Below are 56,406 nucleotides of genomic sequence, written 5' to 3'. Positions count from 1 at the left end.
ACCTCGTTGGGGTTGACCGCACCGGCGACCAGCTGCTGGCCGACGGTGACGCGCTGGCCTTCCTGCACGAGCAGGCGCGAGCGCATCGAGACCGGGTAGGCGATCTCCTCCGAACCGTCGTCGGGGGTGATCACGATCTTCCTGGTCTTGTCGGTCTCATCGATCCGCACGCGGCCCTCGGCCTCGGAGATCGGGGCGACACCCTTGGGGATGCGCGCCTCGAAGAGCTCCGTGACACGGGGCAGACCGTGGGTGATGTCGGCGCCGGCCACACCACCGGTGTGGAACGTACGCATGGTCAGCTGCGTGCCGGGCTCGCCGATCGACTGGGCGGCGATGATGCCGACCGCCTCGCCGACGTCCACGAGCTTGCCGGTGGCCAGCGAGCGGCCGTAGCAGGTCGCGCAGACACCGATCTTGGCCTCGCAGACGAGCGCGCTGCGGGTGCGGACGGTCTCGACGCCGGCCTCGACCAGCTTCGTCACGTGGTTGTCGTTGATGTCGACACCCGCCGGGACGATGATCTTGCCGTCGACCTCGACGTCCTCGGCCAGGATGCGGCCGTGCACGTTGGACTCGGCGTTCTCCGCCTTGACCAGGTTGCCGCTCGCGTCGCGGTCGGCCACGTGCAGCGGGACCGCGCGGTCGGTGCCGCAGTCGATCTCCCGCACGATGACGTCCTGCGCGACGTCCACCAGACGACGGGTCAGGTAACCCGAGTCGGCGGTACGCAGCGCGGTGTCGGCCAGACCCTTCCGCTGACCGTGGGTGGAGATGAAGTACTCCAGCACCGACAGGCCCTCGCGGAACGAGGCCTTGATCGGCCGCGGGATCGTCTCACCCTTGGTGTTGGACACCAGGCCGCGGATGCCGGCGATCTGCCGGACCTGCATCTTGTTACCACGGGCGCCGGAGTTGACCATCATCCAGACCGGGTTGGTCGCCGGGAAGGCGTTGACCATGTCGGTCTCGACGTCGGCGGTCGCGTGCGTCCAGATCTCGATGAGCTCCTGACGGCGCTCCTCGTCGGTGATCAGGCCGCGCTCGTACTCGCGCTGGACCTTGTCGGCCCGGCGCTCGTAGTTCTCCATGATGTCGGCCTTGTTGGGCGGCGCGACGACGTCGTCGATCGAGATCGTGACACCGGAGCGGGTCGCCCAGCGGAAGCCGGCGTCCTTGAGCGCGTCGAGCGAGTTGGCGACCTCGATCTTGGGGTAGGTCTCCGCCAGCTCGTTCACGATCGTGGACAGCTGCTTCTTGCCGACCTGGAAGTCGACGAAGGGGTAGCTCTCCGGCAGCGTCTGGTTGAACAGGCACCGCCCGAACGTCGTCTCCAGCCGGAGCGGGTCGCCCTGCTCCCAGCCCTCGGGGGCCACCCACTCGCGCGGCGGCAGGACGTCCTTCAGCCGGATCTGGATCTTCGCCTGGATGTCCAGCTCGCGGCGGTCGAAGGCCATCTGCGCCTCGGCGATCGAGCCGAACACGCGGCCCTCGCCGATCGCGCCTTCCTTCTGGGTGGTCAGCCAGTAGAGGCCGATGACCATGTCCTGGGTGGGCATCGTCACGGGCTTGCCGTCGGCCGGCTTGAGGATGTTGTTGGTCGAGAGCATCAGGATGCGTGCCTCGGCCTGGGCCTCAGCCGACAGCGGCAGGTGCACGGCCATCTGGTCGCCGTCGAAGTCCGCGTTGAACGCGGTGCAGACGAGCGGGTGGATCTGGATGGCCTTGCCCTCGACCAGCTGCGGCTCGAACGCCTGGATGCCCAGGCGGTGGAGCGTCGGAGCGCGGTTGAGCAGCACGGGGTGCTCGGTGATGACCTCTTCGAGCACGTCCCACACCACGGGGCGGGCGCGCTCGACCATCCGCTTGGCCGACTTGATGTTCTGGGCGTGGTTGAGATCGACCAGCCTCTTCATCACGAACGGCTTGAACAGCTCCAGCGCCATCTGCTTGGGCAGACCGCACTGGTGCAGCTTGAGCTGCGGGCCGACGACGATGACCGAACGGCCGGAGTAGTCGACTCGCTTGCCCAGCAGGTTCTGGCGGAAACGGCCCTGCTTGCCCTTCAGCATGTCGCTGAGGGACTTCAGCGGCCGGTTGCCGGGACCGGTGACCGGGCGACCGCGACGGCCGTTGTCGAACAGCGCGTCGACGGCCTCCTGGAGCATCCGCTTCTCGTTGTTCACGATGATCTCGGGCGCGCCGAGGTCGAGCAGACGCTTGAGCCGGTTGTTGCGGTTGATGACCCGGCGGTAGAGGTCGTTGAGGTCGGAGGTGGCGAACCGGCCACCGTCGAGCTGCACCATCGGGCGCAGGTCCGGCGGGATGACCGGGATGCAGTCGAGCACCATGCCGCGCGGCGAGTTGGTCGTGTTGAGGAACGCCGACACGACCTTGAGCCGCTTGAGGGCGCGGGCCTTCTTCTGGCCCTTGCCGCTGCGGATGGTCTCGCGCAGGTTTTCGGCCTCGGCGTCGAGGTCGAAGCTGATCAGGCGGTCCTGGATCGCCTGCGCGCCCATGCCGCCCTTGAAGTAGCGGCCGAAGCGGTCGCGCATCTCGCGGTAGAGCAGCTCGTCGCCCTCGAGGTCCTGGACCTTGAGGTTCTTGAAGCGGCTCCACACCTCGTCGAGCCGGTCCAGCTCACGCTGGGCGCGGTCACGCAGCTGACGCATCTCGCGCTCGGCGCCCTCACGGACCTTGCGGCGCTGGTCGCCCTTGGCGCCGGCGGCCTCGAGCTCGCCGAGGTCGCCTTCGAGCTTCTTCTGCCTGGCCTCGACGTCGGCGTCGCGGCGCTGCTCGATGTGCTGCCGCTCGACGGAGATCTTCGCCTCCAGCGAGGGCAGGTCACGCTCACGCATCTCGGTGTCGACATGCGTGATCATGTAGGCCGCGAAGTAGATGACCTTCTCCAGGTCCTTCGGGGCCAGGTCGAGCAGGTAACCGAGGCGCGAAGGGACGCCCTTGAAGTACCAGATGTGCGTGACCGGGGCGGCCAGCTCGATGTGGCCCATCCGCTCACGACGCACCTTGGCGCGAGTGACCTCGACGCCGCAGCGCTCGCAGATGATGCCCTTGAACCGGACTCGCTTGTACTTACCGCAGTAGCACTCCCAGTCGCGGGTCGGGCCGAAGATCTTCTCGCAGAAGAGCCCGTCCTTTTCCGGCTTGAGGGTTCGGTAGTTGATGGTCTCGGGCTTCTTGACCTCGCCGTGCGACCACTGACGGATGTCGTCGGCGGTCGCAAGACCGATCCTGAGCTCGTCGAAGAAGTTGACGTCTAGCATTTTGTGCGATCTCCCCCTCAGACTTCTTCCACGCTGCTCGGCTCACGCCGGGACAGATCGATACCGAGCTCTTCCGCCGCGCGGAAGACGTCCTCGTCGGTGTCGCGCATCTCGATGGACATGCCGTCGCTGGAGAGCACCTCGACGTTCAGGCACAGCGACTGCATCTCCTTGATGAGCACCTTGAAGGACTCGGGGATGCCGGGCTCGGGGATGTTCTCGCCCTTGACGATGGCCTCGTAGACCTTCACCCGGCCGAGAACGTCGTCGGACTTGATGGTCAGCAGCTCCTGCAGGGCGTAGGCGGCGCCGTACGCCTCCAGCGCCCACACCTCCATCTCACCGAAGCGCTGGCCACCGAACTGGGCCTTACCGCCGAGCGGCTGCTGGGTGATCATGGAGTACGGGCCGGTCGAACGCGCGTGGATCTTGTCATCGACCAGGTGGAGCAGCTTGAGGATGTAGATGTAGCCGACCGCGATCGGGTAGGGGAACGGCTCGCCGGAGCGGCCGTCGAACAACTGCGCCTTACCGCTCTGCTGCACCATCCGGTCACCGTCACGGTTGGGGATGGTGCTGTCGAGCAGGCCGACGATCTCTTCTTCGTGGGCGCCGTCGAAGACCGGCGTGGCCATGTTGGTACGCGGGGCCACCTTGTCGAAGCCCTTGTCGCGCAGCCGCTCGGCCCAGGCCTCCTGGACGCCGGAGATGTCCCAGCCCCTGGCGGCGATCCACCCGAGGTGGGTCTCCAGCACCTGGCCGACGTTCATCCGGCCGGGCACGCCCAGCGGGTTGAGGATGATGTCGACCGGAGTGCCGTCCTCCAGGAACGGCATGTCCTCGACCGGCAGGATCTTGGAGATGACGCCCTTGTTGCCGTGCCGGCCGGCCAGCTTGTCACCGTCGGTGATCTTGCGCTTCTGCGCCACGTAGACGCGGACCAGCTCGTTCACCCCCGGCGGCAGCTCGTCGCCCTCCTCGCGGCTGAAGACGCGCACGTGGATGACCTTGCCCTGCTCGCCGTGCGGCACCTTCAGCGAGGTGTCGCGGACCTCACGGGCCTTCTCACCGAAGATCGCCCGCAGCAGCCGCTCCTCCGGCGTCAGCTCGGTCTCGCCCTTGGGCGTGACCTTGCCGACCAGGATGTCGCCGGGCACGACCTCGGCGCCGATCCGGATGATGCCGCGCTCGTCGAGGTCGGCCAGGACCTCCTCGGAGACGTTGGGGATGTCGCGGGTGATCTCCTCCGGGCCCAGCTTGGTGTCACGGGCGTCGACCTCGTGCTCCTCGATGTGAATCGAGGACAGGACGTCGTCCTGGACCAGCCGCTGGGACAGGATGATCGCGTCTTCGTAGTTGTGGCCCTCCCATGGCATGAACGCCACGAGCAGGTTCTTGCCGAGCGCCATCTCACCGTTGTCGGTACAGGGGCCGTCGGCGATGACCTGGTTGACCTCGACCCGGTCGCCCTCGGCCACGATGGGCTTCTGGTTGAAGCTCGTGCCCTGGTTGGAGCGCTTGAACTTCGCCACCCGGTAGGTGGTGCGGGTGCCGTCGTCGTTCATCACGGTGATGTAGTCGGCGGAGACCTCCTCCACCACACCGGCCTTCTCGGCGCTGATGACGTCACCGGCGTCGGTCGCGGCACGGTATTCCATGCCGGTGCCGACCAGTGGCGCCTCGCTCTTGAGCAGCGGCACCGACTGGCGCTGCATGTTGGAGCCCATGAGCGCGCGGTTGGCGTCGTCGTGCTCGAGGAAGGGGATCATCGCGGTGGCCACCGACACCATCTGGCGCGGCGACACGTCGATGTAGTCGACCTCCTCGGCACGGGCGAGCTCGGTCTCACCGCCCTTGGTGCGGACCAGGACGCGGGGCTCGGCGAACGAGCCGTCGGAGTTGAGCGTCGTGTTGGCCTGCGCCTTGACGTAGCGGTCTTCCTCGTCGGCGGTGAGGTAGTCGATCTGGTCGGTCACCTTGCCGTCGACGACCTTGCGGTAAGGCGTCTCGACGAAGCCGAAGGCGTTGATCCGCCCGTAGGAGGCCAGCGAGCCGATCAGGCCGATGTTCGGGCCTTCAGGGGTCTCGATCGGGCACATCCGGCCGTAGTGGGACGGGTGCACGTCACGGACCTCGAAGCCGGCCCGCTCACGGGACAGACCACCGGGGCCCAGCGCCGACAGACGCCGCTTGTGCGTCAGGCCGGCCAGCGGGTTGGTCTGGTCCATGAACTGCGACAGCTGCGAGGTGCCGAAGAACTCCTTGATCGACGCCACGACCGGCCGGATGTTGATCAGGGTCTGCGGCGTGATCGCCTCGACGTCCTGAGTCGTCATCCGCTCGCGCACGACGCGCTCCATCCTGGCCAGGCCCAGCCGGACCTGGTTCTGGATGAGCTCGCCGACGCTGCGCAGGCGGCGGTTGCCGAAGTGGTCGATGTCGTCCACCTCGACGATGACCTCACGGTCGCCGGCGCCCGGCATCGACTCCTCGCCCGCGTGCAGGCGGACGATGTATTCGATGGTGGCGACGATGTCGTCTTCGGTCAGGGTGCCGTGCGTGATCTCGGCGTCGACGCCGAGCTTCTTGTTGATCTTGTAGCGGCCCACCTTGGCCAGGTCGTACCGCTTGGGGTTGAAGTAGAGGTTCTCCAGCAGGGTCTGCGCCGACTCCTTGGTCGGCGGCTCACCGGGCCGCAGCTTGCGGTAGATGTCGAGCAGGGCGTCGTCCTGGCCGGCCGTGTGGTCCTTCTCCAGGGTGGCCCGCATCGACTCGTACTGGCCGAACCGCTCGAGAATCTTCTCGTTGGTCCAGCCCAGTGCCTTGAGCAGCACGGTGACGGCCTGCTTGCGCTTACGGTCGATGCGCACACCGACGCTGTCGCGCTTGTCGATCTCGAACTCCAGCCAGGCGCCCCGCGAGGGGATCACCTTGCAGCCGTAGAGGTCCTTGTCCGAGGTCTTGTCGACATTGCGTTCGAAGTAGACACCGGGCGAACGGACCAGCTGCGAGACCACGACACGCTCGGTGCCGTTGATGATGAAGGTGCCCTTCGGGGTCATGAGCGGGAAGTCGCCCATGAACACCGTCTGGCTCTTGATCTCACCGGTGGTGTTATTGATGAACTCCGCCGTCACGAACATCGGGGCGGAGAAGGTCATGTCCTTGTCTTTGCACTCGTCTACGGAGTACTTGGGCGGCTCGAACCGGTGGTCGCGGAACGACAAGGACATGGTCCCCGAGAAGTCCTCGATGGGACTGATCTCTTCGAAGATCTCTTCGAGGCCCGACTGGGTCGGGACGTCCTTGCGCCCGGCCTGGCGAGCCGCCTCTACCCGGGCCTTCCACTTCTCGTTGCCGAGCAACCAGTCGAAAGACTCGGTCTGCAGGGCCAGAAGATCAGGAACTTCGAGAGGCTCCTGGATGCGCGAAAAAGAGACGCGACGGGGACCAGCGGGTACGGCGGAGGCGTTGCGCGAGGCTGCCAACAGATGTCCTTCCGAGGGCTCGCGGCGGACTGACTACACGCACGCCAGACAACCTCGCAACGTGAGCAAGCATCACGGGTCGTCAAAGGGCAGCGCAAAGGGGCAGTGTAGCCGAACGGCACACGCCTGTCCACTTCACCCTCGCTGCATGCTCCACGTTGGTCGCAGCATCGCCCGTTCAGGCGGAAACGTCAAGCCCACAAGCCCGACTTTTAGCCGACTCAGGGCCCGGACGCTGGGTTTTCTCCCCTGTGTGACTGATCGCCTACCGCCAGGCCCAAGACGATACCCGCGAACGGGGGCGGTTAACGCTCTGTCACACCGGGGGCCGAACCCATGCCGACAACCGGTGTTGCAGTGACTGGGATACCCCCGCCAAAGGCTTCGCTAAACCTGATTTTTGGTAACAATTGAAGGAAGCGACGCGCCCGCGATCTCTGGGGCCCTCATGCCGTACCCAGGAGGGTGGACAGGCCCGCCACCAGCCAGCGCGACTCTTGCCGCACCATGACGAACCTTGCCCGGTTCTGGGTGAACTCCCGCTGGAGTCCTTCTTTACCCGGGATCTCCTTGACCGTACCAGTGTTCATGAAGAGCAGAACCTCTACCCGGCCGGGCTCGGCGTGCTCGACTCCAACGTCCGTCACGTCCACCGTCTGCACGATCTTCTGCGCCTTGGCGCGGGACGCCAGGCTCTTGCTCAGCTCCTTGTAGTGCCCGGTCAGGTCGCCCGCCGTGAACGTCCCCGCGCGAGCCAGATCCTCCTCAATCGTCCGGTAGTCGTACGAGAGCAACTCGGGCGCGACCTTCTTGGCCGCGACCGTCGCCTCCGCCGCGGCCGCCTCCGCCGCGCGCAGGTCGCTCAAATTGACCCACATGGTCGGCACCATCACCCCCGCCACGAGGACGAGGGCGCCCAGCAGCACGATCGTGACGAGCCTCACGTCACCTGCACCACCTTCGACACCAGCCACAGCCCGCCGACCTTGCTCAGGTCCATCCGCCAGCGGTAGAACCGGTCCTGCGGCGCGCTCTTCGAGCCGTCCCAGCGGATCTCCACGTCGGCCACCACCAGCACCTTGGCCGCGGTCGCGGTCATCGAGACCAGGCCGGTCGCGCGCAGCACGCCGTGCTGGACGACCTTGTTCTCGACCGTGGTCGATTCGAGCTTGGCCGCGGTGGCGGTGTACTCAACCCTGGCCGGCCCCGTCGAGGTGTCGACGATGCGCCGCAGGTCGGCCGCCACCGTCCGGTAGTCGAGCGAGACCAGGTTCTTGGCGTGCACGCCCGCCGCGAGCAGCACCGCCTGCTTGTCACCCGCCCTGCCCTGCTCGTCGCGCGCCTGGACGGCGATCCACACGCCGGTGCCGACAAGTGCCGCCAGTATCCCGCTGAGCGCCGCGATCAGGATGCGAGCGGGCCGAACGGCGAGTCCGTTCATGGTGCCCACCCCCTCCTGGCCGGTCGCGTGCCGGATCATAACGCGACACCCGCTCGGGAAGTCCGCGAATCGACGCAGGCGGCATGAGTGGAGGCCCGGAGCGCCCCTCAAGGCTCAGGAAGCTTTCCTCGGGGAATCGGGCAAGGCCGTCGGATTTCCCGCGAATGCCTCCAGACGGCCCTCAGAGGCCCGCTGAGCGCCGTACGCGCCCTTATGGTCCTGGGATGACACCCGGCGGCTGTTCAGCCGATCCCGTGGAAGTGGGCGTTGACCAGGCGGGGGTACTCCTCCAGCCAGTTGCGGCCGCGTTCGTCCACGAACGACCCCTGCGGCGGGATCACGCCGTTGGCCGCCAGCCACGTGCCCGGCGGCTTCTGGGTGCGGCGGATCCGGTTCCCGCCGGGCATGAGCTGCGGCGGGATCGGCGGCAGCGCCCCGGGGTCGTGCCCCAGCTGCGCCTCGGCCTCCAGCTCGGAGACGTCCTTCTCCTCCGACATGCCGATGGGGCCGTGCTTCCTGGCGTTCAGGAACTGCCGCACCGCCGGCTCGTCGCTGGACAGCAGCATCTCGCGGGGGCCGAACATGACCAGCTCCCTGCGGAACAACATCCCGATGTTGTCGGGCACCGTGCGGGCGGTGTTGATGTCGTGGGTCACGATCAGGAACGTCGCCTCGATCTCGGCGTTCAGGTCCACGATGAGCTGGTTGAGCAGGGCCGTGCGCACCGGGTCGAGACCCGAGTCGGGCTCGTCGAACAGGATGATCTCCGGATCCAGCACCAGCGCCCTGGCCAGCCCCGCCCGCTTGCGCATGCCGCCCGAGATCTCCCCCGGCAGCTTGGTCTCGGCGCCGCGCAGGCCGACCAGCTCCACCTTCTCCATGACGATCTGGCGGATCTGGCTCTCGCTCTTCCTGGTCTGCTCGCGCAGTGGGAAGGCGATGTTGTCGTACAGGTTGAGCGAGCCGAACAGCGCGCCGTCCTGGAACAGCACGCCGAAGAGGCGGCGCAGCTCGTAGAGCTTGTCCTCCCTGCAGTTGGCCAGGTCGTAGCCGTCGATCCAGATGTGGCCGCGGTCGGGCCGCAGCAGGCCCACGAGCGTCTTGAGGAAGACCGACTTGCCGGTGCCCGAGGGGCCGAGCAGCACCGAGATCTCGCCCGGGGGCAGCGTCAGCGAGACGTCCTCCCAGATGACCTGCCGACCGAACGACTTGGTCAGCCCATCGACCACGACCTCGACGCCCACTGTCACCTTCCCGACGTTTCCCGGGATTTCAGGGGATTGCGCCCGGCTTCGGCGCTGCCCTCACCGTAACGGCGTCGCGGCGAATTGGACCGCCATCCAATAGCTTGTTACCGGGCGGTTATCAGGCATCCTGGTCGGCCAGCGCGCGCAGGGCGGGACGCAGCAGGCGGGCGATCTCCTCGCGCGGCACGTCGCGCAGCTCGTCCAGCTCCAGGAGCTGGTGCCCGACCGTGACGCCCAGCATGACGAGCGTCATCAGCGCCGCGCGCAGCCGCGCGTCCGCGCCGGGCGTCGCCGCGGCGAGCCGGTCGATCTGCCCGCCCAGCACCTCGCGCGCCGACGCGGCGGCCTCGGGATGGGTCAGCATCGAACGCATCATGGCCAGGGAGCTCTGGGGCAGCTCCCCCATCTTGGCCGACAGTGTGCCGAGCAACTCCTCGACCATCCCGTCCGCGTCCCGCTCGCCCTCGGCCACCGGCGTCACGCGCACGGCGCGCTGGAAGAGCTCCTGCTTGCTGCCGAAGTACTGCATCACGAGGGCGGGATCGACCTCCGCCGCCCTGGCGACGCCCCTGATGGTGGCGCGTTCGTAGCCGACCTCGGCGAAGAGCGACCTGGCGGCGTCGAGGATCCGGCCTTCTGTCCTGCGCCGCCTCTCGGCCCGCGGCAGCGGTCGCTCGCTCACGCGCCTGACTCTACCCGCGTTGACCGAACCATCCGATTCGCTCTACGCTCGTTGAGTCAACGCCTGTTGAGCGAAATGGGGTTCGTCATGTCCATCGAGGAGATCGTCACCGGCTACCACGCGGCCATGGTGCACAAGTCGGCCGACGAGCTGGCCGACCTGTACGCGGAGGACGGGCTGCACGAGTTCCCGTTCGGCGGGCTGCCGGCCTTCGAGGGGCGGGAGGCGGTGCGCGCCGGATACCGCGCCATGTGGGGCGCCTCGCCGTTCGAGGCCAGGGAGGTGCGGCGAGTGGCGCTGCACCGTACCGAGGACCCTGAGGTCGTGGTGGTGGAACAGGACACGCACGTGGCGGCGGGCGGCCGCACGATCACCGTCCCGGGCCTGCTGGTGCTCAGGATCAGGAACGGGCGCATCACGCACACCAGGGACTACATGGACACCAGCGCCATCGACCGGGTACGCGCCGCCGCGGGCTGAATATTGAATGGGCCCGGAACGCGAAAAGAGGCGGCACACCCGGCACCAGGGTGTGTCCGCCTCTTTCCGAAGAGCCGTTGCGTGAATTACTTCACGGTGACGGTGGCGCCGGCGCCCTCGAGGGCAGCCTTGGCCTTCTCCGCCTGCTCCTTGTTGACCTTGCCGTCGAAGACCGGCTTCGGAGCACCGTCCACCAGGTCCTTGGCCTCCTTGAGGCCCAGGGACGTGAGGGCGCGGATCTCCTTGATGACCTGGATCTTCTTGTCGCCGGCGGCCTCGAGGATGACGTCGAACTCGTCCTGCTCCTCGACCGCGGCGGCCTCGCCACCACCGGCGGCGGCGGGGGCGGCGGCGACCGCGACGGGCGCGGCGGCCTTGACGTCGAAGACCTCTTCGAACTGCTTCACGAACTCGGACAGCTCAAGGAGGGTCATCTCCTTGAACGCGTCGAGCAGCTCGTCGGTGCTGAGCTTCGCCATGATGTTTTCCTTACGTTTAGGACTTGCAGAAAACTAGGAACGGGACCGCGGTATGTGCGGCAACCCCCGTGTTACTCGCCGGACTCTTCGCGCTTGGCACGAAGGGCGTCGGCCAGCTGGGCCATCTGCGTGGGCAGAGCGGCGAACACCGCGGCGGCGGCGCTCTGCTTGGCCTTCATGGCACCGGCCAGCTTCGCGAGGAGAACCTCGCGGGACTCGAGGTCGGCGAGCTTGGTGATCTCGGAGGCGTCGAGCGTCTTGCCGTCGAGGACGCCGCCCTTGATCACCAGAAGGGGATTGGCCTTGGCGAAGTCACGCAGACCCTTGGCCGCCTCGACAACGTCACCGTTGACGAAGGCGATCGCGGTCGGACCGGCGAGCAGGCCGTCGAGGCCCGCAAGACCGGCCTCAGTGGCCGCGATCTTGGTCAGGGTGTTCTTCGCCACGGCGAACTTCGCATTCCCACCGAGAGAAATGCGCAGCTCCTTGAGCTGCGCGACGGTGAGACCGCGGTACTCGGTCAGAACGGCGGCGGCGCTGCCTTCGAACTCACGCTTGAGCTCGGCAACCGCTGTCGCCTTATCCGCCCTCGCCATGGGCCTCCTTCCAGATGTGCCACCGGCGAAGGGCCCCAGAAATGAGAACAGCCCCGGGCGCAGGGCGCACGGGGCTTCACGCACATGGATCACTCCATATGGGAAACTCGTATCACACCTGCGCGGGCCGTCCACAGAATGTGGATCCTTCGGTCGCCAGGCTTTGAGGCACCTGACGACGACCGGCGGTCTTCGGCAACGACCACACTACGTGTTGATCGCCGAGTTTCCAAATCGCTCTCAGTTGTTCGTACCCTTGGGCAGCTCTCCGACCTGGTCGGCGGGCGGCGTCTGGATGTTGACGGCCTTGTTGAAGTCCTTGAAGAACAGGGTGGCGTCGAGCGTGGCGCCCTCCTTGGAGCCGTTCAGCGCGAGCTTGCGCGGCAGCCCGTCGGCGCCCACCCAGATGTCGAACTTGACATCCTTCAGCTCGGCCAGGTTCTCGCGGGCCTGCTCCTGCTTGTCGGCCGGCAGCTGCTGCACGGCCACGTCGACGGGGAACGTCCCGCTGTAGTGGGTCGTGTCCTCGTTGTTGACGCTCTCGGTCCCGACGGACTTGACGTCCTGCGAGGCCGTGACCAGCTTGGTCATGTTGCCGAGGTCGAACTGCTGGATCTGGGTGAGGTACTGGTTCACCTGCGCCGAGTCGCCGCCCATCTCGCTCAGCGAGACCTTGATCCACGGCTTGGTGGCTCCCAGGAGCTCCTTCAGCGCCTCGACCTTGACGTACACGGTGTCGCCCTGCAGCACCGCCCGCACGCCACCGGGAACGCTCCGCCCGCCCATGTCGATGGTGTCCAGCGTGAGGTCGGCGGCCAGCTCGGGCTTGCTCTGGTAGAGCATGCGGCCCTGCACCTTGCCGTCGCCCTCCTGCCCGTGCGAGACGTTCACCACGGCGTCGACCGTGTAGCTGGTGACCTCCGACGTCTTCTGCGCGGCCTGCGCGAGCACTTCTGAGGCGGCCAGGTTGACCTGGATGGGCTGCGCGTTCGATCCACAACCGGCGACCGCGGCTACGACTAGCGCGGCTCCGGCCGCGGTCATACTTATCGTGCGCTTCAGCATGTTTTGACCTTACGTTTATGTCGTCCCGCTGTGGCGTCTTCCCCTCACAAATAAGGGAAAACCCAGGGTTATCCCTCACACGGCGCGCACACTTCCCACACAATTCCCGCCGTAGCCGCCCTCACCTGCAAGATCGTGCCGCCGTACGGATCCGGCGAAGTCCCGCGAAGTCCCGCGAAGTCCCGCGATTCGCCCGTGAGGTCACGGACGGCGTGTGGTCGCGGTCGGGTCTGAGGTCGCGGACAGGTCTGAGGTCGCGGACAGGTCTGAGGTCGCGGACAGGTCTGAGGTCGCGGACAGGTCTGAGGTCGCGGACGAGCCAGTAGACGCAGCCGAACCAGTGGTCGCGGACGAACCTGCGGTCGGGGATGGGCTCGTGGTGGTCGCGGAGGTGCCGACGGGCGGGTGGTCGTACACGCCGACCGCCCACGTGCCGGGCTGCTCGCCCACCTTCGCCGAGAGCCGTTCGCGCACGTCCTTGTGGAAGAGCGCACGCCCGGCCGCCTCCTCGTTGCACGGCCCCGGAGCCGGGACCCGCAGGCAGCGGCCGAGCTGCTCGGCGACCTCGACGACGGGCGCGTCCGGGGGGAAGACCCACACCTGTATCTTCTGCGGGCCCTTGAGCCATCCGGTGGGCGCGGAGAGATGGTCGTGATGGCCCCCTCCCCCGTTCCCGCACCGCCCGGACGTGCCGCCTCGTTCGCCGCCCTTGAGCGGGCCCGAGAGGACGAGCCAGGCGTTCGGGTCGCCGCAGACCACCTTGAAGCCGGTGTCGGTGCTCGTCGGGGTGAACGTCACCGTCCTGCCCACGCCCGTCGTGGTGAAGCGCTCGGCGTGCAGGAGGGGGATGGAGTACCTCTTGGCTCCGAGGACGATGGGGTAGGTCTCGGGAAGCTCGGGGCCCGTCTCGACCTGCGCGGAGTCGGGCTGCCGACCCACCGCGGCCCGTTCATCCGGACGGACGAGACCCGTGCCCGTGATGGAGCCCGTCAGCAGGACGGCGGCGGTGGCGGTGGCGGTGGCCGCCAGTGCCGCTCCGGCGCTCAGCACCCGCCTGGTCGCACGCGTCCGACGCCCCCGCCGGACGATCCGGTCGAGGTGCGGGCTCGGTTCCGCGCCGGCCCCGTCGTTGGCGCGCTCCTCCAGCAGCGCGCGCAGGCCGCTCTCCGTACGCCTCATCGCTGTCTCCCTCATCGCTGCAGCTCCTCAAGGTGCATCGTGCGGATGTCCGGATCGACCCTGAGACGGGTCAGGGCCCTGCCGAGCTGGCTCTTGACCGCGCCCAGCGAGCAACCGACGATGTCGGCGACCTGGGCGAGCGTGCGCCCCTCGAAGTAGTGCAGGACGATCACCGCCCGCTGACGCGGCGACAGGGCGCCGATGGCGTTCCACAGCGCCGCCCGGTCGTCCGCCACGGCGGTCTGATCGCGCGGATCGGCCGTCTCGGGAAAGGTCTCAACCGGCACCTCACCCCGCCACAGCCGCCGCCACCACGAGGCGTGGGTGTTCACGATGATCCGATACACGTACGGGTCCGGATTCCCCTCGATCCGCCGCCAGGCCACCCACGCCTTGGCCAGCGCCGTCTGCACCAGATCCTCAGCCGTGCCCCAGTCCCGGGTCAGGAGGTACGCCATCCGGCACAGCCGTAAGTGGCGGTGCGCCACGTACTCGGCGAACCCGTCATCCATCAGTCATCTCCGTCTCATCGGCTCCAGCGATGACTACCGGCCGGCCGGCACATTCGGTTGACAGCCTCTGCGAACGAGTTACATCACCCCATTCGGGAAACCCTCGCGAACGACCGGCACCACCGTCCTCCGGAGCCCGTCGCGGACGACCTGTCGGCACCGCCCTCCGGAAGCCCACCCCAGACGACCAGCGGCCGCGACACCGCAGTCTGGCAGCCCGCCGAAGACGGCAGCCGACCTACACACCCGGAGAGCTCCAACCGAAGGCACAGCCAGCAGAGGCGGCCCGGTCGTCCGGCGACGCCACAACGAAGACGGCTTTGTGGGGCCCGCCCGGCGCGGCAACCCAGCGGCGGCACGACGGAGACTGCCCCGACAGAGACAGGCCCGGCAGCGGTCCGGTCAGCCATCCGCGACTCTGCGGATACGGGTCGGTGGCGGCTCCCGCCCCGGTCAGTCGATCAGCCCCGAAAAGGGTCGAGGACGCAGAACGCCCCCGCCCGGCAGAACCGGACGGGGGCGTAAGTGAAGCGCTGCGGGAGCGGTCAGCTCTCCAGCTCGGCCGTGAGGCCGCGGGTGACGTTGGGGTCGACCGGGACGCCCGGGCCCATCGTCGTGGAGAAGGTGACCTTCTTCAGGTAACGGCCCTTGGCCGCCGACGGCTTGAGACGGAGCACCTCGTCGAGGGCGGCGGCGTAGTTCTCGATGAGCTGGCGCTCGCCGAACGACGTCTTGCCGATGATGAAGTGCAGGTTGGCCTGCCGGTCGGTGCGGAACTCGATCTTGCCGCCCTTGATCTCCGTCACGGCCTTGGCGACGTCGGGCGTCACGGTGCCGGTCTTCGGGTTGGGCATGAGACCGCGCGGGCCGAGGACGCGGCCGAGGCGGCCGACCTTGCCCATCAGGTCCGGCGTGGCGACCACGGCGTCGAACTCGTTGAGCCGGTTGCCCTTGGAGATCTCGTCGATCAGCTCGTCGGCGCCGACGATGTCGGCGCCCGCCTCGCGGGCCGCCTCAGCACGGTCGCCGGTCGCGAAGACCAGGACCCGGGCGGTCTTACCGGTGCCGTGCGGAAGGTTGACCGTGCCGCGCACGATCTGGTCGGCCTTGCGAGGGTCGACGCCGAGCCTGAGTGCGACCTCGACGGTGGCGTCGAACTTGGTGGTCGACGTCTCCTTGGCCAGCTTCGCGGCCTCGACGGGTGTGTAGAGCTTGTCGCGGTCGATCTTGGCGGCCGCGTCTTTGTGCGCCTTGCTGCGCTGCATGTTGACTCCTTGTGGTGTCCGGGCCGATCGCGGTGCCGGCCCTCCCACGACTACGGGGAAAGGTCTCAGTCGGCGACGGTGATGCCCATCGACCGGGCGGTGCCGGCGATGATCTTCTCGGCCGCCTCGATGTCGTTGGCGTTGAGGTCGGGCATCTTCGTCTCGGCGATGCTGCGCAGCTGCTCGCGGCTCAGCTTGCCGACCTTGTCGCGGTGCGGGACCGCGCTGCCCTTGTCGAGACCCAGGGCCTTCTTGATCAGCTCGGGCGCCGGCGGCGTCTTCGTGATGAAGGTGAAGCTGCGGTCTTCGAAAATGGTGATCTCAACGGGGATGATGTTGCCCCGCTGAGCCTCCGTCGCAGCGTTGTACTGCTTGACGAAGTCCATGATGTTGACGCCGTGGGGACCGAGGGCGGTACCCACGGGCGGCGCCGGGGTGGCCTGTCCAGCGGGAAGCTGGACCTTCACCAATGCGGCGATTTTCTTCTTCGGAGGCATTAGTCCTTCTCCGGGTCCTGATTGCGATGCCGTCAGGGTCGCGGGTGCGCCCCTGACATGTCGGAGGCCGCCCTTCGCGTGAGGCGGCCAGCCGAACGTCTAAGTGTATGTGATCGTCTCAGATCTTCGAGACCTGGTTGAACGAGAGCTCCACCGGGGTCTCCCGGCCGAAGATCGACACGAGCACCTTGAGCTTCTGCGACTCGGGGCTGATCTCGCTCACCGAGGCGGGCAGCGTCGCGAACGGGCCGTCCATGACCGTGACGGACTCGCCGATCTCGAACTCGACCGTCGGGCCCGCGGACGCCTTGGTGGTGGCCTTCTTGGCCTCTTCCGTCGGCTCGGGCGCCAGCAGCTTGGCGACCTCGTCGAGGCTGAGCGGGCTCGGCTTGTTGGACAGGCCGACGAAGCCGGTCACGCCGGGCGTGTTACGCACGGCGGCCCAGGACTCGTCGGTCAGCTCCATGCGCACCAGCACGTAGCCGGGCAGCACCCGCTCCTTGACCGGGACCTTCTTGCCGCTCTTGAACTCCTGGACGGTGTGCGTGGGCACCTCGACCTGGTAGATGTAGTCCTCCATGTTGAGCGAGACGTTGCGGCTCTCGATGTTGGACTTCACCCGGTTCTCGTAACCGGCGTAGGAGTGGATGACGTACCACTCGCCGGGCTGACCGCGCAGCGAGCTCTTGAACTCCTCGACGGGGTCGACCTCGGGAAGTTCCTCACCGTCGTCGTCGACGGTGGAAGCCTCGACCTCGGCCGCCTCCTCGTCGCTCTCCTCGACCTCGGCCTCTTCCAGAGCCGCCTCGGCGGACTCCTCAGTGGCCTCTTCCAGCTCGTCGCCCCACTCGTCGCGGGACCCGTCAGCCGGAATTGAAGACTCGGACACGGTGACTCTTCCTCTTTCGTGGTAATCGAATGGCGACCCCGTCAGGCGACCACCGCCGGAGTCTCGGTCAGGATCCGCCGAAGACGCGGAGGACCGCCCATCCCAGGGCACTGTCGAGCCCGTACACGATCGCAACCATGATCAGAACGAATATCAGAACGACCGTGGTGTAGGTGATGAGATCCTTGCGTGTCGGCCAGATGACCTTACGAAGCTCGTTGACGACCTGCCGGTAGAAGAGGGCAGGAGTCGTGCGCGCCTTCTTGTCGCCACTAGGCTTGTCTGCGGTCTCGCCGCGCGTGTCGATCGCCACAGTCCTCACCTGATCCGTCGTATCCAACGCAGTATTGCGGCGCGCTTACACGCCAAGCATTGCGCGGACCGCACTCGCAGGGCACGAGGGACTCGAACCCCCAACCGCCGGTTTTGGAGACCGGTGCGCTACCAATTGCGCCAGTGCCCTATGTCGTTGACCAGACTACCCTGATCGACTCACTGCCTGGACCGAACCGCTCGCCGACATGCGGCGGAAGGACCAGGCGAAAGCATACGGGGGATTGCCCGGTACGTCGAACCAAAACCTGATCGCCCAGGTCACGCCCGCGTGTGGGCCGCGTGGGAACATGGACGCATGTCCACCCGACCCCGCATCTCCGCGAGAATTTCCGCGATTTCCGAGTCCGCAACGCTCGCCGTGGACGCCAAGGCGAAGGCGATGAAGGCCGAAGGACGGCCCGTCATCGGCTTCGGCGCCGGCGAGCCCGACTTCCCGACGCCCGGCTACATCGTCGAGGCGGCGATCGAGGCGGCGCGCGACCCGCGGTTCCACAAGTACACGCCCGCCGGCGGGCTGCCCGAGCTGAAGAAGGCGATCGCGGCCAAAACGCTGCGCGACTCCGGCTACGCGGCCGAGCCCTCGCAGGTGCTCGTCACCAACGGCGGCAAGCAGGCCGTCTACCAGGCGTTCGCGACGCTGCTCGACCCGGGCGACGAGGTCCTCGTCGTGGCCCCCTACTGGACGACCTACCCCGAGGCGATCAAGCTGGCCGGGGGCGTCCAGGTCGACGTCGTGACCGACGAGTCCACCGGCTACCTGGCGAGCGTCGAGCAGCTGGAGGCGGCCCGCACCGAGCGGACGAAGGTGCTGCTGTTCGTCTCGCCGTCCAACCCGACGGGCGCCGTCTACTCGCGCGAGCAGACGATCGCGATCGGCCGCTGGGCGGCGGAGCACGGCCTGTGGGTGGTCACCGACGAGATCTACGAGCACCTGATCTACGGCGACGCCGAGTTCACCAGCATCGCCACCGCCGTCCCCGAGCTGGGCGACCAGGTCGTGATCCTCAACGGCGTGGCCAAGACGTACGCGATGACCGGCTGGCGCGTGGGCTGGCTGATCGGCCCGTCCGACGTGGTGAAGGCCGCGACCAACCTGCAGTCGCACGCCACCTCCAACGTCTCCAACGTGGCGCAGATCGCCGCGCTGGCGGCGGTCTCCGGCGACCTGTCGGCGGTGGCGGAGATGCGCGAGGCGTTCGACCGCCGTCGTCAGACGATGGTGCGGATGCTGAACGAGATCCCGGGCGTGTTGTGCCCGGAACCGAAGGGGGCGTTCTACGCATATCCCTCGGTCAAGGAGCTGATCGGCAAGGAGCTGCGCGGCCGGCGGCCCCGGTCGTCCGCCGAGCTGGCGGAGCTGATCCTGGAGGAGGCCGAGGTGGCCGTGGTGCCGGGCGAGGCCTTCGGCACGCCGGGTTACTTCCGGCTGTCCTACGCGCTGGGTGACGAGGACCTGGTCGAGGGCGTCAGCCGGCTGAGCAAGCTGCTGTCCGAGGCCCGCTGATCCGTTCAGGGCCGGTTCGCGCGGTTCCGACCTGGTCGGGGCCGCGAAGGGAAGCGGTGGTGGCGGGGCCGGGTCAGGCCGCGGTGATGTCGGCGGCGATCAACCTGATCTCCGTGGCCAGGCCGGGCGTCGCGCCGATGTAGACGGCGGTGCCCGGCCGCTCCAGCCACATGAAGTTGCGCATGCCCGTACGTGTGATCCAGCGCAGCGCCGGTTTGCCCTGGTACAGGGTCAGCGTCGACCTGGCCACCAGCGTGGAGAAGCGTTCGGCCGTCTGGACCCCGCACACCACGCCGACGTACACGCGCTCGTCGTCCTCGCGCCAGATCCGGCCGCGCACCTTGAGCCGCTGCCTGAGCGAGTCGAGACGGGCGAACCTGCCGGCGTCGTCGAGCCCGGGGATCTCGGCGGGCACGTGCACCTTGGTGTCGTCGCAGGACAGCGAGGCCATGTTCTTGCGGGTGATGACCGGCTTGGGCGGGGGCAGGGTCGCCTGAAGCGGCGGCGTGGGGTCGCCGCCGACGCCGCACGCCGTCAGCGTGAACATGAGGAGCACCGCTGCCAGCCGCCGCATCGACCTCCCCTTTGACGTGAGCGGATTACCGGGGGAAAGGGCTCCTAGTCTCCTACACGAGCCCTGATGGAGGCGGCAATAGCGACGAGATCGTCACTGAGCGGATCGCCGACCCTGACCCACGCGCCCGTGCCGGGACGTTCGAGCCAGACGATCACCCGGCCGCCGTCGGGATGCCGGCCGGCCAGGGCCGGTCTGCCGCGCACGGTGACGGGACGGGCGGCCGACATGGCGACGCGCTTACGGTAGCGGTCCCAGCCGGCGGCGATCGTGCCGTGTTCGATCTGGATCTCGACGAACCGGCCCGCTCCGCCGAACCTGGCCCAGGCCCCGCTCTCGACCCCGGGCCGCCGCGCGAGGACGCCGCCACCGACGCGTTCGAGACCCGAGGGCAGGTGGGTGAGCCACAGATCGCCGGAGACCACCGCGAGCGCCCTGACCGGCCGCGGCCCCACCGCCCCCGCCGCCGCCCCCGGCTCCTCGGAGGTCGGTACGGGCGCGGGGCGCGGGGTGGGCAGGGCCAGGCGGGGCGGGCGGCCGAAGCCCGAGGAGAAGAGCCCGTAGATGATGAGGGCCGTCACGCCCAGCGCCATCGCCGCCAGAGCCGCGCGGGCGCCCTGGCCGAGCTCGTGTCCCTCGGGGATCATCCCCCCATGATCCCCCGCCCGAGCCCTCCCTACCGTACGTTCGGCCGGTCGGGACGTACGCCCTCAGCGATCCTGCGCAACTCGGCCTCGCCGTCGATCTCCTCGCTGTAGCCGGCTTCGAGGCACACCTGGACGACCAGGTCGTCACGCACCTCCCAGCCGATCGTGAGCAGCCCGCGCTCGGTGCCCCGCGGCACGACCTCGCCACCGTCGGCGACGGTCGCCAGCCACGCCCGCCTGCCACCGACGTCCACGCGCTCGGCCTCCCCCTGCCCGGGGAACTTCTCGACGGCCTGCCTGGCGGCCTCGCCCGTGAACACGAACACCTGCACCGCGAACGTGCCGTGATCGGCGTCCGGCCGCTGGAAGCTGGTGGTGTAGCTGTGCTTGCCGAACCTGTCCTTGGCCGACCATTTGCCCCATACGAGCCCTTCGGGCAGATAGCCGAGGCGGATGCCGCCGAACTCGCGCCCGTCGCCCAGGTCGCCAAGGTCCTGGGGCGGTCTGTCGCGCGGCGCGAGGGTGAGCCTGACGTGGTCGCCGGGAGCGGCCCGTTCTCCGGCGGGCGGCCGCTGCGTGAGCACCAGGTCGTTCAGGATCTCCGATCCGGAGAACTCGGCCCGCAGCCCGGCCTCGCGCAGGATCCGCGCGGCCTGCGCCGCGCTCTTGCCCGTCACGTCGGGAACGGTCACGTCGTCGCGCACCATGACCCGGTCCTGACGGGCGGCGGCGTCCCCGCCGCCCAGCGGTAGGTGGTCCAGCGTCACCGGTACGGCCACCGCCACCGCGGCGGTGATGAGCGCCGCGCCGGCCGCGCGGAGCCTGAGCACTCGGGCCCGATGCCGGCCGCGTACGGCCGATCCCAGGCCGGGCGCGGCCCGCACGCCGGCGACGTGCGCGCGCATGGCGTCGGCCAGGTCGTCCTCGATCGTCATCTGCTCACTTCCTCTGCCATGTCCATGTGTTCGCGGATCCTGGCGAGCCCGCGCGCCGCCTGGCTCTTGACCGTGCCCACCGAGCAACCGAGCAGGGCGGCGGTGGACTGCTCCGACTGGTCCTCCCAGTAGCGCAGCACGAGCACGGCCCGCATCCTGGGCGGCAGCCTGCGCAGCTCCCGGATGAGCGCGTCACGCAGGTCGAGGTCGGGTGAGTCCGCGGCGGTATCCGGCGGCCGGGCGAACATGATCTCCTTGATGACCTTGCGCCGCCGCGCTCTGCTGATCGCCGCGTTCACGACGATCTTCCGCGCGTACGCCTCGGGGTTGTCGCGCCGGATGCGCGGCCAGTTCCGGTAGACCTTCTCCAGCGCGTGCTGGACCAGGTCCTCGGCGTCGTGCGGCGTCGCCCCGCAGACCAGGATCGCGGTGCGCAGCAGCGAGGTGCTCCTGGCGGCCAGGAAGTCGTCGAAGGCCGCCTCGTCGTCATCTGTCATCAGCATCTGTCATCAGCGAGGGTCCCCTTTCGCCCTCCCCAACGCGCCGACCCGCCCGGAGGTTGAGTGGCAAGATATGCAGATGCCACGGCCCCTACATGCCCTTCCCAAGGCCCATCTTCATCTGCACTTCACCGGCTCGATGCGGCACTCGACGCTGATCGAGCTGGCCAGGGACCAGGGGCTGCATCTGCCCGACGCGCTGGAGCAGGACTGGCCGCCGAAGCTGCGGGCGACCGACGAGCGGGGCTGGTTCAGGTTCCAGCGCCTGTACGACATCGCCAGGTCCGTGCTGACCCGTCCCGAGCACGTCTACCGGCTCCTGCGCGAGGCGGCCGAGGACGAGGTGGCGGCCGGGTCGCGGTGGCTGGAGATCCAGGTCGACCCCTCGGGGTACGCCCAGCGCTTCGGCGGGCTGACGGCCACGCTGGAGCTGATGCTGGACGCGGTGCACCAGGCGGCCACGCACGCGGGCATCGGGATCGCGGTGATCGTGGCGGCGAACAGGACCCGTCATCCGCTCGACGCGAACACGCTGGCCCGGCTGGCCGTCCAGTACACCGACAAGGGCGTGGTCGGCTTCGGGCTGTCCAACGACGAGCGGCGCAGCCAGGCGAGAGACTTCGAGCGGGCGTTCAGGATCGCCAAGCGCGGCGGGCTGCGGGCCATGCCCCACGGCGGCGAGCTGATGGGGCCGCGCAGCGTCGCGCAGTGCGTCGACGACCTGGGCGCCGACCGGGTCGGCCACGGCGTGCGCGCGGCCGAGGACGACTGGCTGATGCAGCGGCTGGCCGACCGGCAGATCTGCTGCGAGATCTGCCCCACCTCCAACGTGGGGCTGGGGGTGGTCGAGCAGGCCGCCGACGTGCCGCTGCGCCGGCTGTTCGACGCGGGGGTGCCGATCGCGCTGGGGTCCGACGACCCGCTGCTGTTCGGTACGCGGCTGCTGCGGCAGTACGAGCTGGCCAGGGACGTCTACGGGTTCAGCGACGCGGAGGTGGCCGAGCTGGCCCGCCAGTCCGTACGCTCGTCCACCGCCCCCGAGACGGTGCGCAAGGAACTGCTCAAGGGTGTGGACGACTGGCTGACGTCGTCACCCGAGTGACTCGGCGACGCGGACGGCCTCCTCCTTGCTCCCCGCGCCCTCCAGGCGGTAGTTGAGCGTGCCCTGCTGCCAGACGAGGGTGGGGGCGGCCTGGCGGAGCGGGACCTCGGTGCCGTCCTGGCGGCGGATGTAGCCGAGGGGGTGCGCGCCGGGGAGCCACCAGGCCGAGCGCCCGCCGACCATCGCGTGGTCGGGGTAGGGCGGGCCGAGCTTCTTGAAGAAGTACGGGTCCATGGCGCCGTCGAACTGGTCGAGCCGGATGCCGTCCGGCCAGAACATCGACACCACCCTGCCACCGTCGGAGACCGTCACCCGTTGCGGGGGGCCGAGGGCGGAAGGGGTTCTGACCGGGAAGCGCGCCTGGCCCGCGACGGCGGACGGCGGCACGGTGTGCTCCCCTGGGAGCCCGGCCGTGGTGGTGACGGGCGGGGGCGGGGTGTCCCCGACCTGCAGCTCGATGCCGGCGAAGCGCAGGATGTACGCCACGGCGGCGCGGCCCTGGGGGGTGGCGGCCGTGACGGTGACGACGGCGACGACCACGGCCGCCACGACCACCCACCGCCTCCCACGCCGCCCCAGCGCCCGGGGATGCGGCCTTACCGGCGTGGCGATCGGCCCGTGCGCCGGGTCGGGATCGGACTCGGGAGCCGGGCCGGGCTGTTCGAGGCGGGCGCGGACGGCGGCGGCGACGTCGGTGGGAGGGGGTGTGGGCGTGTCGAGGAGGTCGCCGAGCGCGACGAGTTCGGCCTCCAGGTCGTCGAAGGGTTCACGCGAGTTCACCGCCCACCTCCTCCCTCAGCCGGGCCAGCCCCCGGTGCGTGCTGGACTTGACGGTGCCGACGGGCCAGTCGAGCACCTGCGCGGTCTCCGCCTCGCTCAGCTGTAAGAAGTACCGGCAGACGACCGCCTGACGTTCCCGTTCCGGCAGCCCGCGTACGGCGGCCAGCAGCCGCGAGCGCCGGTCGGTGGCCACGGCGGCCCCCTCGGGGTCGTCGGGCGCGACCGGGTCGGCGCCGGCGGCGAGGCGCAGCGCCAGGTCGGAGCGCCGCCCGCGCGAGCGGGTCAGGTTGTGGGTCTCGTTGGCCACGATGCGCAGCAGCCACGGCCGGAACGGCGCGTCCCTGCGGAAGCTCGGCAGGTGCCGGAACGCCTTGACGAACGCCTCCTGGACGACGTCCTCCGCCTCGTCCCCCGCTCCCAGCATGGCGGCGGTACGGTGGGCGAGCGCGCTGTAGCGGGCGACCAGCACCTCGTAGGCGGCCAGGTCACCGTCGAGCGAGCGCGTAACCGCCTCGTCGTCGTCCATGACGAGTCAGATTCCACCGCATCCCGGGCAGTTGGGAAAGGGCGTTTCGCTGATCGTGTCATCCTCATGACGATGCGGGGCATTAGACTCGGGCAATCCATGAGCCCCTTGAAGGAACGGGAATATGTCTTCTGGGTATGACCGTGTAGTGCAACCGGCGGCCGGTGACGAGGCCCTGGAGAACCACCTGGGTGGGGACGAGGCCAAGAACTACCGGCAGTACGAGTTCGACATGGTCGCCCCGCATGTCGGCCGCTCGATGCTGGAGATCGGCTCGGGGCTGGGCCACTTCGCCGAGCAGTTCATGCCGCGTCTCGACCGCCTGGTCGTGAGCGACTTCGACCCCTACTGCGTCGAGCAGCTGGAGAAGCGCTTCGCCGACCGCGACGACATCAGCGTCCTGCAGTTCGGCCTGCCGACGGACATCCCGCTGGACGACAAGGTCGACACCGTCGTCATGATGAACGTCCTGGAGCACATCGAGGAGGACGCCGAGGCGCTGCGCTCGCTGGCGCGCGTCACGCAGCCGGGCGGCCGGATCATCATCTGGGTGCCGGGATATCCGCAGCTCTACGGTGACTTCGACCGCAAGGTGGGTCACGTCCAGCGCTACACGCCGAAGACGCTCGGCACGACGGTGGCCAAGGCGGGGCTGGACGTCGAGGTGCTCAAGCCGATCAACTTCCTGGGCGGCATCGCCTGGTGGGCGGCGGTGCGCCGGGGCGGCGTGGGCTATCCGGACCCGCGGCTGGTCAAGATCTACGACCGTACGGTGGTGCCGACGACGCGCTTCATCGAGCGGTTCATCACACCGCCGTTCGGCCAGACGGTGTTCTGCGTGGCCCGCGTGCCCCAGCCCAAGCAGGACTGAGGCGGCCCGCCCCGAAGCCACGTGAAGACGCCCGGCCGCGCCCAGGGGTCACCGGGGGCGGCCGGGCGGTCTACTTGATGGAGCCGGCGGTCAGGCCGCCGACCACCTTCCGCTCGATCAGGGCGAACAGGATGATCACCGGGATGGTGGCGATCACCGAGCCGGCGAACAGGTTCTGCCAGTCCACCTGGTACTGCCCGATGAACGAGTTGAGCGCCACGGGAAGCGGCTGGTTGGCCGTGGTCGTGGTCAGGGTCAGCGCGACCACGAACTCGTTCCACGCGGCGATGAACGTGAAGATCAGCGCGGTGATGACGCCGGGCATGGCCAGCGGCAGCGTGATCCGGAACAGCGCGCCGAAGCGCCCGTTGCCGTCGATGAAGGCCGCCTCCTCCAGCTCACGCGGGATGGAGGCGAAGTACGCGTTCAGGATCCACACCGCGAACGCCAGGTTGAACCCGCCGTTGACCAGGATCAGCGCCCAGATCGAGTCCACCAGCCCGAACTGGAAGAACTCGCGGTAGATGCCGACGACCATGGCCGTGGGCTGGAACATCTGCGTGATCAGGACGAGCACCAGGAACGCGGTGCGGCCCTTGAACTGGTGCCGGGCCGAGTAGTACGCGGCGGGCAGCGCCACCAGCAGCACGAGCACGGTCGAGCCGGCCGCCACCTTGATCGTGACCCAGAGGTTGACGGCCAGGCCGGTGCCCCAGAAGTCGGCGAGGTTCGACCAGATCCACTCACGCGGCCAGAACGTCACCTCGCGCAGCGAGTCCTGGGAGCGCAGCGAGGTCAGCAGCATGACCACGTACGGGAACAGGAACAGCAGCGAGACGACGTAGGCGGTGCCCGCGACGAGGACGGTCTTGACCTTGGGCATGGCGCCGGCGACGCCGCCGCCCCGGCCGGCGCGGGCGTGGTGGTGTGGCCTGGTCCGCGACGGCGCGGTCTTGACGGCCATCACGCCACCTCCTTGTTCCACCGCGACACCCGCAGGAAGATCACGGTCAGCACGATCACCATGCCGAAGTTGACGACGGACATGGCGGCCGACTCGCCGATGTCGGAGCCCTTGAGGATGTACATGAGGATCGTCGACGTGGCCGTGGAGTAGCCGGGCTGGCCGTGCGTCATGGCCCAGATGATCGGGAAGCTGTTGAAGACGTTCATGACGTTGATCAGCGCGGCCACGGTGAGCGCGGGGCGCAGGAGTGGCAGCGTGATCGACCAGTACGTCCGCAGGCGTCCTGCTCCGTCCATGCGGGCGGCCTCGTACACGTCGGCGGGGATCGTGGCGAGCCCGGCCAGCAGCGCGTACGTGGTGAACGGCACCGACACGAACACCGCGACGAACACCAGCCACGGCATGGCGGTGGAGGCGTCACCGAGCTGGTCGGCGGCGGCTCCGCCCATGGCGTCGATCCACCCGAGTTTCAGCCGGATCTGGTTGATCACGCCGACCTCGGGGTCGAGCATCCACTTGAAGATGATCGCGGTCATGAGCACCGACGCGGCCCAGGGCGCGATGAGCGCCCAGCGGGCCACCTTGCGCAGCGGGAAGCGCTGGTTGAACAGCTGCGCCAGGGCCAGCGAGAACAGCACGGTGAGCACCACGACGGCGACGACCCAGATCACGCTGCGGACCATGATGTCCGCGAAGTCCTTCTCGCCGAACAGCTTCTCGTAGTTGGCGAAGCCGGTGTAGCCGCGTTCCACGCCGAGCCGGCTGATCTCCAGGAACGAGGACCTGATCATCTCGATCACGGGCCAGAGCACGACGAGGGCGATCAGGACGATGGCGGGCCCGACCCAGGCCAGGGGCTCCAGGGCGCGCAATCTTCTCATCAGACACCTTTCCAGGACGATACGGCCGACGGCGCGCGCCGGCCGTATCCGTGTCCCGCTGGATCAGCCGGCCGCTTCGGCGGTCTTCTGCAGCTCACCGAGGACCTTGGCGGGGTCGTCCTTGACGGCGCCGCCGATGGTCTGCTTGATGGCCGGGTTCACCTCGGCCCACTTGGGGTCCTGGAAGGGGTAGAAGCTGGCGTTGGGCAGCGCGTCGAGGAACGGCTTGAGCTTCTCGTCGCTCGACAGCTTCTGGATGCCGCCGTTGGTGACGGGCAGCAGCTTGTAGGTGTCGGAGATCTTCTGGGCGGCGCTGCCGGTGTAGAAGAAGTCGAAGAACTTCTTGATCTCGGCGGCGTGGCCGTTCTTGTTGAACGCCATGATCCAGTCCATGACGCCGAGCGTGGTGTCGAGCGGCCCGGCCTTGCCGGGGATCGGCACGACGCCGTAGTTCTTCAGGCCGGCCGCGTCGAAGATCGGGATGGACATGGGGCCGCCGTTGACCATGCCGACCTTGCCCGCGCCGAAGTCCTCCCAGACCGTCTTGCGGTCCTTGGTGCCCGGGTTGGGGGTGGTCAGGCCGGCGTCGACCAGGCCCTTCACGTACGTGAACGTCTCGACGTTCTGCGGCGAGTTGATCGCCCACTTGCCGGAGGCGTCCTTGTAACCGCCGCCGTTGCCCAGCATCCACAGGAACGACTCGGCCTGGGCCTCCTCCTGGCCGAGCGGCAGGCCGAACGGCTGCGTCACGCCGGCGCCCTTCAGCTTCTCGGCGGCGGCCTTGAGCTCGTCCCACGTCTTCGGCGGTTCGGCGATGCCGGCCTTCTCGAAGAGGTCCTTGTTGTAGAACAGGGCGCGGGCGGAGGAGACGAACGGGATGCCGTACGCGGCGCCGTCGACCTTGCCGAACTCGGCGAACTTCTGCAGCATGTCGCCCGAGACGTTCGGCGACAGGACCTCGTCCACCTTGTAGAGGAGCTTGTCGGCGACGAAGCCGGAGTAGTCGCCGGTCTGCAGGATGTCGGGCACCTGACCGTTCTGGATCATGGTGGCGACCTGCTTGTCGATGTCGTTCCAGTTGATGACCTGGACATCGACCTTGATGTTCGGGTTGGCCGCCTGGAACTCGTCCACGACGCCCTTCCAGAACGTCTCGCCCGAGTTCGGCTTGCCGGGGCCGTCGCCGTAGTCGGCCGCGACCATCTTCAGGGTGACCGCACCGCCGCCCGACGCCTGGGTGTCGTCGCCTCCGCCGGAGCCGCCAGAGCCGCAACTGGACAGGACCAGCATCGTGGCAAGGCCGAGAGCGGCGCCGCTCACAAGCTTGATGTTCACTGGAGATACCGCCTTCTCGTCAGGCCGGGCCGAGCTGGTCCGTACCAGCCGGCGGACCCAGCCCTGGGGGATGAGGCGCGCGAGTAACGGCTCGCCCGCGTTTGCGCCAGCGTAAGCCTGAGTTTGGCAGCCGGTCTATACCGGTCCGTCTCGTTTTGACAACACTCGGGGAAATCAGACCGCACATCCGGTCTAGACCGGATGTCAGATGATCTTCCGCCGGACGTTCTCCCCGCCCGACGGCGTGCCGATCCACGGACCCTCGATCGACGGATCCAGGATCCCCTCCTCGACGAAGGTGTAGCGGCCCTCCAGGACGTAGTTCGCCAGGCGTACGTCATGGCTGTCGCTGTTGTCCCAGAGCCGGTCGAAGAGCTCGTCCACGCGGTGTCGTGCCTGGTGGCAGAAGGTGTCGGCCAGCTCGTACGGCCTGCGCCCCAGATCACCGGCGTCCTCCTCGGCCTTGAGGCAGACGGCGGTCATGGCGAACAGTTCGGCCCCGATGTCCACGATCCGGCCGAGGAAGGACTGTTTGTACTCCAGCCTGCTCTGCCAGCGGGACATGCCGTAGAAGGTGGACCTGGCCAGTTTCCTGCTGGTCCGCTCCACGAAGCGCAGATGGGCGGCCAGCGGGCCGAAGTCGGCGTACGAGGTGGGCAGGTTGCCCGTGCCGGCCACCAGTGTGGGCAGCCACTTGGCGTAGAAGCGGCTCGCCCGGCGCAGCGCCTGCGCGCGTTCCTGCCGCCCGGCCTCGGGGTTGATCAGCTCGCCGGCGGCCGACAGGTGCGCGTCCACCGCCTCGCGGGTGATCATCAGGTGCATGATCTCGGAGGAGCCCTCGAAGATGCGGTTGATGCGCGAGTCGCGCAGCATCTGCTCGGCGGGCACGCCACGCTCGCCCCGCGCGGCGAGCGACTCGGCCGTCTCGTAGCCGCGCCCGCCCCTCATCTGGACCAGTTCGTCGAGCACCCGGTACGACAGCTCGGAGGCGTACAGCTTGGCCAGGGCCGCCTCGATCCTGATGTCGTTGCGCTGGTCGTCGGCCAGGCGGCTGCTGAGCTCGCAGACGGCTTCGAGCGCGTACGCGCTGGCCGCGATGAAGGCGATCTTCGTGGCCACGGCTTCGTGCATGCCGACCTTGCGCCCCCACTGCACCCGCTCGTTGCCCCACTCGCGGGCGATCTTGACGGCCCACTTCGCGCTGCCGGCGCACGTGGCGGGCAGCGACAGGCGGCCGGTGTTCAGCGTGGTGAGGGCGATCTTCAGCCCTTCGCCCTCGCGCCCGATCAGGTTCTTGGCCGGCACTCTGACCTGGGAGAACTCGGTGACGCCGTTCTCGATGCCGCGCAACCCCATGAACGAGTTGCGCCGCTTGACCGTGATGCCCGGCGTGTCGGCCTCGACGACGAACGCGCTGATCTTCTTACCGGTCCTGGCCATGACGACCAGCAGGTCGGCCACGACGCCGTTCGTGGTCCACAACTTCACGCCGTCGATCACGTAGTCGTCGCCGTCGCGTACGGCGGTGGTGCCCAGGCGGGCCGGGTCGGAGCCGACGTCGGGCTCGGTCAGCAGGAACGCCGAGATCGCCCCCGCCGCGCACCTGGGCAGGAACTCGCGCTTCTGCTCCTCGGTGCCGAACAGCTTGAGCGGCTGGGGCACGCCGATCGACTGGTGCGCCGACAGCAGCGTGGCCAGCGCCGGGCAGTACGAGCCGACGAGCATGAGCGTGCGGCAGTAGTACAGGTACGGCAGCCCGAGCCCGCCGTACTCCTCCTTGATCGTGATGCCGAACGCGCCGAGTTCCGCCAGCCCCTTGACCACGTCGTCGGGCACCTGGGCGGTCCGCTCAATGAGGGCGGGATCCACGTGCGCGTCGAGGTAGCGGCGGACGGCCCGGACGAACTCCTCGCCCCTCTTGGCCGCCTCGTCGGGCGGGGCGGGGGCCGGATACACCAGATCCAGCCGGAAGTCACCGAGGAAGAGCTGCTTGGCGAAGCTGGGACGCGTCCACTCCTTCTCGCGTGCCTGCTCGCCGACTTCCCTGGACTCCGCGTACTTGGTGTGCTCGGTCATCGCACCTCCCGACATAGCGCCGTCATGTGCTCATGAGTACTGCCCGCCTGACGGCGTCCTGTCGCCGTTTATAGCCCGATTTTGTAGGAACGGCGAGCATTCACCTTCAGTGCACCGAGCGCCACCAGCGCCAGCACGGCGGGCACCACCAGGTAGGCGCCGCAGGCCGCCAGCCCCAGCAGCGACATCCCGGTCCCGATCACGGCCGTGGTCCGGTGCCGGCCGGCCGGCAACATGCGCACCGCCGCCGCCACCCCCGCCGAGGTGACCGCCGCCAGACAGGCCGAGGTCGCGCGCATGAGCAGGTCGAGGTCCGCGCCCCGCACCAGCACCGGCACGCTGAGTGCGAGCACCAGCCCGAGGCTCCGGTACGGCGTCTCGCCCGCCCCTCCGCCCTTGGCGAACCAGCCCGGCAGCGCCTTGTCCCTGGCCAGGGCCGCCCCCAGCCGGGCCGCCCCGGCGATGTAGGTGTTGACCGCCCCGAACGACAGCAGCACCGCCACCACCCCGGTGACCGGCCGCGCCGCCGGGCCGATGCCCGTCTCCAGCATCGCGGTCAGCGGCACGCCGGTCATGTCCGCGCCGAGCACGCCGACGGAGGTGACGGCGACGCCCGCGTACAACAGGCCGATCACTCCCAGAGTCACCACCGTGGCCCGCAGCAATCCCTTCTTCCCGTCGGCGAACTCGGCGGACAGGTGACTGGCCGCCTCCCAGCCGACGAAGGCGAACATGAGCACACCGGCCGCGCCCGCCACGCCGGCGGCGCCGTACGGGGCGAAGGGGGTGAAGTTGGCCGAGTCGGCGTGCGGGACGGCGGTGATCACGGCGGTGGCCAGCAGCGTGACGAGCAGGGCGACCATGACGATCTGCAGCCGCCCGGAGGTGCGCAGCCCGGCCGCGTTGGCGGCGAAAGCGGCCAGAAGGATCAGGCAGGCCGCCAGAGTGGCGTTCACGCCCAGGGAGGCTTCGACGTACCGGCCGCCGACGAGCGCGCCCGCGACGGTGCCGATGGGGACGGCGCCGTAGAACCACCAGCCGGCCACGGCGGAGGCGTGCCGGCCGAACGCCAGGCCGACGACGGCCGCCACTCCCCCGCCGCCCGGGTAACGCGTGCCGAGGGCGGCGAAGGTCAGCGCGACGGGCACGCTCAGCGCGAGCATCCCCGCCCAGGCCAGTACAGAGGCGGGCCCCGCCGCGGCGGCGGCCAGGTGCGGCAGCACCAGCATGCCCGGCCCCAGCACCGCGCCCACGAGCAGTGCCGTCCCTTGCCAGGCTCCCATTCGTCCACTCATGACGCCCGAAGCTAGTCCATCCGTTCGGTCCGACCCCCGGTGGATCGAACGTTCGGCCGGAAGAACATGGCAACCTGGCACCATGGACGAACTAGATTCGGCGATCGTGCGCCTGCTCCAAACGGATGCTCGGCAATCCAACCGCGAACTGGCCAGGCAACTGGGCATCGCCCCCTCGACCTGCCTGGAGCGGGTCAGGACGCTGACCCGAAAAGGGGTGATCCGCGGCTATCACGCCGACATCGACCCGGCCGCGCTCAACCGCGGCGTCCAGGCGATGGTCTCGGTCCAGGTGCGCCCGCTGAGCCGCGCGGTGATCAACGCGTTCAAGTCGTCGGCGGCCGCCATGCCGGAGGTCATGAGCGTGTACGTACTCTCCGGCGGCGACGACTTCCTGCTGCACGTGGGCGTCAGGGACCTCGACCACCTGCACGGGTTCCTGCTCGACCGGCTGAGCAAGCGCAAGGAGATCGTCGGCTGGCGCACCTCGATGATCTTCCAGCAGGTCCGCGAGGTCGCCCCCGAGCGGCTGCCCGAGACCTGACTTTCGTCAGGGGTGGTGGTAGACGGTCGGCCGATACGGAAGCGGGCCCCGCCTTCCTAGGTTCTTCAGCGTGAAACTCCTTCTGTCCCTCGCTCTCGCCCTCAGCCCGGCTTCCGCCGCACCGGCGGCCCCCGAGCTGACCCCCGCCGCCGTGGACGCCTACCTGCGCGAGGCCATGGAGACCACCGGGGTGCCCGGTCTGTCCGTGGTCGTGACGCACGGCGGCGAGGTCGTGCACGCCACCGGCTACGGCCACGACTCCGACGGGCGGCCCGTGACCGAGGACACCCCCATGCGGGTGGCCTCGGTGAGCAAGTCGTTCACCGCCATGGCCGTCATGACGCTCGTGGAGCGCGGCAGGATCAGGCTGGATGAGCCGGTGGCCGCGCAGGTGCCCGGGTTCGCGATGGCCGACCCGCGGGCGGCCCGCATCACCGTACGGCAGCTGCTCAACCAGACCTCGGGCCTGTCCGACCGCACGATCGACATCGCCGCGACCGAGCGCGCCACCTCCCTGGCCGACTACACCGCCCGCCTGGCCGGCTCCCGGCTCGCCGCCGACCCCGGCACCCGCTACGAGTACTGCAACGTCAACTACGACCTGGCCGCGCGGCTGGTGGAGGTGGCCTCGGGCCGGCGGTTCGGCGACTACCTGCGCGATCGGGTGTTCGGGCCGCTCGGCATGACGTCCAGCGCCGTCTCCGCCGCCGACGTGCGACCGGCGAACGGCTACAACTCGCTCTTCGGCGCCTGGCTGCCCCGGCCCGAGCTCGACGGGTTCCACGACGACAGCGGCGCGGGCGGGGTCATCACCACCGCCGCCGACATGGGCAAATGGCTGATCGTGCAGGCGGGAAGCGGCCGGCCGCTCGTCAAGCGGGAGAGCCTGGCGACCATGCACCGGCCGACGGAGCTGCGGCCGTACGGGATGGGGTGGGGCGTCGAGGAGGACGGGTGGCTCGTGCACTCGGGCAACCTGTTCACCTACAACGCCGTCGAGGCCGTCTCCCCGAAGACCGGCTACGGCTTCGCCGTGATGACCAACAACGCCACCCTGTACGACCCGACGTACGACATCATGCTCGGCCTCGCGGCGCTGAGCGAGGGCCGGACCCCGGAGGGGCCCGGCGGCGACCGGCAGCTCTTCGAGGCGGTGCTGGGCGCGCTCGCGATCGTCGCCTTGGGGCTGGGCGTGCTCGGCGTGGTCAGGGCCCGCCGCTGGGCCTCCAGGCGTTCTGGCCGGTCCTGGTGGCGGATCGGGCCGCGGCTGGTGCCCGCGCTCGTCCCGGCCGCGGTGCTGGCCGCGTACCCGGACCTCGTGTCGGTGCTGGTGAACGGCCGGACGGTCACCTGGGCGCAGCTCGCCTACTTCCCCGCGCCCCTCTCCGTCACGGTGCTGTTCTGCGCCCTGGCCGGCCTGGCGGTGACGGCCGCCCGACTCCGTGCGCTGAGGTCCCGGGAAAGTCCACGTCATGCGAGTACGCTGAGTTCCCACATGCACGTCAGAGTCGGACCGGCGTGAGGGAGGCCACGTGCGCATCGGCGAGTTCGTCCGACGCACCGGGGTGAGCGAGCGGCTCCTGCGTCACTACGAGGAGCAGGGCCTGCTGCGCCCCGAGCGCGGCGCCGGCGGCCAGCGCGAATACGGCGAGGCCCACGTCGAGGTCGTGCGCCGGATCCGCTGCCTGCTCTCGGCCGGCCTCGGCACCACGATGATCGCGACCGTGCTGCTCTGCCTGGAGGACGAAAGCGACCACCTGGCTCCGACCTGTCCCGACATGCTGGAGCGGCTGCGCGCCGAACGCGACCGGATCGACCGCGCCATGGAGGCGATGCGCGAGTCACGCGAGGCCCTCGACAGCGTGATCGCGGCGGGCCAGGCACGCGGCTGACGACCTGAACGGGCGCGCGGCCGACGGCCTGGGCGGACGCCCGGCTCGCGGCTGACCACGGTTTCCGCCGGCGATTAATTCGGTTGCGCGTCCCCCGAAGCACCCTTTAGCCTCATGGACATGCGCCTTTACCTGTAATTCGCGGGGCTTGACCGCCCGCCACTCAGCCAGTCCACCCATGAGACGCGGCAGCTGAGCATGTCGACCGGCCTCCATGAGCCGCGTCGTGAGTTACGTAGAGGAGCTTTCCCTTATGCGCGTTCGCTCAGGAAACAAGAAAAACCGGCCCCAGTTGCCGGTGGTGCGCCCGATGCCCAAGATGCCGCAGCGGCCGATCATGCCGCCCCGGCGCCTTCCGCCCAAGGGCCGCTAGACAACTACCGGGATGGTAGTTAGCGGAGCGCCGCCTCCCCCGTACGCCCGGAGGCGGCGCTCCACCCTTCACAGCCGCTCGATGATGGTGACGTTGGCCTGGCCGCCGCCCTCGCACATCGTCTGCAGGCCGTAACGGCCGCCGGTGCGCTCCAGCTCGTGCAGCAGTTTGGTCATCAGGATCGCGCCCGTGCCGCCGAGCGGGTGGCCGAGCGCGATGGCGCCGCCGTTGGGGTTGACCCGGGCCGGGTCGGCGCCGAGCTCCTTCATCCACGCCAGCGGCACCGGCGCGAACGCCTCGTTGATCTCGACGACGTCGATCTCGTCGATCGACATGCCGGCCTTCTTCAGCGCCCGCTGCGTGGCGGGGATCGGCGCGGTCAGCATGTAGACCGGGTCGTCCCCCATGAGCGCGAGCTGGTGGATGCGGGCCCTCGGGGTCAGCCCGTGCTCGCGTACGGCCTGCTCGGAGGCGATGAGCACGGCTCCGGAGCCGTCGGAGATCTGCGACGACGTGGCCGCGGTGATCTGGCCGCCCTCCTTGAGGGTCTTCAGGCCCGCCATCTTCTCCAGCGTCGTGTCCGCCCGCGGCCCTTCGTCGTCCTCGACGCCGTTGACGGGGGCGATCTGGTCCTTGAAGTAGCCGTTGGCGATGGCCTTGGCGGCCCGCTGGTGGGACTCGAAGGCGTACTGCTCCAGCACGTCCCGCGTGTAGCCCCACTTCTCGCACATCAGCTCCGCGCCGCGGAACTGCGAGATCTCCTGCTTGCCGTACCGTTCGACCCACTTGTCGCCGAACGGGAACGGCATGCCCTTCTCCAGGGCGGCCGTGATCGACGCACCCATGGGCACGATGCTCATCGACTCGACGCCGGCCGCCACCACCAGATCCTGGGTGCCGGACATGACGCCCTGCGCGGCGAAGTGGATCGACTGCTGGGAGGAGCCGCACTGCCGGTCGATCGTGACGCCGGCGGTGGTCTCGGGCAGCCCTGCCGACAGCCAGGCATTTCGCGCGATGTCCATGCTCTGGGGGCCGAACTGCATGACGCACCCCATGATGACGTCCTCGACCGCGGCCGGGTCGACGCCGGTGCGGTCGATCAGCGCCTTCAGCGCGTGGGCGGCCAGGTCAGTGGGGTGGACGGTGGAAAGGCCGCCCTTCTTCTTGCCGACGGGGGTGCGAACCGCCCCGACGATGTACGCCTCTGCCACAGTGCCTCCTGGAAACCGAGCATTATTCGGTTACTAGGTGCAGAGTACAACAGAACGTCATTCGGGCGCAGGCTCCGCCGGGGGTACGAGCTCCTCCGCCGCTTCCGGCTCCGCTTCTGATTCCGCTTCCGCCGACGCAGGGGGCACGAGATCCTCCGCCGCGTCGATCCGGAACCGCCAGCGGTCCACCGCCAGCCCGTTCAGCGCCTCCGACAGCTCCAGCGCGAGCGCGCCCAGCTTGACCGGCTCGTCGCCGCGCAGCTCGATCGCGGTCAGCTCGGTCGCGAACGGCAGCAACTCCTGCACGGCCGGCGGCTGGCCCTTCTGCGGCACCAGCACGGCCCTGATGTCGCCCGCCGTGAACGCGACGCCCTCTTCCTCCTGCTCCAGCAGCGGGGCCAGCTCCTCCGGCGTGGGGCGTACCGGCAGGATGACCGCCGGGCCGCTCTCCTCGTCGTCGGCCGGATCGCTCACCTCGCCCCGGCACACCGCGAGCCCGCCCAGCCGGAACGCCAGGCCCTCGGCAAGGAAGCGGTCGAAGAAGTCGAGCGGCAGCGGGCCCTCCGCGGCCACCCGCACCGCCCACACCTTCTCCAGCTCGCCGCCGGTCAGCTCACCCTCGGCCTCGACGGGCGCGTACACGCGCACGTCGGTCGCCACGATGTCGTCGCCGTCCCGCCTCGCGGCCGGGTCGGCGAGCCTGACGACGCGCAACAACTCGTCCAGGTCCGGTTTGGCGGGCAATGCCGCCGTGGGGCCAGTACGCAGTCTCCGCTTCGCCATCCAGCCCATGCCCGCCTCCGTGCTCAGCTTCGATAGGAGCTCGTCATCGTCGCGTAGACGATGACGTTGTCGGTGTAGTGCCCGGTGGTCCGATCGTAGGTACCACCGCAGGTGATCAGGTGCAGCTGAGCGTTGTCCTGGCTCCCGTAGACCCGCTGGGTCGGGAACGTCTTCTTGCTCGCCTGCTCAATCCCGCCGACGGTGAACACCGCGGTCGTCTTGTCCTGGCGCTTGACCTCGATGGTGTCGCCGTTCTTCAGCTCCGGCAAGCGGGCGAACACGGCGGCACGCGTCCGGGTGTCCTTGTGCCCGAGCAGCACGGCCGGGCCGACCTCGCCCGGGGTGGACATGTTCCGGTACCAGCCGACCAGGTTGTGGTTCTCCGACGGCGGCACCTGGATCGTGCCGTCCTTGGCCAGACCCACCGACCGGATCGGCGCGTTGATCCCCAGCCGCTTGACGACCAGCCTGATCGGGGTCGAGGGCAGCATGGGGGGCGCCGGGGTGATCTGCGGCAGCGGGGGCGGCACGTTCGCCGGTGCCTGGAACAGCGCCTGCTCGGGCTCCCCCGTGTTCTTCGGCTGTGCCCGCAGGGCCAGGGAGTCCCTGTTACTGGCCAGGCCGTACTCTTCTGGCGACTTGAAGACGATCAGCAGCCCCGCCACGACCGTCACGACGCCGGCGATGGCCGCGACGATCAGCACGGTCCGCAGCGCGGTGCCGCCCTTGTCCGCCGGAGGGGGTGGCTGGTTCGGCTGGCCGTACGGGTAGTAGCCGGACATCTCGCTCAGCCCTTGACGGAACGGCGTCGCATGACCAGCCCACCGATCGCCGCCGCCGCGACCAGCCCGGTCCCTGTCAGGATGAACAACCGCCCATCGGGCCCCATCGTCCCACCGGCACCGGTGTCAGCACCCGCCTTGGGGGTCTGCGACTTCCTGGTGGTCGTCGGGGTGACGGTCTCGGTGTGGGTGCGGGTGGTGGTGGGGCGGGGGCTGGTGTTCGTCGGGGTGGGGCTGGTGTTGGTCGGACTCGGGCTCGCCGTGCCGCTGACCACCGTGACCGAGTACGTCTTGAGGTTCGTCGTGGGGGCGGCGCACTTGATGAACGCCGCACCGGACGAAGTGCCGAAACCCAGATCGCCCGCCGTCAATGAGAGGGTGCCCGTGATGGTGGGCCTGACCTTGATGGTGACGTTGGGCAGCGTCGTGAGGTCCGCGCCGACCGTGGGGTTGGTGAGGGCGGCTTCGCCTGTCGCGGTCGGGGAAGCTCCTGCGCCGCTCGGCTTGATCGTGACGAAGACCTTCGAGCCGGTGGTGGGGAAGCCCGACGGGATCGTCAGCGGGTCAGAGCTGGTGCTGTCGACGGTGCCGGTCCACGTGATGGAGGCGTCGGTGTTGACGGTGGCGGTGGCCGGCGGCGTCATTCCGACCTTGATGTCGACATCAGCCGGGTATTCAGTGATGGAGTCGTCCGCGACGGTGCACTTGTAGGTGAGCACGTCGTCACCGGTGCCACCGCCACCGCCACCGGTGCCGATCGGGACATCCAGGACTTCGGTCGAGGTCGTGCTGCAGTTGGTCGTGGTGCTGCTTGCAGGGGAGGTGACTCCGAGCTTCAGATCGCCGGGGTCCAGGCTGATCTTGCCTGTCGTGGTGGAGTTGACCGCGACCTTGTAAGTAGCGTTTCCGGCAGGCACCGTGGTCTGGCCGACCGTGATGGGCGCCCCCGGCTTCGGGGTCGTCGGCTCAGTGACCGTGCCGCCCGACGGCGTCAGTGCCAGATTGACGGCCACAGTGGTGGCGGCCTGGGGAGCAGCCGCCAGCGTCAACGCCGAGATGCCGACAGTCAGGTCGAAGGTCTGGCCCGCCGTTACCGAAGCAGGCGACGTCAACGTCACCGTGATCGGCGTGCTCGCCGTGACCGTATACGGCCCGCCAGGTTGACACGTGTAGGAGAACGTCTTCGTTGCCGCGAATGCCGTCGTCGGTGTCGCCATGACGAAGACGCCGCAAACGAGGACGACCAGCGCGCCTACTAATCCCAACGCGGACGTCGTATGGGCGAGGCGGCGCCCCACCTGGGACATAAGCACGGGTCCATCTCCGTTTCAAAGCAGTGTCAACAGTCGTGCCAGAATTCCAGCCGTTGGTCACGGTTAGGTTGAGATCCTACGAACTGTCCCTGTCAACTTCCCGTAAACAGGCGAAAAGATCCCAACTTCCGGTCAGCCCTTCTTCTTGGACAACGTTGCGTACACGACGATGTTGTCCGTGTAGTGATGCGTCGTCCGGTTGTAGACCCCGCCGCACGTGATGAGCCTGAGCTGGGAGTCGTTGGTGTTCCCGTACACCCGCTTGGTCGGGAACGAGCTCTTGCTGGCCTGCTCGATCCCGCTCACCGTGAACCGGGTGACCTTCCCGTCCGACCGGTACACGTAGATCTGGTCACCCTTCGCCAGCTCGCGCAGACGATCGAAGACGGCCGGGCCCTTGCGGGTGCTGACGTGGCCGTTGATGATCGCCGGCCCCACCTCGCCCGGCACCGGCGACAGCCTGTACCAGCCGGTCTGGTTGGGCCTGCTGAGCGGCGGCGTGCCGAGCCGGCCCTTCTTGCTCACCGTGACCCCGCCGATCGCGGAGTTGACCTTGATCTTGGGGATCTTGATGCGGGTCGGCCTGGCCTTGGCGGTCTTCGTCTTGGCCTTGGGGATCGCCGGGATGACAGGTACGGCGGCCAGCGGCGGCGGGGCGTCGAGGCGGGCCGGGGTGAGCGGCTTGTTCTTGCCGCCGGGGCCGACCGTCGGCGGCAGGATGAACGCGCCCGCGTTCTGCATCTGCACCGTGGTCGGCACGTCCTGCGGCGCAGCGACCGGCCGCGGGCCCGAGCCGTCGTCCACCGGCGGCGCCAGCGAGAGCAGGCTCACCATGACCAGGCCGACACCGCCGAGCGAGCCGGCGATCAGCAGCCCGGGCAGCGCCTTCTGCATCGGCGTCTTCTCCGCCGGCGCGGCCGGGACCGCGAACGGAGCCGGGACCGGAGCCGGAGCGTCGTGATCCGGTGTGTTCTGGTCGGTCATGAGTGCGCTCCTCCCGCGTGCTCGGCCTTTCTTCTGCGCATGAGCAGCCCACCGCCGGCGGTCCCCATGACCAGCGCCATCCCTCCGGCCATCAGCCCGTACGGATGCCGCTCCGCATCGGGCGCCACCCCGGTCTCGACGCCACCACTGGGTGTCTTGGCCACCTGGGGTGCTTTGTAGTACTTGGTCGCGGTCGGCCCGGTGCTCTTCGGCGTGGACGAGGACGAGTTGGACGCCTGGGGGATGACGACCACGTTGGTGAGACCGTCCCCGTTACCGACACCGTTGTTACCCGGGTCCGGGTTGTTGGGGTTACCCGGGTCGGGGTTGTTCGGGTCCGGGTCGTCCGTCGGATCCGGGTCGTCCGTGGGGTCGGGGTCATCGGTCGGGTCCGTGCCGCCGCCGATGGTCACCTCGACCGACGGCGCGGTGCCCACGATGGTGCACTTCGCTTTGTGGAAACCGGTCGGGGTCTCGGCCGTGGTTGTGGACACCTCGAACGCGTCCACCCACATCTGCCCGGTAGCGGCGGCCTTCTGCACCCTGATGGTGTGCCGGCCGTAGTCCAGCACGGGCGAGGTGTAGAGCGTCTTGCCGCCGTCGAGATCGTCGTTGACGGGGTCGTCGTCGGCGTCGCGCGACGGGTCGATCGTCGACACCAGAGCCCCGTCGATGTAGACGTTGACCGGGCTGGAGTCCTTGTCGGTCGGCCCGATGTACTTCACGCTCGTGCCGACGAAGGTCAGGTCGGCGAAGGCGCCGTTCTGGGTGGTCTCGTGCAGGTCGTTGTGCACGTGGTGCTCGGAAGCCGGCCGGTCGTCCAGCGAGGCCCAGCCGCTGCTGTACTCGATCCCCATGTCGCTCGGGTTGTCGGCGTCGTCCCCGTCGTTGACGGTGACCGGGCCGTCCGGCGGTGTGAAGTCGAGCTCGATGTCCTGCGGGGTGATCTTGACGACGCCCGCCTTGTTGGTCAGGCCGGGATCGTTCATCAGCTCGGGCAGCGGCAACTCGTCGTCGGGGCGCAGCGCACCCGCGGCGTCGGACACCCCTTGCGGCTCCAGGATGCCCTTCCAGTCCTTCTCCAGCTTGATCTGGCCGGTCGCGTGCACCAGGCCGCCCGCCTTGAAGTAGCCGGGCGACTGCAGCCGGTTGGGGTCGGAGCCGGTGTAGGCGAGCTTCCAGGTGAAGTTCAGCGGGCCGCCGACCGCGAGATCGGTGGCGAAGGTGAGGTTGGTCCGCAGCTTGACCGCGCCGTGGCGGACGATGCTGCTGGTGTTCCCCTCGGACGAGCAGGAGTAGTCGATGACGAGGTCGGCGGGTGCGGCGGAAGCGGGTACGCCAGGGAGCACCACGACGCCTAATGTCGCCACGGATCCAATCGAAGCGGCGATCAACGCCTTGTGCCACCGACTCACGGAGACTCCGATCACCCACAAATAGACCGAGGGTAGATCTTAGAGTCCAAAACACCCGCAACACACACCGAACGCCGCTTCCTCCGGCACTTGTGATGAACCCGTGTCCACAGGCTCCTCCGGCACCACGAAAGGGGGTATACCTGGCGCTAACCGAATGGAGTTCTGTCCCCCGGAGGCGACATGCGGCGAGACCTCTTCGACGAAGAGCACCTGCTGTTCAGGGAGACCGTGCGTGAATTCATGGCCCGTGAGGTCGTGCCGCACCACCAGCAGTGGGAAAAGGAGGGCATTGTCCCGCGCGAGGTCTGGAAGAAGGCCGGCGAACTCGGCATGTTCGGGTTCTCCGTGCCCGAGGAGTACGGCGGCGCGGGCATCACCGATTTCCGCTACAACGCGGTGATCGTCGAGGAGATCATCAGAAACGCGGCGAGCGGTCTCGGTTTCTCCCTGCACAACGACGTCATGGCCCCGTACGTGGTGGATCTGACGAACGACGAGCAGAAGCAGCGCTGGCTGCCCGGGTTCGTGAGCGGTGAGTTGATCACCGCCATCGCCATGAGCGAGCCGGGGGCCGGCAGCGATCTGCAGGGCATCACGACCAGGGCCGAGCGTGACGGCGACCACTACGTGCTCACCGGCCAGAAGACGTTCATCACGAACGGGGTGAACGCCGACCTCGTCGTCGTGGTGGCCAAGACCGATCCTGAGGCGGGCGCCAGGGGCGTGACGCTGCTGGTCGTGGAGCGGGGCATGGAGGGGTTCGCCCGCGGGCGCAACCTGGACAAGATCGGCATGAAGGCCCAGGACACGGCCGAGCTCTTCTTCGACCGCGTACGCGTGCCCGCCGCCAACCGCCTCGGCCCCGAGGACGGCCAGGGCTTCTTCCAGCTCATGAACAACCTGCCGCAGGAGCGCATGTCGATCGCCGTGGCGGCGGTGGCCGCGGCCGAGGTCGTGCTGGAGCAGACCATCGAGTACTGCAGGACGCGCCAGGCGTTCGGCCGCAACCTCGGTTCGTTCCAGAACACCCGGTTCGTCCTGGCGGAGCTGGCCACCGAGACGGAGATCGCCCGCCACTACGTGGACAAGTGCATCCTCGCGCTCAACGCCAAGGAGCTCACGGCGGTGGACGCCGCCAAGGCGAAGTGGTGGACCACCGAGCTGCAGACCAAGGTCATCGACCGCTGCCTCCAGTTGCACGGCGGCTACGGCTACATGACCGAGTACCCGGTCGCCAAGGCGTGGCTGGACGCCCGGGTCCAGACGATCTACGGCGGCACCACCGAGATCATGAAGGAGATCATCGGCAGGTCCTTCGGGTTCTGACATACGGTCGACGCGCCCGCGTGCAAAAAAACAGGGCACCGCGCCCGCGCGAGGAGGTCATGCCGCTTCCGCCGTCCCCGCGCGGTGCGCCCGTTCACGCCGCATACTGGACACCATGGACGGCGGCCTGATCCTCCTGGTTTTCCTGGCGTTGCTGTTCGCCTGGCTGCTCAACCGCGTGCGCCGGGCGTTCCGCCTGGGGCCCGTCGGCTATGCCGGCGTGCTCATCGTGTTCGTGCTGGTCATGTTGATGCTCTGGGGCCAGACCAAGATCTAGCTACCGGGCCGCCGACTCCAGGATCACCCGGGCCACCAGCGCGGGATCGTCGCTCATCGGCAGGTGACCACAGCCCTGCAGCAGCTTGACCCGCTGCCCCGACCAGCGCGCCGCGCGTACGGCCTGGCGGCGCGGCAGCAGCCGGTCGTGCTCGCCCCACGCGATCGTGATCGGCGACTTGGGCGGCGCGGGCGGCATCAGGCCGCCGAACGACTCCAGTGTCTCCTCGAAGCCGGCGGCCTGGCCGAGCGCCTGGGTGGCGGCGACGAGCGCGGCGGGGTCGAGCCGGCCGGGGCGGGCGACCAGCAGGCCCGCGGACACCGCGCGCAGGTGGCGGTTGCCGGCCGTCATGGCGAGTTGTTCAGGAGACAGGGAGCGGGCCGAGGAGCGCAGGGCGCGCAGCACGGCCTGGCAGTAGAGCAGCTCGGGCCGCGACCAGAAGCCGGCGGGGGACAGCGCGGTCGCCGTACGGACGACGCCACGCGAGGCCAGCTCAAGCGCGATGTAGCCGCCGAGGGAGTTGCCCGCCACAGCGGGCTCGCGGATGCCGAGCGAGGCGCAGAAGGACTCGACGGCGTCGGCGAGCGTCTCGGCGGTGTAGGGGATGCCGGGCGGCAGCCCGGGAGAGACCCCGAAACCGGGCAGGTCGAGCGCGATCACCGTGTGCGCGGCGGCCAGCCGGTCCATGACCGGCAGCCACCCCTGCCAGTGGTGGCCGATGCCGTGGATGAGAATCAGCGGCGCACCGGTGCCCCGTCGTTCGAAGGCCAGCTCCATGGCGCCAGCTAATCATTCACCTGCCGCGCGTGGGAATCTCGAACCAGACGGCTTTGCCTTCCCTGGTGGGACGCGATCCCCAGCGCCTGGCGAGCTGGTCGACCAGGTAAAGCCCGCGCCCGCCCTCGTCGTTCTCCCCCGCGCTGCGGATGCGGGGCAGGCGCAGGTCCTGGTCGAACACCTCGACCCAGACCGACTCGTCGCCCCTGCGCAGCCGTAGCGTGAACTCCTTGTCGCCGACCACTTCGTCCTCGAAGCCCGGAGTGTCCCAGGACTCCTCGAACGGCAGCGGCGGCCCTTCCACGACCAGCTCCCTGCGCGGAACCCCGGCGGTGGCGGCGTGCAGCACCACGTTGGTGACGACCTCGGAGACCAGCAGACAGGCCAGCTCGGCCCGCTCTTCGGGTACGTTCCAGCTGGAGAACGCCTCCGCGGCCATGCGGCGCGCCTCGCTCACCATGATCGGCTGGGCGGGGAAGGTGCGCGACTCGACGTCGAGATCGACGTCGCTGGAGCGGACCACGAGGATGGCCATGTCGTCGTCGATCTCGCCCGGCACCGCCACGGTGGCGGCGTCGGCGATGCGTTCGACCTCGGCGTCGGCCATCTTGGCGAGCTTGTCGCACAGGACGCCGAGTGTCTCCTCCTCGGTCGGCATCCGGCCGTCGCGGGTCGGGCGGCGGTCGACCAGGCCGTCGGTGTAGAGGAGCAGCGCCGCGCCCGGCGGCAGCGTACGCGTCTCCTCCTTGTAGACCAGGTCGGCGTGCAGGCCCTTGGCGCGCACCCCGAGCGGCTGGCCGACCTCTTCGATGTCGAGCTCGCGGCACTGACCGTCGACCAGCAGCAGCGGCGGGGCGTGACCGGCGTTGGCGAACGAGAGCTGCCGCGACCAGGCGTCGTAGACCAGGTATTGGCAGGTCACGATGGGCGGGATGCTGACCTCGGCGCCGTTGTCGTCCTGCTCGGGGGTGGCGATGATGCGGGTCCACTCGTCGAGCCTGGCCAGGATGTCGGCCGGGGACTTGTCGTCCTGGGCGAAGGCCCGCAGCGCGGCGCGCAGCTGGCCCATGATGGCCGCGGCCTTGGCGCCCCGGCCCTCGACGTCGCCGATCACGATGCCGACGCGGCCCGCCGACAGCGGGATGACGTCGTACCAGTCGCCGCCCACCTGCGTCTGGATGCCCTGCCCGTGGGAGGCCAGCGGGGCCGCCGGGTAGTAGCGCACGGCGATCTGCAGCCCGTCGAGCTGCGGCAGCGCCCTGGGCAGCAGGTGCTTCTGGAACGACTCGGCCGTGTGGCGCTCCTCCTCGAACAGCAGCGCGTTGTCGATGGCGAGCGCGACCCTGGTGGCGATGGCGCCGACGAAGTCACGGTCGAAGGCGTCGTAGTGGGGGCTGCGGCGGTCGGTGAGGTTGGACAGGCCGAGGTACATCAGCCCGAGCGTCTCGCCGCGCACGAGCAGCGGGGCCACGATGGCGGAGGTCATGCCGATCTCGCCGCACAGCCGCGCGCTGTTCTCGTGGGGGGCGGGGAAGCGGCTGTTGGAGAAGTCTTCCACCAGGATCGTCTCCTGGCGGCGCAGCGCGGTGTCGGCGTAGTGGCCGGAGGGGTAGCGGATCTCCGCCCCCACCGGCTTCCATGTTCCCGACGGCGGCGCCCACCCCTGCACGTGCTGGGAGACCCTGCGCACGAGCCGGTCGCCCTCCATCAGCTCGATGAAGCAGTGGTCGGCGAACTGCGGGATGAGCATCTCGGCGACGCGCTTGAGCGTCTCCTCGACGTAGAGGGAGCCGGCCAGCCGCTCGCCGATGCGTTCGAGCAGGCCGAAGCGGTCCTTCTCGCGCTCGTTGCTGCGCAGCGCCTCGCGGGCCATGATGACGATCCCCGTCACCGTGCCGGACGTGTGGCGCAGCGGCACGGCCTGGGCGCGGACGTAGACGATGGTGCCGTCGCCGCGCCTGACGTCGAACGTGCCCTCCCACACGCCGCCCTTGAGCACGTGTTTGGCCAGCTCGATCGCCAGCGGGTGGTCCTTCTCCATGATCCCGAGGGACAGGACGGACGAGTCACGCGAAGGCGACTTACCCTGACGCCCGAACAGCTTCTCGGCGAAGGGGTTCCAATAGAGGAGATTGCTGAAACGGTCGGTCACGACCACCGCCATTTCGGCGTGATCGAGCACGGACCCGGCAGCAAGGTGATCAGCCGCTTCTTGTGACAGATCCCCCCAACGCTTCATCCGGAGACCACTCCTCGGGGTGGCGTGTATGCAAAGCGGACCACGAGCGCTCCTGCAACAGTCTTGGCCAGGGGGGAGTGGAGGGCCTCCCAGGAGGGATTCAACCAAGTAGCGGCGCGCGCGTCAGCGCTTGGAGACAAAAACGTGCGCCGCGATGTCGCGCGGAAGATCCGCAGGAGTGTCGTTCGCGTCACCGTCACCTGTCACCCGTACACCGTCGTCGCTCGCCGCGAGCGTCACCTCGCGTCCGGGTTGTATCCCAACTTGCTTGAGTTTAAGCATCACAGCAGGATCGCTTTGCACTTGTTCGCTAATTCGACGCACGACAACCGGCGTGTCACGCGTTCCCGCGAGGTCGCACATGGTGGTCAGCGTGTCGGCGCTGTCGGCCGGCTCTCTGGCGCCGAGCTCGGCCAGGCCGGGGATCGGGTTGCCGTGCGGGCAGATGGTCGGGTTGTCGAGCAGGGTCACGAGCCGGGACTCGACGGACTCCGACATGACGTGCTCCCAGCGGCACGCCTCGATGTGCACCTCTTCCCAGGGAAGCCCGATCACCTGGGTCAGGAGGCACTCGGCCAGGCGGTGCTTGCGCATCACGCGGGTGGCCAGGGTGCGGCCCAGCTCGGTCATCGACAGGTGCCGGTCGCCCTCGACGCGAACGAGGCCGTCGCGCTCCATCCGGGCGACGGTCTGGCTCACGGTGGGGCCGCTCTGCTGCAGACGCTCGGCGATCCGGGCGCGGAGGGGGACGATGCCCTCCTCTTCGAGCTCGTAAATGGTGCGGAGATACATCTCCGTGGTGTCGATCAGGCCGTGTGCGGTCAAGGCTCCTCCCAACTGAATGGTACGCCGGTCAAGGCGGGGACTGAGCCCGTCCGCAGCGGGCGCAGGAGTCACAGGAACCCTATGGGGAGAACGACCGGCGATGCTTAAGGACGGCAACAACGGAGCGGCCGAGTTCCTTCCCGACCGCTTCGATCTTGACAACCTACGTCGTACGGCGTCCTGCCGCGCACATCACGCGGGCGATCCTCAGCCGGCCCGGTAGTTCCTGAAGGCGCTCACCGACAGGCCGACGATGAGCACGGTGACGGCGCACGCGATGCCGCCGCCCACCCACGCCCCGCTCAGCCCGATCCCCGTCGCCATGGCGCCCGCGCGCAGCTCGCCCAGGCGCGGCCCGCCGGCCACGACCACCATGAACGCCCCTTGCAGCCGCCCGCGCATCTCGTCCGGCGCGTACAGCTGCAGGATCGACTGCCGCCACACCGACGAGATGACGTCGGCCACGCCGCCGACCGCCATGAACGCCACCACCAGCCACAGCTCGTGCGCGAGCCCGGCGGCGGCCACGGCCACGCCCCAGACGGCGATGACGACCGACAGCGCCACCCCCTGCCGCTTCACCCGCCCGACCCAGCCGGAGAACAGCGCGCCGGCGACCGAGCCGATGGCCATCGCGGAGGTCATCCAGCCGAGCGCGATCTCCGAGCCGCCGAAGCGCTCGGCGGTCAGCTCGGGGAAGAGCGCCCGTGGCATGGCGAACACCATCGCGATGATGTCCACCACGAACGACATCAGCAGCACCGGGCTGCTGACGATGAAGCTGAGGCCGTCCCAGACGGCCCGGGCCCCCGGACGGGTCACCTCTCCTAACGGAGGCAGTGGAGGCAGTTTGAGGGCCGCGTAGAGGCTCGCGGTGAACAGCAGGGCGTCCACCGAGTACGCCGCCGCGAACTTCGCCGGGGTGGCCAGCGCCATCGCGCCGATCATCGGCCCCAGGACCGCGCCGAGGCTGTAGACCAGCGAGTTGAGCGCGTTGGCCGCCGGCACCAGCTCGGGCTCCAGGATCCTCGGGATGATGGCGCCCCTGGTCGGGCCCGTGATGGCGAAGCCGGTGGAGTTGAGCGCGACCGCGCCGAAGATCACCCAGAGGTTGTTCAGGCCGAGCGCCGCCTGGGCGAGGATGATCAGCGTGGAGGCCCAGGCGATCAGCGAGCCGACGATGAGCAGCTTGCGCCGGTCCACGGCGTCCGCCACCGCCCCGCCCCACAGGCCGAAGACGATCAGCGGGACCAGGCTGACGATGCCGATCAGGCCGACGTAGAACGAGGACCGGGTGAGCTCGAAGACCTGCAGCCCGACCGCCACGACGGTCACGCCGACGCCGACGTGTGAGACGGCCTGGCCGATCCAGATCCGCCGGTACGCGGGCACGCCCAGCGGCCGGGTGTCCACCAGATGACGTCTTACCAGCTCCCCGATTGCCACTTAAGGCACATTAAGGGGCAAGTCTCTCCAGCACCCAGCCGGGTCGGGTCCGCCGGTACCGCAGCCGGTCGTGCATCCGGTCGAGCTGCCCCTGCCAGAACTCCAGCTCCATGGGCGTGACCCGGAACCCGCCCCAGAAGTCGGGCACCGGCGGATCCTCCGGCCAGCGCGCCGCCAGCTCCTCGTAACGGGCGTCCAGCTCCTCCCTCGACCGGACGACCGCCGACTGCCGCGAGGCCCACGCGCCGACGCGCGAGCCGTAGGGGCGGGAGGCGAAGTATTCGGCCGACTCCTCGTGGGAGATCCGCGCCACGGTGCCCTCGATCCGCACCTGACGGCGGAGCGGATGCCACGGGAACAGCAGTGACGCGCGCGGGTTCTCGGCCAGGTCGCGGCCCTTGCGCGACTCGTAGTTGGTGTAGAAGACGAATCCGCGTTCGTCGTAGCCCTTCAGCAGGACCGTCCTGGCGCTCGGGCGGCCTCCTGCGGAGGCCGTGGCCAGGACCATGGCGTTGGGTTCCGGCAGGCCGGCGTCGAGCGCGTCCTGGAACCAGGCGGTGAACTGCGCGATGGGGTCGGACGCGACGTCGGATTCGAGCAGCGGCTCGCCCTCGTACGTACGGCGAAGCCCCGCCAGCATGGGCGGGCGCGGGGTGGCATCCACGAGACGGTATTCTGTCGCGCTCGCGTGGTAGATCCCACGCACCGCTCCCGACCAGCGGGTTTGGGCTTACGGCGGGTCCCGAGACCGACCATGAGCTGCGAGGGGGTTAAATTGACCCGCCGGTATCTCGACATCAAGGCATTGCCCAAACATGGCAACAGAAGGGGAGGCGGCCGAGTATGTCCGACTTCAAACCCGGGCTCGAAGGCGTCGTAGCTTTCGAAACCGAGATCGCGGAACCGGACAAAGAAGGGGGCGCCCTTCGATACCGGGGCGTCGACATCGAAGAGCTGGTCGGCCAGGTCCCGTTCGGGGCGGTCTGGGGCCTGCTGGTCGACAACACGTTCCAGCCGGGCCTGCCCCCGGCGGAGCCGTTCCCCATCCCTGTCCATTCCGGTGACATCCGAGTAGACGTCCAGAGCGCGCTGGCCATGCTGGCGCCGGCCTACGGCTTCAAGCCGCTGCACGACATCAGCGGCGAGGAGGCTCGTGACCAGCTCGCCCGTGCCTCCGTCATGGCGCTGTCCTTCGTCGCGCAGTCCGCGCGCGGCCTCGGCCTGCCCATGGTTCCGCAGAGCCGGGTCGACGAGGCCGACACGATCGTCGAACGCTTCATGATCCGCTGGCGCGGTGAGCCTGATCCCAAGCACGTCAAGGCCATCGACGCCTATTGGACCTCCGCAGCCGAGCACGGCATGAACGCCTCGACGTTCACCGCCCGCGTCATCGCCTCCACCGGAGCCGACGTGGCCGCCGCCCTGTCCGGCGCCGTCGGCGCCATGTCGGGTCCGCTGCACGGCGGCGCCCCTGCGCGTGTCCTGCACATGATCGAGGGCGTCGAGCAGCTCGGCGACGCCAAGAAGTACGTCCAGGGCGAGCTCGACAAGGGCAACCGCCTCATGGGCTTCGGCCACCGCGTCTACCGCGCCGAGGACCCGCGCGCCCGCGTGCTGCGCAGGACCGCCAAGGAGCTCGACGCGCCTCGTTACGAGGTCGCGGCGGCGCTGGAGCAGGCCGCGCTGGAGGAGTTGCACGCCCGCAAGCCCGACCGCGTGCTGGCCACCAACGTGGAGTACTGGGCGGCCGTCGTCCTCGACTTCGCCGAGGTCCCCTCCCACATGTTCACCTCTATGTTCACATGCGCCCGCACGGCCGGCTGGGCCGCGCACATCCTGGAGCAGAAGCTCACGGGCCGGCTCGTCCGCCCGAGTGCCAACTACATCGGGCCCGCCTCGCGCCCGCTCGGCGACGTCCCGGGCGCCGCCGAGGTCACCGGCAAGATCTGAACGTCTCCCTCACGGGAATTCCCGTCACGGCTACCGCGCGGCCCCACGCTGCGCGGTAGCCGTTTCTTTTCGCTCTGGTACGGCATCCTTGGTGAGACTTTGACAGGTCTCAGAATCCGGACCGCGTACGAGCCATTCCACGCCGGTCGGTAGGCTCCGTTACGTGGCTGACATCGTTATTCCCGCTGACATCAAGCCCGTGGACGGCCGGTTCGGCTGTGGGCCCTCGAAGGTTCGCACCGAGCAACTGGCCGCGCTCGCCGCGTCCGGCGCGAGCCTCATGGGCACCTCGCACCGCCAGAAGCCGGTCAAGAACCTCGTCGGCCGGGTGCGGTCGGGTCTTTCCGACCTGTTCTCGCTGCCGGAGGGCTACCAGGTGGTCCTGGGCAACGGCGGCACCACCGCGTTCTGGGACATCGCCGCCTTCGGGCTGGTCCGCGAGAAGTCCCAGCACCTGTCGTTCGGTGAGTTCTCCTCGAAGTTCGCCACCGTCACCAAGAAGGCGCCCTGGCTGGCCGAGCCGAGCGTGATCAAGGCCGAGGTCGGCACCCACCCGGTAGCCGTGGCCGAGGACGGCGTCGACGTCTACGCGCTCACCCACAACGAGACCTCGACCGGCGTGGCCATGCCGATCACGCGCGTGGGCGGCGACGACGCGCTCGTGCTGGTCGACGCCACCTCCGGCGCCGGCGGCCTGCCCGTCGACATCGCCGAGACCGACGTCTACTACTTCGCGCCGCAGAAGAGCTTCGCCTCCGACGGCGGCCTGTGGATCGCGATCATGTCGCCCCGGGCGCTGGCCAGGGTCGAGGAGATCGCCGCGAGCGGCCGCTACGTGCCCGAGTTCTTCAGCCTGCCCGTCGCGATCGACAACTCGGGCAAGGACCAGACCTACAACACCCCGGCGGTGGCCACGCTGTTCCTGCTGGCCGACCAGCTCGACTGGATGAACGGCAACGGCGGCCTGGCCTGGACCACCGGCCGCACAGCCGACTCCAGCTCGCGGCTCTACACGTGGGCGGAGAAGACCTCCTACACCACGCCGTTCGCCGCGCCCGAGTTCCGCTCGCAGGTGGTCGGCACGATCGACTTCGCCGACGAGGTCGACGCCGCGGCGGTGGCCAAGGTGCTGCGCTCCAACGGCATCGTCGACACCGAGCCCTACCGCAAGCTGGGCCGCAACCAGCTGCGCATCGCGATGTTCCCGGCCGTCGACCCGGCCGACATCGAGGCGCTGACGGTCTGCGTCGACTACGTGGTCGAGCGCCTCTAGCCGACCTCGTTCCCGCTCATCTCGGCCAGCACCGGCGATCCGCCGGTGCTGGCTTTTGCTGATATCTGCCCACCGACGAGTAGGAAACCCCCCCTTTGTCCGCCACTCCCCGACGGACCGTACGGCCGAAGAGCCTCGGTTATCTGATGTTCGCCAGCCGCTGGCTCCAGGTCCCCCTCTATCTCGGCCTCATCGTCGCCCAGGCCGTCTATGTCTGGCAGTTCGCCCTGGAGCTGTGGCATCTCATCGAGACCGTGTTCCTGCACGGGGAGACGGCCGTCGCGAACGCGCCCTCGCCCGAGGTCGTGGTGATGCTCACGGTGCTGGCGCTCATCGACGTGGTGATGATCTCCAACCTGCTCATCATGGTGATCATCGGTGGCTACGAGACGTTCGTCTCGCGCATCGACCTCAACGACCACCCCGACGAGCCCGAGTGGCTCTCCCACGTCAACGCGAACGTGCTGAAGGTCAAGCTGGCCACGGCCATCATCGGCATCTCGTCGGTGCACCTGCTGCAGACGTTCATCAGGGCGCAGTCGACGCCGAACGACAAGATGATGTGGCAGACGATCATGCATCTGGCGTTCGTGGTGTCGGCGGTCGGCCTGGCCTACATCGACCGGCTGCTGGCGAGCTCACCCGCCGAGCACACCCGGCCCCACCTCTGAGCGATCAGTACGGATAGGTGGTCCTGGCGGGCGGAAGCGTACGCCTGCGGCGCAGCACCCAGGCGGCCACCACGCCGCCGATGAGGCCGAACAGGTGTCCCTGCCAGGAGATGCCCTGCTGGTTCGGCAGCAGGCCCGCCAGGATCCCCCAGTAGGCGATGCCGACGCCGATGCCGATCGCGATGTCGAGCAGGCTGCGGTCGAACAGGCCGCGGGCCAGGATGTAGCCGAAGTAGCCGAAGACGAGCCCGCTGGCCCCGACCGTGTAGACGCCGGGGCTGGTCGCCCACGTGCCGAGGCCGCCGATGAAGATGATCAGCACGCTGGCCCACAGGAACTTGCCCACGTCGCGCAGCCCGGCCAGGAAGCCCAGGATCAGCAGCGGCACCGAGTTGGCCATCAGGTGGCCGAAGCCGCCGTGCAGGAACGGCGCGAAGACGATGCCGACCAGGCCGTCGGGCTCCCAGCCGACGATGCCGAACTGCCGGTCGAGCGAGCCGCCGAGGAAGAAGTCGACCCCTTCGACCGCCCACATCACGACCAGCATGCCGACGACGATGATGAGCGCGCTCAGGGCACCGGAGAACAGAGCTGCGGCGCCGCGCTTGGCCGGCTCGAATCTGGAGCCCGAATAGTCGCTCATGCGCCCTCCCGGTCGGTCGACTGCTCTCTCTTTACCGTAACCAGGAACGGCTGTGCGCGCGTCGAAGGCGTCCCCTCCCGTTCCATGGGACGGGAGGGGACTCTCAGCCGGACGGGACCGAGGGGGTCATTCGCCCTTCCACTGAGGGGCGCGCTTCTCGGCGAAGGCCGCCGCGCCCTCCATGGCGTCCTTCGAGCCGAACACCGGATTGACGATCGCGCTCTGCCTGGCGAACATCTCCTCCTGCGACCAGTCCTGCGACTCGATGACGATCCGCTTGGTCGCGGCGAGCGCCAGGGGCGCGTTGGCGGCGATCTTGCGGGCCAGCTCAAGGGCGCCCTCCAGGGCCGCCCCCGGCTCGGTGATCCGGTTGACCAGGCCGAGCTCGTACAGGCGGGCGGCCGGGTAGTGGTCGCCGGTCAGCGCGATCTCCATGGCCACGTGGTACGGGATCCGCCGCGGCAGCCGCATGATGCCGCCCGCGGCCGCCACCAGCCCGCGCCTGGGCTCGGGCAGCCCGAACTTGGCCTCCGACGAGGCCACGATGACGTCGCAGGACAGCGCCAGCTCGAACCCGCCCGCCAGCGCGTACCCCTCGACCGCGGCCACCAGCGGCTTCTTCGGCGGCGCCTCGGTGATCCCGCCGAAGCCGCGGCCCTCGACGACCGGGAGGTCCCCGGTCAGGAAGCCCTTGAGGTCCATGCCGGCGCAGAAGGTGCCGCCGGCGCCGGTCAGCACGTACGCGGAGATGTCGGGACGCGCGTCCAGCGTGTCGAGCGCGTCGGCGATGCCCCTGGCCACGGCACCGTTGACGGCGTTGCGGGACTTGGGGCGGTTGATGGTGAGGATCGCCACCTTGCCCGATCCTTCGGCGCCCGACCCTTCGGCGGCGGACTCCTCGACGAGCACTTCGTCAGACACGAGACCTCACTTGGGCTGGAAGCGGATGCCGCCGTCGAAGCGGATGACCTCGGCGTTCATGTAGTCGTTCTCGATCAGCGACCTGACCAGGTGGGCGAACTCGTCGGCCCGTCCCATGCGCTTGGGGAAGACCACCGGCGCCACCAGCTTCGCCTTGAACTCGTCGGCGTTGGCCGAGAAGCCGTAGATGGGAGTGTCGATGATGCCGGGGCAGATCGTGTTGACCCGCACGCCGATCGCGGCCAGGTCGCGCGCGGCGGGCACCGTCATGCCCACGATGCCGCCCTTGGAGGCCGAGTACGCCAGCTGCCCGGTCTGTCCCTCAAGGGCCGCCACGGAGGCCGTGTTGATCACTACCCCGCGCTGCCCGTCGGCGTCGGCGGGCTCGGTCTTGGCGATGGCCGCCGCGGCCAGGCGCATGAGGTTGAACGTGCCGATCAGGTTGACCTCGATGACCTTGCGGTAGGAGGCCGGGTTGTGCGGATTTCCGTCACGGTTGACCGTGCGCTCCGCCCAGCCGATGCCGGCGCTGTTGACGACCACCCGCAGCGGCTTGCCGGTGGCCACGGCGGCGTCGACGGCCGCCTGTACCTGCTCGTCGTCGGAGACATCAGTCCTGGCGAAGACGCCGCCGAGCTCGTCGGCGACCGCCTTGCCGCGCTCCTCGTTGAGGTCGGCGACGACCACCGTGGCCCCGGCGCGGGCGAGCTCGCGAGCCGTGGCCTCGCCCAGGCCGCTGGCGCCGCCCGAGATGATTGCTGCAGATCCGTTCACGTCCATATCCCGGACCCTAGCCGCCTACCGAATGAAGTTCTACTCGGGGGCGGTTAAATCTCGCCCACGGCGCTGTCGACGTCGGAATACACCTTGATCCGCCGGTCGAGCCCCGTCGTGCGCAGGATGCGCGCCACGGGCGCCTGGGGCGCCGCCAGGGACACGCCGCCGCCCTCGCCGGTCGCCAGGCGCCACGCCTCGATCAGCACGGACAGGCCGCTGGAGTCCATGAACGACAGTTGCTGCAGATCGAGCACGAGCCTGGCGCTGTCCTGTTTGATGGCGTCACGCACCTCGTCGCGCAGGAACGGTGCGGTGAACAGGTCAAGCTCTCCCTCGACGGCCACCACCACGGCGTCGCCCAGGGCGTGTCGCGCAAGCCGCAGCTTCATTGGGCCCCTCCTCGATGAGCCACTGTACTTCGACATCCCCGGATAGCGGGCATGCACAAACTACGAAAAGTCGGATGCAGGAGGACAAGGCGGGCCTAATCGCGTACCAAAAGCCCCGTCAAGAGCCATGCTCCCGAGTTTCTACCCATCTCGGAGGCTTGCGGCAACCTGGGGCTCACATTCCTGGAGCTCACGGTGCGGGGATGGCGAACCCGTACGGGAGCTCCAGGCGATGCGCGGCCAGCAGGTCCGGGTCGGACAGCAACTCGCGCGTGGGCCCGTCGGCGGCGATCACGCCGCCGGACAGGATGAGCGAGCGCTCGCACAACTCCAGCGCGTACGGCAGATCGTGCGTCACCATGAGCACCGTCACGTCCAGGGAGCGCAGGATCTCGGCCAGCTCCCTGCGCGCGGCCGGGTCGAGGTTGGACGACGGCTCGTCGAGCACCAGGATCTCGGGCGCCATGGCCAGCACCGTGGCCACCGCGACCCGGCGGCGCTGGCCGAAGGACAGGTGGTGCGGCGGCCGGTCGGCGGCCTCCAGCATGCCCACCCGCTCCAGCGCGTCCTTGACCACCCGGTCGAGCTCCTCGCCGCGCAGGCCCGCGTTGGCCGGGCCGAAGGCCACGTCGTCGCGCACGGTGGGCATGAACAACTGGTCGTCGGGATCCTGGAAGACCAGGCCGACGCGCTGCCTGATCTCCTTCAGCGTGTCCTTGCGCACGGGGGTGCCCGCCACGGCCACACTCCCGTGCCCGGCGGGCAGAATGCCGTTGAGGTGCATGACGAGCGTGGTCTTGCCGGCGCCGTTGGGGCCGAGCAGGGCGACGCGTTCGCCCCTGGCGATCGACAGATCCACGCCGAACAGCGCCTGCGTGCCGTCGGGGTAGGCGTAGGCGAGTTGCCGGACTTCGAGAGAGTTCACCACGTCAGTCCCCATGTTGCCAGGGCGACCGCGGGCAGGGCGAGCGCGGTCCCCCATTGGCGTACAGACGCCGACATTTCATGAATTATCGGCATCTGGCCGTCGTAGCCGCGGCTCAGCATCGCCAGGTGCACCCGCTCGCCCCGCTCGTACGAACGGATGAACAGCGCCCCCGCGGACCTGGCGAGCACCGGAATGTGCCGCAGGTCACGCGCCACGAACCCGCGCGACTCCCTGGCCACCCGCATCCGCCGCATCTCGTCGAGGATCACGTCCATGTACCTGAGCATGAACATGGCGATCTGCACCAGCAGGCCCGGCAGCCGCAGCCGCTGGGCCCCCAGCAGAATCGTCCGCGGCTCCGTGGTGGCCGCCAGCAGGATGGAGGCGACCACGCCGAGGGTGGCCTTGGCCAGGATGTTCCAGGCCGCCCAGAGACCGGGCACGCTCAGCGACAGGCCCAGCACCGTGGTCCGCTCTCCCAGCCCGATGACCGGGATGAAGAAGGCGAACAGCACGAAGGGCACCTCGATCACCATCCGCCGCAGCACGTACGGCAGCGGCACCCTGGCCACCGCCGCGACACCCGCGAGCAGGACGGCGTAGACCGCGAAGGCCCAGAGGCTCTCGCGCGGCGTGGCCACCACCACCAGGGCGAAGGCGAAGACCGCGAGCAGCTTGCACTGCGGCGGCAGCCGGTGCACGACCGAGTCGCCCGGCAGGTAGAGCTGGTGATGATGGCCCGCGCCCACGTGTCACGCCTTGGTCTCGTCGGGGATCTCGCTACGTCTCCGCGCGGCGTAGGCCACGGCGCCGGAGATGAGCAGCACGAGCCCGACACCGATGACGCCGGCCACGCCGACGGGGATCCCGCCCACGTCACCGTAGTCGGCCAGCGCCCACTCGCCGAACAGGTGGCCGCTCTCCCGCTCCATGAAGCCCTCGTTCTGGGCCACCGCCTCCAGCCCGTCGGGCGAGGAGGAGGAGAAGAAGGACACCAGCCCGGCCAGCACCAGCGTCACGCCGACGCCCCCGAGCAGGAACGGCTTGAGCGACCGGCCCGCGGCGACCGGCTCGGGCTCGCCCACGGTCGTGCTCTCGCCGCCCGCGCCGCGCAGGACCAGGGGCCTGGCCAAGCCGCGGGCGCCGTACACGAGGTCGGGCCGCACGGCCAGCACGGCGCCGACGGTCGCGGCCGTGATCAGCGCCTCGCCGATGCCGATCAGCAGGT

The 56,406-nt window shown here is 69.0% G+C and carries 56 protein-coding genes and 1 tRNA gene (1 of these 57 only partly in view); 12 read left to right on the top strand and 45 right to left on the bottom strand.

All coding sequences use genetic code 11. The features are described from left to right. The 6 genes from AB0C28_RS44390 to AB0C28_RS44365 form a co-directional block, all read right to left on the bottom strand. Positions 1-3,284: the 5' portion of a DNA-directed RNA polymerase subunit beta' gene (locus AB0C28_RS44390; RefSeq protein ID WP_357862558.1), read on the bottom strand. It extends 592 nt beyond the left edge of the window; only the first 3,284 of its 3,876 coding nucleotides appear in the window; its start codon is at positions 3,282-3,284; the stop codon falls past the left edge of the window. A gap of 17 nt (positions 3,285-3,301) precedes the next feature. After that, positions 3,302-6,772, bottom strand: coding sequence for a DNA-directed RNA polymerase subunit beta (gene rpoB, locus AB0C28_RS44385; RefSeq protein ID WP_358081921.1), 3,471 nt, complete (start codon positions 6,770-6,772; stop codon positions 3,302-3,304). Positions 6,773-7,218: 446 nt separating this feature from the next. After that, on the bottom strand, positions 7,219-7,716 hold the full coding sequence (locus tag AB0C28_RS44380; RefSeq protein ID WP_358081918.1) for a hypothetical protein: 498 nt from the start codon (positions 7,714-7,716) through the stop codon (positions 7,219-7,221). Continuing rightward, positions 7,713-8,252 (bottom strand): hypothetical protein, encoded by a 540-nt coding sequence (locus AB0C28_RS44375; RefSeq protein WP_358081916.1) that lies wholly within the window; start codon positions 8,250-8,252, stop codon positions 7,713-7,715. The genes AB0C28_RS44380 and AB0C28_RS44375 overlap by 4 nt, the downstream gene beginning before the upstream one ends. A gap of 203 nt (positions 8,253-8,455) precedes the next feature. Further along, positions 8,456-9,457, bottom strand: a complete 1,002-nt coding sequence (locus tag AB0C28_RS44370; protein ID WP_357846624.1) for an ABC transporter ATP-binding protein — start codon at positions 9,455-9,457, stop codon at positions 8,456-8,458. Between the two features lie 121 nt (positions 9,458-9,578). Next, on the bottom strand, positions 9,579-10,142 hold the full coding sequence (locus AB0C28_RS44365) for a TetR family transcriptional regulator (RefSeq protein WP_357845326.1): 564 nt from the start codon (positions 10,140-10,142) through the stop codon (positions 9,579-9,581). Between the two features lie 87 nt (positions 10,143-10,229). Here AB0C28_RS44365 and AB0C28_RS44360 point away from each other — a divergent pair, with 87 nt between their 5' ends. Then, on the top strand, positions 10,230-10,622 hold the full coding sequence (locus tag AB0C28_RS44360; protein WP_357845329.1) for a nuclear transport factor 2 family protein: 393 nt from the start codon (positions 10,230-10,232) through the stop codon (positions 10,620-10,622). Between the two features lie 86 nt (positions 10,623-10,708). Here AB0C28_RS44360 and rplL read toward each other — a convergent pair whose 3' ends face one another. From rplL to AB0C28_RS44310, 10 genes are all read right to left on the bottom strand, one after another. Next, positions 10,709-11,101 carry a 50S ribosomal protein L7/L12 gene (gene rplL, locus AB0C28_RS44355; RefSeq protein ID WP_185070580.1) on the bottom strand — a complete coding sequence of 131 codons (393 nt, stop codon included), beginning with the start codon at positions 11,099-11,101 and terminating at the stop codon, positions 10,709-10,711. 71 nt (positions 11,102-11,172) lie between these two features. Beyond that, positions 11,173-11,697 carry a 50S ribosomal protein L10 gene (gene rplJ / locus AB0C28_RS44350; RefSeq protein WP_357845332.1) on the bottom strand — a complete coding sequence of 175 codons (525 nt, stop codon included), beginning with the start codon at positions 11,695-11,697 and terminating at the stop codon, positions 11,173-11,175. A 240-nt stretch (positions 11,698-11,937) separates the two neighbouring features. Further along, the gene (locus tag AB0C28_RS44345; protein WP_357845334.1) at positions 11,938-12,762 is read right to left on the bottom strand and encodes a DUF1396 domain-containing protein; all 825 of its coding nucleotides are present in this window, start codon (positions 12,760-12,762) and stop codon (positions 11,938-11,940) included. Positions 12,763-12,963: 201 nt separating this feature from the next. After that, the gene (locus AB0C28_RS44340; protein ID WP_358081913.1) at positions 12,964-13,941 is read right to left on the bottom strand and encodes a hypothetical protein; all 978 of its coding nucleotides are present in this window, start codon (positions 13,939-13,941) and stop codon (positions 12,964-12,966) included. 11 nt (positions 13,942-13,952) lie between these two features. Beyond that, positions 13,953-14,453 carry a SigE family RNA polymerase sigma factor gene (locus tag AB0C28_RS44335; RefSeq protein ID WP_357845339.1) on the bottom strand — a complete coding sequence of 167 codons (501 nt, stop codon included), beginning with the start codon at positions 14,451-14,453 and terminating at the stop codon, positions 13,953-13,955. Between the two features lie 545 nt (positions 14,454-14,998). Continuing rightward, a complete protein-coding gene (gene rplA, locus AB0C28_RS44330) occupies positions 14,999-15,718 on the bottom strand; it encodes a 50S ribosomal protein L1 (protein ID WP_346103347.1) in 720 nt (239 codons plus the stop codon). Between the two features lie 65 nt (positions 15,719-15,783). Continuing rightward, positions 15,784-16,215 carry a 50S ribosomal protein L11 gene (rplK, locus tag AB0C28_RS44325; protein ID WP_106244322.1) on the bottom strand — a complete coding sequence of 144 codons (432 nt, stop codon included), beginning with the start codon at positions 16,213-16,215 and terminating at the stop codon, positions 15,784-15,786. A gap of 118 nt (positions 16,216-16,333) precedes the next feature. Then, on the bottom strand, positions 16,334-17,104 hold the full coding sequence (gene nusG, locus AB0C28_RS44320) for a transcription termination/antitermination protein NusG (protein ID WP_106244320.1): 771 nt from the start codon (positions 17,102-17,104) through the stop codon (positions 16,334-16,336). Between the two features lie 67 nt (positions 17,105-17,171). Further along, the gene (gene secE, locus AB0C28_RS44315; protein WP_181307797.1) at positions 17,172-17,417 is read right to left on the bottom strand and encodes a preprotein translocase subunit SecE; all 246 of its coding nucleotides are present in this window, start codon (positions 17,415-17,417) and stop codon (positions 17,172-17,174) included. A 77-nt stretch (positions 17,418-17,494) separates the two neighbouring features. Further along, positions 17,495-17,567, bottom strand: a tRNA-Trp gene (locus tag AB0C28_RS44310). 168 nt (positions 17,568-17,735) lie between these two features. Here AB0C28_RS44310 and AB0C28_RS44305 point away from each other — a divergent pair. Further along, complete coding sequence (locus AB0C28_RS44305) at positions 17,736-18,944, top strand: pyridoxal phosphate-dependent aminotransferase (protein WP_357845344.1); 1,209 nt, start codon at positions 17,736-17,738, stop codon at positions 18,942-18,944. Positions 18,945-19,017: 73 nt separating this feature from the next. Here the strand turns inward: AB0C28_RS44305 and AB0C28_RS44300 are convergent, their stop codons facing one another. The 4 genes from AB0C28_RS44300 to AB0C28_RS44285 are packed head-to-tail and all read right to left on the bottom strand — an operon-like array spanning position 19,018 to position 21,597. Then, positions 19,018-19,518, bottom strand: coding sequence for a hypothetical protein (locus AB0C28_RS44300; RefSeq protein ID WP_357845347.1), 501 nt, complete (start codon positions 19,516-19,518; stop codon positions 19,018-19,020). Positions 19,519-19,562: 44 nt separating this feature from the next. After that, the gene (locus tag AB0C28_RS44295; RefSeq protein ID WP_357845349.1) at positions 19,563-20,165 is read right to left on the bottom strand and encodes a hypothetical protein; all 603 of its coding nucleotides are present in this window, start codon (positions 20,163-20,165) and stop codon (positions 19,563-19,565) included. A 29-nt stretch (positions 20,166-20,194) separates the two neighbouring features. Continuing rightward, the gene (locus tag AB0C28_RS44290; protein ID WP_357845352.1) at positions 20,195-21,100 is read right to left on the bottom strand and encodes a PASTA domain-containing protein; all 906 of its coding nucleotides are present in this window, start codon (positions 21,098-21,100) and stop codon (positions 20,195-20,197) included. Then, on the bottom strand, positions 21,097-21,597 hold the full coding sequence (locus AB0C28_RS44285) for a SigE family RNA polymerase sigma factor (protein ID WP_358081910.1): 501 nt from the start codon (positions 21,595-21,597) through the stop codon (positions 21,097-21,099). The genes AB0C28_RS44290 and AB0C28_RS44285 overlap by 4 nt, the downstream gene beginning before the upstream one ends. Positions 21,598-21,679: 82 nt before the next feature. Here AB0C28_RS44285 and AB0C28_RS44280 point away from each other — a divergent pair, with 82 nt between their 5' ends. Further along, the gene (locus AB0C28_RS44280; RefSeq protein ID WP_357845358.1) at positions 21,680-22,702 is read left to right on the top strand and encodes an adenosine deaminase; all 1,023 of its coding nucleotides are present in this window, start codon (positions 21,680-21,682) and stop codon (positions 22,700-22,702) included. Here AB0C28_RS44280 and AB0C28_RS44275 read toward each other — a convergent pair. Together AB0C28_RS44275 and AB0C28_RS44270 are read right to left on the bottom strand one after the other, a co-directional pair. Then, positions 22,691-23,482, bottom strand: coding sequence for a hypothetical protein (locus AB0C28_RS44275; protein ID WP_357845361.1), 792 nt, complete (start codon positions 23,480-23,482; stop codon positions 22,691-22,693). The two genes, AB0C28_RS44280 and AB0C28_RS44275, sit on opposite strands and share 12 nt — an antisense overlap. Beyond that, entirely contained in the window at positions 23,469-24,008 is a 540-nt protein-coding gene (locus AB0C28_RS44270) for an RNA polymerase sigma factor (RefSeq protein ID WP_346103334.1), read from the bottom strand. The genes AB0C28_RS44275 and AB0C28_RS44270 overlap by 14 nt, the downstream gene beginning before the upstream one ends. Positions 24,009-24,132: 124 nt before the next feature. Here AB0C28_RS44270 and AB0C28_RS44265 point away from each other — a divergent pair, with 124 nt between their 5' ends. Continuing rightward, positions 24,133-24,879 carry a methyltransferase domain-containing protein gene (locus AB0C28_RS44265; protein ID WP_357845365.1) on the top strand — a complete coding sequence of 249 codons (747 nt, stop codon included), beginning with the start codon at positions 24,133-24,135 and terminating at the stop codon, positions 24,877-24,879. Positions 24,880-24,949: 70 nt separating this feature from the next. Here AB0C28_RS44265 and AB0C28_RS44260 read toward each other — a convergent pair whose 3' ends face one another. The 5 genes from AB0C28_RS44260 to AB0C28_RS44240 all read right to left on the bottom strand — a co-directional run bounded on the left by AB0C28_RS44260 (position 24,950) and on the right by AB0C28_RS44240 (position 31,433). Continuing rightward, positions 24,950-25,843: a carbohydrate ABC transporter permease gene (locus tag AB0C28_RS44260; protein ID WP_357845368.1), complete on the bottom strand. Its 894-nt coding sequence runs from the start codon at positions 25,841-25,843 to the stop codon at positions 24,950-24,952. Further along, positions 25,843-26,727, bottom strand: a complete 885-nt coding sequence (locus tag AB0C28_RS44255) for a sugar ABC transporter permease (protein ID WP_346103328.1) — start codon at positions 26,725-26,727, stop codon at positions 25,843-25,845. The genes AB0C28_RS44260 and AB0C28_RS44255 overlap by 1 nt, the downstream gene beginning before the upstream one ends. A gap of 63 nt (positions 26,728-26,790) precedes the next feature. Continuing rightward, the gene (locus tag AB0C28_RS44250) at positions 26,791-28,062 is read right to left on the bottom strand and encodes an extracellular solute-binding protein (RefSeq protein WP_357845373.1); all 1,272 of its coding nucleotides are present in this window, start codon (positions 28,060-28,062) and stop codon (positions 26,791-26,793) included. Between the two features lie 204 nt (positions 28,063-28,266). Beyond that, the gene (locus tag AB0C28_RS44245) at positions 28,267-30,138 is read right to left on the bottom strand and encodes an acyl-CoA dehydrogenase family protein (protein WP_358081908.1); all 1,872 of its coding nucleotides are present in this window, start codon (positions 30,136-30,138) and stop codon (positions 28,267-28,269) included. Between the two features lie 68 nt (positions 30,139-30,206). Next, positions 30,207-31,433 carry an amino acid permease gene (locus tag AB0C28_RS44240; protein WP_358081906.1) on the bottom strand — a complete coding sequence of 409 codons (1,227 nt, stop codon included), beginning with the start codon at positions 31,431-31,433 and terminating at the stop codon, positions 30,207-30,209. Positions 31,434-31,515: 82 nt separating this feature from the next. Between AB0C28_RS44240 and AB0C28_RS44235 the strand changes: the two genes are divergently transcribed. From AB0C28_RS44235 to AB0C28_RS44225, 3 genes are all read left to right on the top strand, one after another. After that, the gene (locus AB0C28_RS44235; protein ID WP_357845382.1) at positions 31,516-31,977 is read left to right on the top strand and encodes an Lrp/AsnC family transcriptional regulator; all 462 of its coding nucleotides are present in this window, start codon (positions 31,516-31,518) and stop codon (positions 31,975-31,977) included. 70 nt (positions 31,978-32,047) lie between these two features. After that, complete coding sequence (locus tag AB0C28_RS44230; RefSeq protein ID WP_358081904.1) at positions 32,048-33,499, top strand: serine hydrolase domain-containing protein; 1,452 nt, start codon at positions 32,048-32,050, stop codon at positions 33,497-33,499. A 10-nt stretch (positions 33,500-33,509) separates the two neighbouring features. Beyond that, positions 33,510-33,869 (top strand): MerR family transcriptional regulator, encoded by a 360-nt coding sequence (locus tag AB0C28_RS44225; RefSeq protein WP_358081901.1) that lies wholly within the window; start codon positions 33,510-33,512, stop codon positions 33,867-33,869. A gap of 441 nt (positions 33,870-34,310) precedes the next feature. On the opposite strand, the gene AB0C28_RS44220 is transcribed toward AB0C28_RS44225, so the two are convergent. From AB0C28_RS44220 to AB0C28_RS44195, 6 genes are all read right to left on the bottom strand, one after another. Continuing rightward, on the bottom strand, positions 34,311-35,456 hold the full coding sequence (locus AB0C28_RS44220; RefSeq protein WP_357845391.1) for an acetyl-CoA C-acetyltransferase: 1,146 nt from the start codon (positions 35,454-35,456) through the stop codon (positions 34,311-34,313). A 57-nt stretch (positions 35,457-35,513) separates the two neighbouring features. After that, positions 35,514-36,248, bottom strand: a complete 735-nt coding sequence (locus tag AB0C28_RS44215; protein WP_358081898.1) for a hypothetical protein — start codon at positions 36,246-36,248, stop codon at positions 35,514-35,516. A 14-nt stretch (positions 36,249-36,262) separates the two neighbouring features. Then, positions 36,263-37,021 (bottom strand): class F sortase, encoded by a 759-nt coding sequence (locus tag AB0C28_RS44210; RefSeq protein ID WP_346103312.1) that lies wholly within the window; start codon positions 37,019-37,021, stop codon positions 36,263-36,265. Between the two features lie 5 nt (positions 37,022-37,026). Then, positions 37,027-38,319 (bottom strand): hypothetical protein, encoded by a 1,293-nt coding sequence (locus tag AB0C28_RS44205; RefSeq protein WP_358081895.1) that lies wholly within the window; start codon positions 38,317-38,319, stop codon positions 37,027-37,029. Positions 38,320-38,466: 147 nt separating this feature from the next. Next, positions 38,467-39,318, bottom strand: a complete 852-nt coding sequence (locus AB0C28_RS44200; RefSeq protein WP_358081892.1) for a class F sortase — start codon at positions 39,316-39,318, stop codon at positions 38,467-38,469. Next, positions 39,315-40,688 carry a hypothetical protein gene (locus AB0C28_RS44195; RefSeq protein WP_358081889.1) on the bottom strand — a complete coding sequence of 458 codons (1,374 nt, stop codon included), beginning with the start codon at positions 40,686-40,688 and terminating at the stop codon, positions 39,315-39,317. Before AB0C28_RS44195 ends, AB0C28_RS44200 begins: the two co-directional genes overlap by 4 nt. A gap of 228 nt (positions 40,689-40,916) precedes the next feature. Between AB0C28_RS44195 and AB0C28_RS44190 the strand changes: the two genes are divergently transcribed. Both AB0C28_RS44190 and AB0C28_RS44185 read left to right on the top strand, forming a co-directional pair. Then, a complete protein-coding gene (locus AB0C28_RS44190; protein ID WP_357845407.1) occupies positions 40,917-42,062 on the top strand; it encodes an acyl-CoA dehydrogenase family protein in 1,146 nt (381 codons plus the stop codon). Between the two features lie 115 nt (positions 42,063-42,177). Continuing rightward, positions 42,178-42,339, top strand: coding sequence for a hypothetical protein (locus AB0C28_RS44185; RefSeq protein ID WP_346103304.1), 162 nt, complete (start codon positions 42,178-42,180; stop codon positions 42,337-42,339). Here AB0C28_RS44185 and AB0C28_RS44180 read toward each other — a convergent pair whose 3' ends face one another. The 5 genes from AB0C28_RS44180 to pdxH all read right to left on the bottom strand — a co-directional run bounded on the left by AB0C28_RS44180 (position 42,340) and on the right by pdxH (position 48,266). Next, positions 42,340-43,116, bottom strand: a complete 777-nt coding sequence (locus AB0C28_RS44180) for an alpha/beta fold hydrolase (protein ID WP_357845410.1) — start codon at positions 43,114-43,116, stop codon at positions 42,340-42,342. A 16-nt stretch (positions 43,117-43,132) separates the two neighbouring features. Continuing rightward, positions 43,133-45,355, bottom strand: coding sequence for a SpoIIE family protein phosphatase (locus tag AB0C28_RS44175; protein ID WP_357845413.1), 2,223 nt, complete (start codon positions 45,353-45,355; stop codon positions 43,133-43,135). Between the two features lie 123 nt (positions 45,356-45,478). Further along, the gene (locus AB0C28_RS44170; RefSeq protein WP_358081886.1) at positions 45,479-46,180 is read right to left on the bottom strand and encodes a metal-dependent transcriptional regulator; all 702 of its coding nucleotides are present in this window, start codon (positions 46,178-46,180) and stop codon (positions 45,479-45,481) included. Between the two features lie 207 nt (positions 46,181-46,387). Further along, positions 46,388-47,626, bottom strand: coding sequence for an MFS transporter (locus tag AB0C28_RS44165; RefSeq protein WP_358081884.1), 1,239 nt, complete (start codon positions 47,624-47,626; stop codon positions 46,388-46,390). 10 nt (positions 47,627-47,636) lie between these two features. After that, positions 47,637-48,266: a pyridoxamine 5'-phosphate oxidase gene (gene pdxH, locus AB0C28_RS44160; RefSeq protein WP_346103375.1), complete on the bottom strand. Its 630-nt coding sequence runs from the start codon at positions 48,264-48,266 to the stop codon at positions 47,637-47,639. A 203-nt stretch (positions 48,267-48,469) separates the two neighbouring features. On the opposite strand from pdxH, the gene AB0C28_RS44155 reads away from it, so the two are divergent. From AB0C28_RS44155 to AB0C28_RS44145, 3 genes are all read left to right on the top strand, one after another. After that, the gene (locus AB0C28_RS44155) at positions 48,470-49,576 is read left to right on the top strand and encodes a citrate synthase 2 (protein WP_346103296.1); all 1,107 of its coding nucleotides are present in this window, start codon (positions 48,470-48,472) and stop codon (positions 49,574-49,576) included. A gap of 163 nt (positions 49,577-49,739) precedes the next feature. Then, complete coding sequence (serC, locus tag AB0C28_RS44150) at positions 49,740-50,849, top strand: phosphoserine transaminase (RefSeq protein ID WP_358081882.1); 1,110 nt, start codon at positions 49,740-49,742, stop codon at positions 50,847-50,849. Positions 50,850-50,995: 146 nt separating this feature from the next. Further along, positions 50,996-51,520 (top strand): TIGR00645 family protein, encoded by a 525-nt coding sequence (locus tag AB0C28_RS44145; RefSeq protein WP_358081880.1) that lies wholly within the window; start codon positions 50,996-50,998, stop codon positions 51,518-51,520. Positions 51,521-51,524: 4 nt separating this feature from the next. Here the strand turns inward: AB0C28_RS44145 and AB0C28_RS44140 are convergent, their stop codons facing one another. From AB0C28_RS44140 to AB0C28_RS44110, 7 genes are all read right to left on the bottom strand, one after another. Continuing rightward, on the bottom strand, positions 51,525-52,163 hold the full coding sequence (locus tag AB0C28_RS44140) for a rhomboid family intramembrane serine protease (protein ID WP_358081877.1): 639 nt from the start codon (positions 52,161-52,163) through the stop codon (positions 51,525-51,527). 126 nt (positions 52,164-52,289) lie between these two features. After that, positions 52,290-53,084: a crotonase/enoyl-CoA hydratase family protein gene (locus AB0C28_RS44135; RefSeq protein ID WP_357845430.1), complete on the bottom strand. Its 795-nt coding sequence runs from the start codon at positions 53,082-53,084 to the stop codon at positions 52,290-52,292. Positions 53,085-53,090: 6 nt separating this feature from the next. Further along, a complete protein-coding gene (locus AB0C28_RS44130; RefSeq protein WP_357845433.1) occupies positions 53,091-53,864 on the bottom strand; it encodes an SDR family NAD(P)-dependent oxidoreductase in 774 nt (257 codons plus the stop codon). Between the two features lie 47 nt (positions 53,865-53,911). Then, the gene (locus AB0C28_RS44125) at positions 53,912-54,250 is read right to left on the bottom strand and encodes an STAS domain-containing protein (RefSeq protein ID WP_101785558.1); all 339 of its coding nucleotides are present in this window, start codon (positions 54,248-54,250) and stop codon (positions 53,912-53,914) included. Between the two features lie 190 nt (positions 54,251-54,440). Further along, positions 54,441-55,190 (bottom strand): ABC transporter ATP-binding protein, encoded by a 750-nt coding sequence (locus AB0C28_RS44120; protein ID WP_358081874.1) that lies wholly within the window; start codon positions 55,188-55,190, stop codon positions 54,441-54,443. Beyond that, positions 55,172-55,927: a cobalt ECF transporter T component CbiQ gene (gene cbiQ / locus AB0C28_RS44115; RefSeq protein WP_358081871.1), complete on the bottom strand. Its 756-nt coding sequence runs from the start codon at positions 55,925-55,927 to the stop codon at positions 55,172-55,174. Before cbiQ ends, AB0C28_RS44120 begins: the two co-directional genes overlap by 19 nt. Positions 55,928-55,930: 3 nt before the next feature. Further along, the coding region (locus AB0C28_RS44110) for a PDGLE domain-containing protein (protein WP_358081869.1) at positions 55,931-56,406 on the bottom strand (476 nt) is incomplete at its 5' end.

Source organism: Nonomuraea sp. NPDC048892, from assembly GCF_040649735.1.
In the GTDB taxonomy this organism is placed as follows: Bacteria; Actinomycetota; Actinomycetes; order Streptosporangiales; family Streptosporangiaceae; genus Nonomuraea; species Nonomuraea maheshkhaliensis.
Note: the sequence above shows the minus strand (reverse complement) of the source record. Positions and strands in the feature narration are given on the sequence as shown.

Coding starts and splice junctions, on each gene's coding strand:
- AB0C28_RS44375 (WP_358081916.1), bottom strand. CDS start 8,252: ATGATCCGGCACGCGACCGGCCAGGAGGGGGTGGGCACCATGAACGGA.
- AB0C28_RS44360 (WP_357845329.1), top strand. CDS start 10,230: ATGTCCATCGAGGAGATCGTCACCGGCTACCACGCGGCCATGGTGCAC.
- rplL (WP_185070580.1), bottom strand. CDS start 11,101: ATGGCGAAGCTCAGCACCGACGAGCTGCTCGACGCGTTCAAGGAGATG.
- rplJ (WP_357845332.1), bottom strand. CDS start 11,697: ATGGCGAGGGCGGATAAGGCGACAGCGGTTGCCGAGCTCAAGCGTGAG.
- AB0C28_RS44345 (WP_357845334.1), bottom strand. CDS start 12,762: ATGCTGAAGCGCACGATAAGTATGACCGCGGCCGGAGCCGCGCTAGTC.
- AB0C28_RS44340 (WP_358081913.1), bottom strand. CDS start 13,941: ATGAGGCGTACGGAGAGCGGCCTGCGCGCGCTGCTGGAGGAGCGCGCC.
- AB0C28_RS44335 (WP_357845339.1), bottom strand. CDS start 14,453: ATGGATGACGGGTTCGCCGAGTACGTGGCGCACCGCCACTTACGGCTG.
- rplA (WP_346103347.1), bottom strand. CDS start 15,718: ATGCAGCGCAGCAAGGCGCACAAAGACGCGGCCGCCAAGATCGACCGC.
- rplK (WP_106244322.1), bottom strand. CDS start 16,215: ATGCCTCCGAAGAAGAAAATCGCCGCATTGGTGAAGGTCCAGCTTCCC.
- AB0C28_RS44305 (WP_357845344.1), top strand. CDS start 17,736: ATGTCCACCCGACCCCGCATCTCCGCGAGAATTTCCGCGATTTCCGAG.
- AB0C28_RS44300 (WP_357845347.1), bottom strand. CDS start 19,518: ATGCGGCGGCTGGCAGCGGTGCTCCTCATGTTCACGCTGACGGCGTGC.
- AB0C28_RS44295 (WP_357845349.1), bottom strand. CDS start 20,165: ATGATCCCCGAGGGACACGAGCTCGGCCAGGGCGCCCGCGCGGCTCTG.
- AB0C28_RS44290 (WP_357845352.1), bottom strand. CDS start 21,100: ATGACGATCGAGGACGACCTGGCCGACGCCATGCGCGCGCACGTCGCC.
- AB0C28_RS44285 (WP_358081910.1), bottom strand. CDS start 21,597: ATGACAGATGACGACGAGGCGGCCTTCGACGACTTCCTGGCCGCCAGG.
- AB0C28_RS44280 (WP_357845358.1), top strand. CDS start 21,680: ATGCCACGGCCCCTACATGCCCTTCCCAAGGCCCATCTTCATCTGCAC.
- AB0C28_RS44270 (WP_346103334.1), bottom strand. CDS start 24,008: ATGGACGACGACGAGGCGGTTACGCGCTCGCTCGACGGTGACCTGGCC.
- AB0C28_RS44265 (WP_357845365.1), top strand. CDS start 24,133: ATGTCTTCTGGGTATGACCGTGTAGTGCAACCGGCGGCCGGTGACGAG.
- AB0C28_RS44260 (WP_357845368.1), bottom strand. CDS start 25,843: ATGGCCGTCAAGACCGCGCCGTCGCGGACCAGGCCACACCACCACGCC.
- AB0C28_RS44255 (WP_346103328.1), bottom strand. CDS start 26,727: ATGAGAAGATTGCGCGCCCTGGAGCCCCTGGCCTGGGTCGGGCCCGCC.
- AB0C28_RS44245 (WP_358081908.1), bottom strand. CDS start 30,138: ATGACCGAGCACACCAAGTACGCGGAGTCCAGGGAAGTCGGCGAGCAG.
- AB0C28_RS44240 (WP_358081906.1), bottom strand. CDS start 31,433: ATGAGTGGACGAATGGGAGCCTGGCAAGGGACGGCACTGCTCGTGGGC.
- AB0C28_RS44235 (WP_357845382.1), top strand. CDS start 31,516: ATGGACGAACTAGATTCGGCGATCGTGCGCCTGCTCCAAACGGATGCT.
- AB0C28_RS44215 (WP_358081898.1), bottom strand. CDS start 36,248: ATGGGCTGGATGGCGAAGCGGAGACTGCGTACTGGCCCCACGGCGGCA.
- AB0C28_RS44210 (WP_346103312.1), bottom strand. CDS start 37,021: ATGTCCGGCTACTACCCGTACGGCCAGCCGAACCAGCCACCCCCTCCG.
- AB0C28_RS44200 (WP_358081892.1), bottom strand. CDS start 39,318: ATGACCGACCAGAACACACCGGATCACGACGCTCCGGCTCCGGTCCCG.
- AB0C28_RS44190 (WP_357845407.1), top strand. CDS start 40,917: ATGCGGCGAGACCTCTTCGACGAAGAGCACCTGCTGTTCAGGGAGACC.
- AB0C28_RS44185 (WP_346103304.1), top strand. CDS start 42,178: ATGGACGGCGGCCTGATCCTCCTGGTTTTCCTGGCGTTGCTGTTCGCC.
- AB0C28_RS44180 (WP_357845410.1), bottom strand. CDS start 43,116: ATGGAGCTGGCCTTCGAACGACGGGGCACCGGTGCGCCGCTGATTCTC.
- AB0C28_RS44175 (WP_357845413.1), bottom strand. CDS start 45,355: ATGAAGCGTTGGGGGGATCTGTCACAAGAAGCGGCTGATCACCTTGCT.
- pdxH (WP_346103375.1), bottom strand. CDS start 48,266: ATGCTGGCGGGGCTTCGCCGTACGTACGAGGGCGAGCCGCTGCTCGAA.
- AB0C28_RS44155 (WP_346103296.1), top strand. CDS start 48,470: ATGTCCGACTTCAAACCCGGGCTCGAAGGCGTCGTAGCTTTCGAAACC.
- AB0C28_RS44145 (WP_358081880.1), top strand. CDS start 50,996: ATGTTCGCCAGCCGCTGGCTCCAGGTCCCCCTCTATCTCGGCCTCATC.
- AB0C28_RS44140 (WP_358081877.1), bottom strand. CDS start 52,163: ATGAGCGACTATTCGGGCTCCAGATTCGAGCCGGCCAAGCGCGGCGCC.
- AB0C28_RS44130 (WP_357845433.1), bottom strand. CDS start 53,864: ATGGACGTGAACGGATCTGCAGCAATCATCTCGGGCGGCGCCAGCGGC.
- AB0C28_RS44125 (WP_101785558.1), bottom strand. CDS start 54,250: ATGAAGCTGCGGCTTGCGCGACACGCCCTGGGCGACGCCGTGGTGGTG.
- AB0C28_RS44120 (WP_358081874.1), bottom strand. CDS start 55,190: ATGGGGACTGACGTGGTGAACTCTCTCGAAGTCCGGCAACTCGCCTAC.